Source organism: Streptomyces sp. NPDC088157 (assembly GCF_044741545.1).
Taxonomy (GTDB): domain Bacteria; phylum Actinomycetota; class Actinomycetes; order Streptomycetales; family Streptomycetaceae; genus Streptomyces.
In genome coordinates, this window is sequence record NZ_JBIUSU010000010.1 from 331928 (window position 1) to 389598 (window position 57671).

The following is a 57671-nucleotide window of genomic DNA, read 5'->3' on the forward strand; positions in this document are numbered from 1 at the left end:
ATGCTCCGTTCCGAACCGGGTGCGGGCGGTGCCCGCTCGAACCGGGTGGGGGCGGTGCCCGCCGCCCGCCCGTCCGCAAGCCCGCCGTCCGCCCTCCGCCGCCCCGCGGACGGCGGGACGGCGGGGCGGCGGGGCGAAGGGGCGCTCTCGGCCGTCCCTGCGCCAGGTGCGGCGGGCCTCCTCCTGCGGCGCCCCGGCGCCTGCGCCCCGGACCCGGACCGCGCCCCGCCGCGGGCGCCGCGGCGCCCGCGGCGGGGGTGGATCTCCCGTGGCTGCGCAGCGGTTCTCCTATGGCCTGGCCGGGCTGTTTGCCCAAGTCCGCGAAGGGAGAGCCCGGCCGGACGGCTCCGCGTGACAGGCCGCCCCTGCGCGCGCGGAGCGTGGCCGGGGCGGCCAAGAGGAGCCCGCCGCCAGGCCGCGCCGCCGCCGGCCGGCCGCCCGCCCCGGCCGCGGCTGCCCCGGGTGCTCCTTCCGGCTGCCGGCCTTCGGGACGCATGGCGCCGCAGGGGTGCGGGCTCCCGGGCGGCCGGCGGTGCCGGCGGCCGGTCCGCCGGTGCAGGTGGGGGCACCGGCGGGCGTCCCGGGCCGGCGGAGTGGTTGCGCCCTCCATCTATAAACCGCAAAGACGGTTTGTTATAGTGGCTTCGTGGCATCCGGGGCGGGATCTCCTCGGCCTTGTCCCAGGAAGGGGCCGGACATGGCGATGACGCATGCCCCCGCGCCGGCCGGTGCGGGGCCGCCCGGCCTGCGCGGCCGGGCGGCACGGGATCCGCGCCCGGGCGCCGGACCGGCGTCCGGGCCGCCTTCCTCGCCCGGGCGCCGGCCCGGACCGGGCGGGAAGGCGGCCCGGGCGCGGCGGGCCGGGGGGCGGGCGGGCACCGGCAGCGGGCCGGGCTGCTCCCGGGCGCGGTCTCCTTCCGCCGAGGCCGGGGGCCGGGCAGCTCGCGCAGGGACCGGGCCGGCGCGCTCCCGCCGCGCGGCCGCGCGCTCTTCCCGGCGGCGTCACCGCACCCCGCCGCGGCCGGCCAGGTCCTCGCGGGCCTCCCTGGCCGGCCCGCAGCCGTACACACGCCGGCCCGCAGCCGTACACACGCCGGCCTGCCCCGCCCGGGCACGGCACCCCCCCCCGCAACGACGGAGCATTCCGATGGTCAAACAGCAACGTGCGCAGCGCACCCGCGAAGCGCTGGTCGAGTCCGCCGCCGCGGTCTTCGACCGGGAGGGCTTCAGCGTGGCCTCGCTCACCACGATCAGCAGCCGGGCCGGTGTGAGCACCGGGGCGCTGCACTTCCACTTCGCCAGCAAGGCCGCCCTCGCGGACGCCGTCGAGGACGCGGCCGCGGGCCGGCTCGGCGCGATCACCCGGTACGGCGAGGACGGGGCGGGCGATGCCCTGCAGTGCCTGGTGGACGCCACCCACGACCTGGCGCGCGGGCTCAGCGCCGATGTGGTCCTGCGGGCCGGGTTCGCGCTGGGCGGTGACCACGTCTACGCGGCCAAGCGTGACCTGAGGCGCCTGTGGCGGCAGTGGGTCGAAAAGACGCTCCAGCGCGCGGCCGGGGAGGGGGGCCTGCACGAGACGGTGACGCCGCAGGACGCGGTGATCACCCTCGTGGCGGCGACCGCCGGCTTCGAGGTGCTGGGGGCGCGGGATCCCGCATGGCTCTCGTACCGGACGCTCACCCGGTTCTGGCAGCTGCTGCTGCCACGCCTCGCCTCCGCGTCGGCCCTCGGACGGCTCACCGCGCAAGGGCGCGGGACCGGGGCCGGGGCCCGGGCCGCGCACAACGCCGGGAACAGCGCCACCCCGAGCACCAAAGCGGCGGGCGCGGCGCTCTGACGCCCCAGCGCGGCCCGTGCGGCCAGCGCGGCCCGTGGCCGTTCCCGCCGCCGCTTGCCGGGTGCCGCCCCGGCCTGCCGCACACCCGGCCCGGCCGCCCCGGCTGGTCTGCCGGCCCCGCCCCGGCACCCGGCCGGCCGGACGGACGCAAGTGCTTCGCCCGGACCGGCTGCCGCGACCGCGTGCGGGCCGCTCACCACCAGTGCGGCGGCCCGGTCGTGCTGGTGTGGGACAGCCTCGGCACCCGCCTCACCGCGGGCGTGCGCCTCTGCACTGCCGGGCGCGGCCGGCTCACCGTCTGCCAGCTGCCGTCTGCTGCCTGCCTGTGCGCCCGGCCCCAGCGCGGTCGAGGCGATTGGCTCCGTCCTGCGCCTGCACGACGCCGGCCGGCCGCGCCCTCGCCGGCCCCGAGGACCTCATCGCCGCGGTCCGGCAGGGCCTTTGCCTGCTGCGGTAGCGCGGCGGCGCACTCGGCGGCTGCCTCGGGCGGCACCGGACTTCGCCCCGCCCCGCCCCGACGGTGTTTGCTGCCACGCAGCGCAGTCGTCGTGTCATCGGATGCGGCCGGAGGTCTCCTGGACCTGAGCGTGCCAGGATGCCCGGGACACGACCGCGAGCACGTCGACGGGGCAGGAGCAGGCCATGATCAGCGGTGCACATGTCATCCTCTACAGCCAGGACGCCGAGGCGGACCGCGCCTTCCTGCGTGACGTCCTCGGCTTTCGCGGCGTCGACGCGGGCGGCGGCTGGCTCATCTTCAAGCTGCCCCCGGCCGAGGTGGCCGTGCACCCGGCCGACGGCCCGCCCCGGCACGAGTTCTTCCTGATGTGCGACGACCTCGATGCCCAGCTCGGCGAGTTCCGCGCGCAGGGCGTCGAGATCACCCGCCCGGTCAGCGAACAGCGCTGGGGCAGACTGACTGCGATCCGGCTCCCCAGCGGCGCCGAACTGCCGCTGTACGAACCGCTGCACCCCCTCGCCCACAGCCTGTGACCCCAGCACCCGGCTCACCGTGACGAACCCCAGGGCGGCCGCGGAGCGCCGGTGGCGCCACCACAGGAAGACCGTCCGCATCGGACATCGCGTGCGGAGCGGTTCGTCACACTGCGGCCCGGTGCGCGGCGCCGGGACGTTGTGCCGCCGGACCCGGCCGCCGCAGGCCAGGGCGCCGCGGCCGGCCGGCTTCCGATGACACCGGACGGACGGCATCACGCATGCAGGGCCGGCGGGCGCGGTACTGCGCGCCGGCTTCCGTCTCGGCGGCCGGACAGCGGGGCCCAGGAGACACCGGCGCGGGCGGCCCTGAAGGACCGCAGCCGCCCCCGGACCGCCCGCCCCCAGGCCGCCCGCCCCAGGCCGCGTCGCCCCGGGAGGCAGCGGCCCCGGGAGGCACGGCGGCCGGCCGGTCCGAAGACCCCGGGGGAGGGTCACGCCCGCCGCCCGCCGCCCGCCCCGCCGCCCGCAGCGGTCCGGGCCGCGCGCGGGCGGGCTCGCTCGCAGCCGCCACCCGCCGTGGGGACGGGCCGCCACCCGCCGTGGGGTGTGCCGCCGCATGCCGGTCACGTCGTACCGTCCGGGCGCGGCCACAGGTGAACGGGGCTCTCCAGGACCAGGGACTCTCCAGGACCATAAGAAACGGCCGTGCCGGTTTTCTGGGAAGGGCGGAGGATGGAGCAGGGAGCTCGGGGCGGTAAGTTTTGTCCGTTTTCGTGCGGGAAATGAGGCGTCTTGGGCCCGGCGGGGCGGGAGTTGCGGTCCCTTTGGCCGTCGGCGGGGCCGTTGGAGTGACGTGGTCAATCGCTTGACAAACAGTACAGTCGGTTTGTTTACTTGGGGCCAGTAACGGACTGTCAAACGCGTGGGGGAAAGATGCAGTTCAATCTGCTTGGCCCGCTCGAGGTCGTCGCCGACCGGGCTCTGCCGCTGGGCGGTGTGGTCCAGCGGGCCACCCTTGGCTATCTCCTGCTCAACCCGAACAAGGTGATCGCCACCAGCCGCCTCATCGCGGCCCTGTGGGGCGACGACGCGCCGATGACGTCACGGAAGATGGTGCAAAACGGCGTCTCCGGTATCCGCAGGCTCCTCGGCCAGGCCGGCGCCGGCAGCCGCGGCGTCGGCCTGGTCACCGCTCCGCACGGCTACCAGTTGCGGGTGGACGTCGACTCCGTCGACGCCTTCCGTTTCCGCCAGCTCGCCGCCGCGGGGCGTGCCGAACTCGCCGCGGGCTTCCCGGACGTGGCTGTCGACTCCCTCGCCCGGGCGCTCGGCCTGTGGCGCGACTCCGTGCTCGTCGACCTCGCCGAGGTCGGCATCGGCTGGCCCTCCTTCGCCCAGCTCGAGCGGGAGCGCCTGACCGTCTACGAGGACTGGGCGGCCGCCGCACTGGAACTGGGCCGCCACCGTGAACTCGTCGCCGACCTCGAGCAGGCGGCCGCCGCCTCTCCCACCCGCGAACGGCTGTGCCACCAGCTCATGCTCGCCCTCTACCGCTGCGGCCAGCAGACCGAGGCGCTCGCCGCCTACCGCCGCACCCGCCAGGCGCTCGTCGACGTCCACGGCCTTGACCCGACGCGGGACCTCAAGGAACTGGAGCGCGCGATCCTCAACCAGGAGCCGCGCCTGCTGGGCCGCCACCCGCAGCTCGTCTGACGCGGGAAATCCGGGCGGGAATTCCCGGAACCGGCCACCGGGACAGACCCGGCCGACCCGGCAGGCCCGGAAAAGGGAAGACCTCCGCCCGGGAAATGGGGCGGACCCAAGGAAATACAGGGGTGGGCCAGGGGATTTCCCCGCGCGGCCGGAACTCCTACCCTTTCGGCGAAAGGGAAAGCCTCGTGGCCGGACAAGGAGGGGTCAGCGTGTCCGCTCAGTCATCCGATACCGTCACCGTCACCGCCCTGCACACCGCCGAATACGGCGCCGTATCCGCACAGAGCCAGGAAATTCCCGCCGCGGACGCCGCGGTGCCTTCCGCGATAAGCGTCAACGTCGCACTCGGCGCCGCCATCGGCATCTTCACCGGAAGGCTCGGCTCGTACGGCGGCGCGGACCTGGACGAGAGCGCCGCGACCCGCGCCGAGCGCTACACCGCCCTCGCCTGGCGCCACCCGGCCCTGCTGCCGGAATGAGCGCGCGGGCCGCCCTCGCGCCGCTGCTCGCGCCGCCCGTCGTCTTCGCCGAGGAGTTCGGGGACCCGCCGCACGCCCGCCTCCTGCCCGGCGAGGCCGCCCATGTGGCGCGCTGCGTGCCCGAACGCAGGCGCGAGTTCACCACCGTACGGCTGTGCGCCCGCCGCGCCCTGGCCCGCCTCGGCGAACGGGCCGTCGCGCTGCCGCCCGGTCCCGGCGGGGCCCCGCGGTGGCCGGACGGTGTCGTGGGCAGCATGACGCACTGCCGGGGCTACCGCGCGGCCGCGCTCGCCCGGCGGCGCGACGTGGCGGCCCTCGGCATCGACGCCGAGCCCGCCGAACCGCTCACCGACGGCCTGCTGGAGACGATCGCCCTGCCCGGCGAACGGGCACACGTGCGGCTGCTGCTGCGGGCACGGCCGTCGATCGCGTGGGACCGGCTGCTGTTCAGCGCCAAGGAGACGGTGTACAAGACGGCGTTCACGGCGACCGGCACACGGCTCGGCTTCGACGACGCGGCGATCACCCTGGACCCCGTCGGCGGTTCCTTCCGGGCCCGGCTCGCGCTCCCGGGGATCACCGTGGGCGGACAGCCCCGCACCGTGCTCGACGGGCGCTGGAGCGCCGCCCGCGGACTGCTGCTGACCGCTGTCACCCTCCCCGCCGCCGGCCCTGCCCCGCCCACGGTGCGGCGGTGAGGAAGACACCCGCCGCACCGCCGCCGGCCCGGCGGTGAGCAGGACACCCGCACCGCGAGCCCGCACAGCACACAACGAGCGCCCGCAGAGGAGCCCGCACCAGGTGCACCCGCACAAGGAGCGCCCGGACAAGGAACACGCAGAAGGAACACGCAAAGGAGCGCACGCATCAAGGGGCGCCCGCGGTCCGCGGGCGCCCCTCGATGCGTGGCGCGAGCGTCATGGGCGGAGCATCTCGGCCACCAGGAAGGCCAGTTCCACCGACTGTTTCGGGTTGAGCCGGGGATCGCAGTTCGTCTCGTAGCGCAGCGCCAGCGATGCCTCGTCGAGCTGCTCGGCACCGCCCAGGCACTCGGTGACGTCGTCGCCGGTGAGTTCGATGTGCAGTCCGCCCGGGTGGCTGCCCACCTCCTTGTGCACCTCGAAGAAGCCCCTCACCTCGTCGAGGATCCGGTCGAAGCTGCGGGTCTTGTAGCCGCTGGCCGCCTCGTAGGTGTTGCCGTGCATCGGGTCGCACTGCCACACCACCCGGTGGCCGCTCGCCTCGACCTTCTCCACGATCGCCGGCAGGACCTCGCGCACCTTCTCGCTGCCCATCCGGCTGATCAGGGTGAGCCGGCCCGGCACATTGTCCGCGTCGAGGCGCTCGACGTACTCCACGGCCTGCTCGGGGGAGGTACCAGGGCCGATCTTGAGGCCGATCGGGTTGGCCAGCAGCGAGGCGAGCGCGATGTGCGCGCCGTCCGGCCGGCGGGTGCGCTCCCCGATCCACAGCATGTGCGACGACAGCCCGTACAGCCGCGGCTCGCCGGCCGCGGAGCCCGCCAGGCGCAGGAGGCCGTGCTCGTACTCCAGCAGCAGTGCCTCGTGGCTGGCGTAGATCTCCGTGGTGTGCAGGGCGCCGTGGTCGGCGCCGGAGGCGGCCATGAAGGCCAGGCCCCGGTCGATCTCGCCGGCCAGCGCCTCGTAGCGCTCACCGGCGGAGGAGGTGCGCACGAAGTCGCGGTTCCAGTCATGGACGCGGTCCAGGTCGGCGAGGCCCGAGGCGGCCATGGCGCGCACCAGGTTGAGGGAGGCGGCCGAGTGCGCGTACGCGCGCAGCATCCGGGAGGGGTCCGCGGCGCGGGCGCCCGGGGTGGGGTCGAGGGCGTTGACGATGTCGCCGCGGTACACCGGCAGGCCCAGCGCGTCCGTCGGGCTGGAGCGGGGCTTGGCGTACTGGCCGGCGATACGGCCGATCTTGACCACGGGGAGGCTGGCCGCGTACGTGAGGATCACGGCCATCTGCAGCAGCGTGCGGATGTTCGCGCTGACGTGGGACTCCGTGTTGCCGTCGAAGGTCTCCGCGCAGTCGCCGGCCTGCAGCAGGAACGCCTGTCCCCGCGCCACCTGGGACAGCCTGTCCTGCAGACGGTCCACCTCGCCGGGCACGACGAGCGGCGGGAGGTGCGTCAGCGCGTCCCGCGCCGCCCGGGCGCGGGCCGGGTCGGGCCACTCGGGCTGCTGGTCGGCGGGCCGGGCCACCGCGTCCGCCAGCCGGGCTTCGATGTCGTCGGGGAACCGGGCGCGGCCCCGGGGCCGCCGGTCGGTGATGTCGCCGATCGTGGGATTCATGCGCGCAAGGCTAAGAAGGCCCCGGCCACGCCGCAGGAACCGCACGTTCTCTCCCGGGCAACCCGGCAGAGAACCCGGCAAGGCGCCCGCACGGCGAGGCGGGGCGGCAGGACAGGGGCGTGGCCGGGGGGCGGGCGGGCCGCCGGCCCCGCCCGCCCCCCGGCTCGCGCACACGCCCCCGCGCAGCCCGGGCTCCCGCCCAGGTCCCGGCTTCCGGCCCCGGCCCTCGCCCCCGGCTTCCGGCCTTGGCTTCCGGCCCCGGCCCTCGCCCCCGGCTTCCGGCCCCGGCCCTCGCCCCCGGCTTCCGGCCCCGGCCCTCGCCCCCGGCTCTCGGCCTTGGCTTCCGGCCCCGGTCCTCCGCCCAAGTCCCCGCCCCCACCCCCGGGTCCGGCCTCGCCCCCGGCTCTCAGCCCCGGCCCTCGCCCCCGGCTTCCGGCCTTGGCTTCCGGCCCCGGCCCTCGCCCCCGGCTTCCGGCCCCGGTCCTCCGCCCAAGTTCCCGCTCCCACCCCCGGGTCCGGCCTCGCCCCCGGCTCTCGGCCCCGGCTTCCGGCCCCGGCCCTCCGCCCAAGTCACGGCCCCGCCCAGAGGTCCGGCCCCTCCCGGCCCCCCCGGTGGGCCGCCCCGTCCAGGCCCGCCCCTGTGGGCGTCTGCCGCCGGTGTGTTCAGCCGGGCCGGGCGGCCGGGTGCAGCGCGAAGAACTCCCGGTACAGGTGCAGCTGCTGGGACAGCATGTGTTCGCCGTGGTGGACCGGGAGGCCGTGCGCGCCGGCCGCGCGCAGCAGGCGGGTCTCGCGCGGGGTCATGACGATGTCGGCGACCACCGTGCCCGCGGCGAGCCGCGCCGGGTCGAAGGGCAGGGGGTCCTGTGCCCGCAGACCCAGCGGGGTCGCGTTGACCACCAGGTCCGCCGCGGTGCCGGCCGGGAGCCGGCCCGCACGCACCCGGCCCGGCGCGTGCCCGGACAGGCGGTCCACGAGCGTGCGCACCCGGCCGCGGTCCACGTCGACGACGTCCAGGCGGTCCACCCCGGCCAGCACCAGGGCCGCCGCGATCGCGCCGCCCGCCCCGCCCGCCCCCACCAGCGTCACCCGCCGGCCGGCCGGCGCATGACCGGCGGCGGCCAGCCCGGCCACGAAACCGGCCCCGTCGAAGTTCTCCGCATACCAGCGCCCGTCCGCGCCGCGCCGCAGCGCGTTGGTGGCGCCCGCCAGCTCCACCGCCGCACTGCGCACCTCGGCGAACTCCCGCGCCGCCGCCTTGTGCGGGACGGTCACCAGCAGCCCGTCCACATTGCCCGCCCGCTGCAGCCCGCGCACCACCTCCCCCAGATGAGCGGCCGGCGCCTCGACCGGCACCAGCACCGCGTCCACACCCAGCTCGGCGAAGACCGGGTTGAGCATCTGCGGCGCCCGCACCTGCCGCACCGGATCACCCAGCACCGCGAACAGCCGCGTACGGCCGGAAATCCCCGCCGCCGCCCCAGGGGAATACGACATCGAAACGCCTCCCGTCACTTCGCTTTCACACCGGCCCGTGAGCTGCGGAAATTATCCCCGCATTACGCCGCACCGGCCCGGCGCATACCCCCCGCATACCCGGCCGGCCGCCGATACAGGGCCCTCCTAGGGGGGGTGATAGTGGCCCACGGCCACGGCCGGAATGTGACGCTGAAGTCCGCTCCCGTGAGCCTTTCCACGAGTCTTCTTCCGATGAGGAGTATTTCGCCATGCTGCGAACCGAACTGATCCGCCCGGTGCCTCAGCTGCTGAGGGCGAACTCCGACCGCTTCGGAAACAAGACCGCCTACCGTGACGCCAGGCGCAGCGTGAGCCATATGGAACTGGAGGCCCGCACCCGCAGGATCGCCGGCCACCTGGCCGGCCTGCGGCTGCAGCCCGGCGACCGGGCGGCGATCCTGCACGGCAACAGCGTGGAATTCGTCGAGAGCTACCTCGCGATCACCCGGGCCGCCGCCGTCGGCGTCCCCCTCAGCCCCCGCCTGACCGAGTCCGAACTCGCCCACCTCCTGGACGACAGCGGGGCCCGGGTCCTGATCACCGAGCCCTCCCACCTTCCCCGCGTCACCCGCCTGGCCAAGGACCGCCCGCAGCTGCGGATCGTCGTCACCGGCGACGCACCCGCCCCCGCGGGCACCGTCTCCTTCGAAGAACTCGCCACCACCGAACCCGCCGAAGGCGCCCGCGACGACCTCGGCCTGGACGACGTCGCCTGGATGCTCTACACCTCCGGCACCACCGGCCGGCCCAAGGGCGTGCTGTCCACCCAGCGCAACTGCCTCACCTCCGTGGCCGCCTGCTACGCCCCCATACCCGGCCTCACCCACGAGGACCGGGTCGTCTGGCCGCTGCCGCTGTCCCACAGCCTCGCCCACATCGTCTGCGTGCTGACCGTGACGGCCGTCGGCGCCACCGCCCGGATCGTCGACGGCCTGTCCGCCGAGGAGATCCTCGACGCCGTACACGAGGAACGGGCCACCTTCCTGGCGGGCGTGCCGACCATGTACCGCTACCTCCTGCAGGCCGCCCGGGAGAGCGGCTTCAGCGCACCCGACCTGCGCATGTGCCTGGTCGGCGGGGCCATCACCACCGCCGACCTGCGCCGCTCCTTCGAGGAGGTCTTCGGCGCCCCGCTGCTGGACGCCTACGGCTCCACCGAGACCTGCGGCTCCATCACCATCAACTGGCCCACCGGCGCCCGCGTCGAGGGCTCCTGCGGACTGCCCGTGCCCGGCCTGGACGTGCGCCTGGTCGACCCCGGCACCGGCGCGGACGTCCCCGCCGGCGCGGAGGGCGAGGTCTGGGTCAAGGGCCCCAGCGTCATGGTCGGCTACCACAACCAGCCCGAGGCCACCGCCGCCGCCCTGCAGGACGGCTGGCTGCGCACCGGCGACCTGGCCCGCCGCGACGAGCAGGGCTACTTCACCGTCACCGGCCGCATCAAGGAACTGATCATCCGCGGCGGCGAGAACATCCACCCCACCGAGGTCGAGGACGTCCTGCGCACCGTGCCCGGCGTCGCCGACGTCGCGGTCGCCGGCCGGCCCCACGACGTGCTCGGCGAGGTCCCCGTCGCCTTCCTCGTCCCCGCGGCCCAGGGCGTCGACCCCGAACGCCTCTTCGCCGCCTGCCGCGAACACCTCGCCTACTACAAGGTGCCCGAGGAGCTGTACGAGATCGAGCGCATCCCCCGCACCGCCACCGGCAAGATCATGCGGCACGTCCTGCTGGAGCGCCCGGCCCGGCTGCGCGCCTCCGGCGACGGCCGCTACGAGCACCTCCTGCGCACCGACTGGCTGCCGCTGCCGTCCGTGCCCGCCCCCCGCCCCGTCCCCGGCCGCTGGGCGCTGGCCGGCGACATCTACGGCACACAGCTCACCGGCGCCCTGCGCGACCTCGGCAACACCGTGCACACCCACCTCTCCCTGGGCGGCCTGGCCGGCCTGGCCGGCGTCGACGCACTCGCCGGCATCGACGCACTCGACACCCTGGTCGAAGAGCTCACCGCCGGAGCCGACGCCCCCGACGTCGCCGTCCTCCTCCTGGGCGACGCCCACGGCACCGGCCCGGCCGGCCGCACCGACGGGATCGAGGCGCTCGTCGCCCGGCTCACCGAGGCCCTCGACACCTGGCTCGCCCAGGAACGCACCGCCGCCGTACCGCTCGTCGTCGCCACCCACGACGCCGTCGCCACCGCAGCCGACGACGCCCTCGACGGCCTCGCCCACGCCGCCGTGTGGGGCCTGCTGCGCTCCTACCAGAGCGACTTCCCCGACCGGCTGATGCTGATCGACCTGGGAGCCGACGAGGACAGCGACACCCCCCGCCTCGCCGCCGCCCTCAGCCTGGCCGTCGCCGCGGCCCAGCCGCAGAGCGCCATCCGCGACGGCGTCGTCCTGCGCCCGCGCCTGGTGCGCGCCGCGGCCGCCGGCAGCGCCTTCTCCGCCGCCACCGGGGCCCGCGCCGGCGCCCCCGACACCAGCGGCACCGTCCTGGTGACCGGCGCCGGCGCCGCCGCCGAACACCTCACCCGCCACCTCGCCGCCCTGTACGGCGCCCGCCGCATCCTGCTGGCCGGCCCCGACGCCCGCGCGCACACCGCCCTGCGCGACGAACTCGCCCGCGCCGGCGTCGACGTACGCGTGCAGACCTGCGACGTCGCCGACCGCAAGGCCCTGGCCAAACTGTTCGCCCGCTCCGCCCCGCCGATCACCGCGGTCGTGCACACCGCCGGCCGCGAGGACCTCGCCACCCGCCAGGGCCGCCGCCACGCCCTGCAGGGCGCCCTCGCCCTGCACGAGCTCACCAAGAACTCGGTGCTCGCCACGTTCATCGTGATCAACACCGTCGACGGTCTCCTGGGCACCCCCGACCACGGGGCGGCCGCGGCCGCCGCCGCGGCCCTGGACGCCCTCGCCGGCCACCGCCACGCCCGCGGCCTGCCCGCGCTGTGCCTGGCACTGGGCCCCTGGGACGGCGCCGCCGCCACGGCCGCATCCCCCTGGCCGGCCGGCCCGCTGTCCGTACACGACGCCCTCGCCATGTTCGACGCCGCGCACACCGTCGCCCAGCCCCAGCTGGCCGCTGTACGGGCGGACGTGAGCATGCCCGGCGACGGCGAGGTGCCCGCACTCCTGGCCGAACTCATCGACATCCCGCGCGCCGCGGGCGCCGCCCCCGACGAACGCGCCACAGGCCTCCTGCGGGCCCGCCTGGAGGGCCTGCCCGAGGCCGAGCAGCAGCGCGCCCTGCGCGAACTGGTCGCCGAACAGGTCGCGGCGATCACCGCTGCCGCCGCGCCCGACCCCGGCCGCAGCTTCAAGGAACTCGGCTTCACCTCCGCCACCGCCGTCGCACTGCGCAACCGCCTCACCCGGGCGACCGGGCTGCGCCTGCCGGTCACCCTCGCCTTCGACCAGCCCACACCCGCCGCCGTCGCCGCCGACCTGTACCGCCGCCTGTGCGGCCTCCCCGACGCCGAGCCGGCCCCCGGCGTGCCCGAGACGTCCGCCTTTGACGAACCGGTCGCGATCGTCGCCATGGGCTGCCGGCTGCCGGGCGGCGCCGTCGGCCCCGAGGAACTGTGGCGCCTGGTCGCCGACGGCACCGACGCCATCACCGACTTCCCCGACAACCGCGGCTGGGACCTCGAACACCTCTACCACCCCGACCCCGACCACCCCGGCACCTCCTACGCCCGCCACGGCGGATTCCTCCCGCAGATCGCCGACTTCGACGCCGCCTTCTTCCAGATCTCCCCGCGCGAGGCCGTGGCGATGGACCCGCAGCAGCGGCTGCTGCTGGAGACCTCCTGGGAGACCTTCGAACGGGCCGGCATCGACCCCACCGGCCTGGGCGGCGCCCACATCGGCGTCTTCAGCGGCCTCATGCACCACGACTACGGCAGCGACATCCAGCAGCTGCCCGAGGGCACCGAGGGCTACATCGGCATCGGCATGGCCGCCAGCGTCGCCTCCGGCCGCGTCTCCTACACCCTCGGCCTGGAAGGCCCGGCCGTCACGGTCGACACCGCCTGCTCCTCCTCCCTGGTCGCCCTCCACCTCGCCGTGCGCTCCCTGCAGAGCGGCGAATGCTCCATGGCCCTCGCCGGCGGCGCGGCCCTGATGCCCACCCCCGGCGTCTTCGTGGAGTTCTCCCGCCAGCGCGGCCTGGCCCCCGACGGCCGGGCCAAGGCCTTCTCCGCCGCGGCCGACGGCACCGCCTGGTCCGAGGGCGTCGCCGTCGTCCTCCTGGAACGCCTCTCCGACGCCCGCCGCAACGGCCACCCGGTCCTCGCCGTGGTGCGCGGCACGGCCGTCAACCAGGACGGCGCCTCCAACGGCCTGACCGCCCCCAACGGCCCCTCCCAGCAGCGCGTCATCCGCCAGGCCCTCGCCAACGGCCGCCTGGCCCCCGCCGACGTCGACGTCGTCGAGGCCCACGGCACCGGCACCACACTGGGCGACCCCATCGAGGCCCAGGCCGTCATCGCCGCCTACGGCCACAACCGCACCGACGACCACCCCCTGTGGCTGGGCTCGCTGAAGTCCAACATCGGCCACGCACAGGCCGCGGCCGGCGTCGCCGGCGTCATCAAGATGACGATGGCCCTGCGCCACGAGGAAATCCCCAAGACCCTGCACGCCCAGGAGCCCACCCCCCACGTCGACTGGTCGGCGGGCGCGGTGGAACTGCTGACCGAGGCCCGCCCGTGGCCCCGCCAGGAAGGCCGGCCGCGCCGGGCCGGCATCTCCTCCTTCGGCGTGAGCGGCACCAACGCCCACGTGGTGATCGAGGAAGCCCCCCTCGCCGACGAACCCGCCACACACCAGGAGGAGTTCACCGGCCCGCTGCCGTTCGTCGTCTCGGCCCGCTCCGCAAAGGCCCTGACCGCGCAGGCCGAGCGGCTGGCCGACCACCTGCAGACGGCAGAGCAGTCTCCCGCGGACGTCGCCTACTCACTGCTCACCACCCGCGCGGCCCTCGACCACCGCGCGGCCGTCGTCGCCGCCGGCCGGGAGGAGGCGGTGGCCGCCCTGCGGGCCGTCGCCGCCGGCGAGCACGGCACGGCGGCCACCGACGGCCGTCTGGCCGTGCTCTTCACCGGACAGGGAGCCCAGCGACTGGGCATGGGCCAGGAACTGTACGAGACGTATCCGGTCTTCGCTGAGGCCTTCGACGCGGCGGCGGCGGAACTGGACCGGCATCTGCCCCGGCCGCTGAAGGACGTCGTCTTCGGCGACGCGGCCGCGCTTGAGCGCACCGAGTTCACCCAGCCCGCCCTGTTCGCCGTCGAGGTGGCGCTGTTCCGGCTGGCGCAGTCGTGGGGAGTGCGCCCGGACTTCGTCGCCGGGCACTCCATCGGTGAACTGGCCGCCGCCCATGTGGCGGGGGTGTGGTCGCTGGCCGACGCGGCCCACCTGGTCGCGGCGCGGGGCCGGCTGATGCAGGCACTGCCCGCCGGCGGCGCGATGATCGCCCTGCAGGCCACCGAGGCCGAAGTACTGCCCCTGCTCACCGGCGCAGTCGCCATCGCCGCCGTCAACGGACCCACGTCCGTGGTCGTCTCGGGCCTCGAGAGCGACGCCGAGACGCTCGCCGCACACTTCGCCGCACAGGGCCGCAAGACCAAACGGCTCACGGTCAGCCACGCCTTCCACTCCCCGCTGATGGACCCCATGCTGGACGGCTTCCGCCAGATCGCAGCCCAGCTCACCTACCACCAGCCGCACATCCCGCTGATCTCCCACCTCACCGGCAAACTGGCGACCCCGGCCGAACTCACCACCCCCGAATACTGGGTACGCCACGTGCGTGACGCCGTCCGCTTCGCCGACGGCGTGGCCGCGCTGCACGAGCAGGGCGTCACCGTGTTCCTGGAGGCCGGCCCGGACGGTGTCCTGAGCGCCCTCGCCCAGGGCTGCCTCACCGACAGCGACGCCACCGCGTTCATCCCCCTGCTGCGCGGCGGCCTGAGCGAACCCCGCGCCGCCGCCACCGCCCTGGGCCGCCTCTTCGAGCACGGCGTCGCCCTGGACGGCGAGAACGTCTTCGCCGGCACCGGCGCACGCCGGACAGACCTGCCGACCTACGCCTTCCAGCGCGAGCGGTACTGGCTGCAGGACGCCGGCCGCAGCGCCGACGTCCTGGGCGCCGGACTCGCCGGGGCCCAGCACCCCCTCCTCGCAGCGATCACCCAGCTCCCCGAATCCGGCGGCGTGCTGGCCACCGGCCTGCTCTCACTGCGCAGCCATCCCTGGCTGGCCGACCACGCCGTCTCGGGAACCGTCGTCGTCCCGGGCGCCTCCCTGGTGGAAATGGTGGTGCGCGCCGGCGACGAGGCGGGCACGAGCACCATCGAGGAACTCGTCATCGAAGCCCCCCTCGTGCTGCCCCCGACGGGCGCAACACGCATCCAGATCGTCGTGGGCGGCGAACAGGACGGACACCGCACCGTCAGCCTGTACTCGGCCGCCCAGGACGCCGCACCGCAGACCCCCTGGACCCGGCACGTCACCGGCACCCTCACCCAACAGGCCGCCGCACCACCACGGTTCGACTTCACCGTGTGGCCGCCCGCCGGAGCCCAGCCGGTCGCCCTCGACGGCTTCTACGACGCCCGGCGCGAAGCCGGCCTCGAGTACGGGCCCGCCTTCCAGGGCCTGCGGCACGTCTGGCGGCGCGGCGAGGAGGTCTTCGCCGACGTCACCCTCCCCGAAGGACAGACGGCCCAGGCCTTCGCCCTGCACCCCGCACTGCTGGACGCCGCCCTGCAGAGCGGCATGTTCTGCCCCGGACAGGAAACACACCCAGGCCGGACCCGGCTGCCGTTCGCCTTCAACCAGGTCAGCCTGCACGCCTTCGGCGCCACCACACTGCGCGTGCGCGCGGTCGGCGCCGGCGCCGACGGCATCCGCCTGAGCCTGGCCGACCACAGCGGCGCCCCCGTCGCCGACGTCGGCTCCATGGTGCTGCGCCCGCTGTCCACCGAACAGCTCGGCGCCGCCGGCACCCCCGCATCCGACTCCCTGTTCCTCCTCGACTGGACCCCCCTGACCACAACGGACACCGACCCGGCCCCCACCGCGGACGCCGGCGACACCCTCGCCGACTTCACCGCCCCCCTCGCCGACGGCCCCCGCGCCGCCCTCGACCTGACCACCCGCGCACTGGCCGTCCTCAAGGGCCACCTCGGCACGCCGGACGGCCGCCTCGTCGTCCTCACCCGCGACCCGCTCACCGATCCGGCCGCCTCGGCCCTGTGGGGCCTGGTGCGCTCCGCCCAGTCCGAGAACCCCGGCCGGATCGTCCTGGCCGCGCTCGACGACGACCCCGCCTCCCGCGACGCACTGCCCGCCGCCCTCGCCTGCGGCGAAGGCCAGCTGGCCGTCCGCGCGGGCCGCGCCAGCACACCCCGCCTCGCCCGCGCCGCCTCCGACACCCTCACCGTCCCGGCCGGCACCGACGCCTGGCACCTGGACGTCACCGCCCCCGGCACCCTGGAAAACCTGGCCCTGCTGCCCAGCCCCGAGACCCGCCGGCCGCTCGCCGAGGGAGAGGTCCGCATCGCCGTACGCGCGGCGGGCCTGAACTTCCGTGACGTGCTCATCGCCCTCGGCATGTACCCGGGCACCGCCCACTTCGGCGGCGAAGGCGCCGGCGTCGTCCTGGCAACCGGACCCGGCGTCACCTCACTCACACCCGGCGACAAGGTGATGGGCCTGTTGCGCGACGGCTTCGGCCCCGAGGCGCTCGCCGACCACCGCCACCTCGTGCGGATGCCCGCCACCTGGTCCTACGAACAGGCCGCGAGCGTCCCGATCGTCTTCACGACCGCCTACTACGGCCTGTTCGACCGGGCCGGACTGCGGGCCGGCGAGTCCGTGCTGGTACACGCCGCCGCCGGCGGTGTCGGCATGGCCGCCGCCCAGCTGGCCCGGCAGGCCGGCGCCGAGGTGTACGGCACCGCCAGCCCCGGCAAGTGGGACGCCCTGCGCGCAAACGGATTCGACGAGCAGCACATCGCCAGCTCCCGCACCCTCGCCTTCAAGGACGAGTTCCTCCACGCCACCGGCGGCCGCGGCGTCGACGTCGTCCTGGACGCGCTCGCCCACGAGTTCGTCGACGCCTCACTCGGCCTGCTGCCGCGCGGCGGACGCTTCCTGGAGATGGGCAAGACCGACATCCGCGACCCCGACGCAGTGGCGGCCGCCTGCCCCGGCGTCGACTACCAGGCGTTCGACCTCGTCGAGGCCGGCCCCGACCGCGTCCAGGAGATCCTCACCGAACTCGTCACCCTCTTCGAACAAGGAGCCCTGACCCCCCTGCCGGTCAGGGCCTGGGACGTCCGCAGGGCCCCCGAGGCCTTCCGCCACCTCAGCCAGGCCCGCCACATCGGCAAGGTCGTCCTCACCGTGCCGTGCGCCCTCGACCCCGACGGGACCGTCCTGGTCACCGGCGGCACCGGCACCCTGGGCGCGCTCCTGGCCCGGCATCTGGTCGCACAGCACAAGGTGAGGCATCTGCTGCTCGTGGGCCGGCGCGGCCTCAGGGCCGAGGGCGCGGCCGAACTCGCCGCAGAACTGGCCGAGTTGGGCTGCGAGGTGCGGATCGAGGCCTGTGACGTCGCCGACCGCGACGCGCTGGCCGCACTGCTGGCGTCGGTGCAGCGGCCGCTGACGGCGGTCGTGCACACCGCGGGTGTCCTGGACGACGGGGTGATCGCGGCGCAGAGCCGGCAGCGGCTGGAGACGGTGTTCCGGCCGAAGGCCGAGGCGGCCTGGCACCTGCACGACCTCACCCGCGACCTGGACCTGGCGGCGTTCGTCCTGTACTCCTCGGCGGCCGGTGTCCTGGGCAACCCGGGGCAGGCCAACTACGCGGCGGCCAACGCCTTCCTGGACGGCCTCGCCCACCACCGCCATGCGCTGGGCCTGCCCGCCACCGCCCTGGCCTGGGGCATGTGGTCCGAAGGCATGGCCACCACCCTGGACACCGCAGCCCTCCAGCGCAACAAACGCGACGGCATGCTCGGCATCACCGCCCAGGCCGGCCACGCCCTCTTCGACGCGGGCCTGCGCTCACCCCAGGCCGCACTCGTCCCGGCCCGCCTGGACCTCGCGGGCCTGCAGTCCCGCGCCGCGACACACGCCGTACCCCCCCTCCTGCGCGGTCTCGTACGCCAGAGCAGGCAGGCCGCCAACACCCAGACGGCACCGGCCGGCTCACTCCTGCAGGAACTCACCGCACTGACCCGCCAGGAACAGGACCTGCGCCTGCTCGACGTGGTCCGCGCCCAGGCCGCCACCGTCCTGGGCCACTCGGCCGCCCACACCGTCGAGGAGGAACGGGCCTTCAAGGACGCCGGCTTCGACTCGCTGACCTCCGTCGAACTGCGCAACCGCCTCTCGGCCGCCACCGGCGTCCGCCTCGCGGCGACCGTCGTCTTCGACTACCCCACGCCCCTCGCCCTGGCCGGCCACCTCCACGACGAACTCGGCCTCACGAAACCGCCACAGAACGCCGCCGCCACCGGACCGGCCCAGCACACCGGCCCCGACCACGGGCCGTCCGCCACCCCCGACGAGCCCATCGCGATCGTCGCCATGGGCTGCCGCTTCCCGGGCGGCGCCACCAGCCCGCAGGCACTGTGGCAGCTGGTCGCCGACGGCACCGACGTCATGGGCGCCTTCCCCGACAACCGCGGCTGGGACCTGGACACCCTCTTCGACCCGGACCCGGACGCCGCCGACAGGTCCTACGTCGACCGAGGCGCCTTCCTGCACGACGTCGGCGAGTTCGACGCGGCCTTCTTCGGGATCTCCCCGCGAGAAGCCGTGGCGATGGACCCGCAGCAGCGACTGCTCCTGGAGACCTCCTGGGAGACGGTGGAACAGGCCGGCATCGACCCCACGACCCTGCGCGGCTCGGACACCGCGGTCTTCACCGGCATCATCAGCCACGACTACACCGTCCGCCTCCAGCGGGCACCCGCGGAACTCCAGGGCCTCAGACTCACCGGCACCGCGGGCAGCGTCGCCTCCGGCCGCGTCTCCTACACCCTCGGCCTGGAAGGACCGTCCGTCAGCGTCGACACCGCCTGCTCCTCCTCCCTGGTCGCCCTGCACATGGCCGTGCAGGCGCTGCGCAGCGGCGAGTGCTCGATGGCCCTCGCCGGCGGCGTGATGGTCATGGCGACACCGGACACCTTCGTGGAGTTCTCCCGCCAGCGCGGCCTCGCCCGCGACGGCCACGTCAAGGCGTTCTCCGCCGCGGCCGACGGCACCGCCTGGTCCGAGGGCGTCGGCGTCCTGCTGGTGGAGAAACTCTCCGACGCCCGCCGCAACGGCCACCCGGTCCTCGCGGTGGTGCGCGGCACGGCCGTCAACCAGGACGGCGCCTCCAACGGCCTGACCGCCCCCAACGGCCCCTCCCAGCAGCGCGTCATCCGCCAGGCCCTCGCCAACGGCCGCCTGGCCCCCGCCGACGTCGACGCGGTGGAGGCCCACGGCACCGGCACAGCCCTCGGCGACCCCATCGAGGCCCAGGCCCTGCTCGCCACCTACGGGCGCGACCGGGGCGAGCAGGACCCCCTGTGGCTCGGCTCCGTGAAATCCAACATCGGCCACTCGCAGGGCGCCGCCGGCGTGGCGAGCGTGATCAAGATGGTGATGGCGCTGCGCCACGAGGAGCTGCCGAAAACGCTGCATGTGGATGAGCCGACACCGAAGGTGGACTGGTCGGCGGGCGCGGTGGAACTGCTGACCCAGGCCCGCCCGTGGCCCCGCCAGGAAGGCCGGCCGCGCCGGGCCGGCATCTCCTCCTTCGGCGTGAGCGGCACCAACGCCCACGTGGTGATCGAGGAAGCCCCCCTCGCCGACGAACCCGCCACACGCCAGGAGGAGTTCACCGGCCCGCTGCCGTTCGTCGTCTCGGCCCGCTCCGCAAAGGCCCTCACCGCGCAGGCCGAGCGGCTGGCCGACCACCTGCAGACGGCAGAGCAGGCTCCCGCGGACGTCGCCTACTCACTGCTCACCAGCCGCGCGGCCCTGGACCACCGGGCCGTCGTCGTCGCCGCCGGCCGTGAGGAGGCGGTGGCCGCTCTGCGGGCGGTGACGGCCGATGCCCCGGCGGTCTCGGGCGGCCGTCTGGCGGTGCTGTTCACCGGTCAGGGAGCCCAGCGCCTGGGCATGGGCCAGGAACTGTATGAGACGTATCCGGTCTTCGCTGAGGCTTTCGACGCGGCGGCGGCGGAACTGGACCGCCACCTGCCCCGGCCGCTGAAGGATGTCGTCTTCGGCGACGCGGCCGCGCTTGAGCGCACCGAGTTCACCCAGCCCGCACTGTTCGCCGTCGAGGTGGCGCTGTTCCGGCTGGCGCAGTCGTGGGGGGTGCGCCCGGACTTCGTCGCCGGGCACTCCATCGGCGAACTGGCCGCCGCCCATGTGGCCGGGGTGTGGTCGCTGGCCGACGCGGCGCGTCTGGTGGCGGCGCGGGGCCGGCTGATGCAGGCACTGCCCGCCGGCGGCGCGATGATCGCCCTGCAGGCCACCGAGGCCGAAGTACTGCCCCTGCTCACCGGCGCAGTCGCCATCGCCGCCGTCAACGGACCCACGTCCGTGGTCGTCTCGGGCCTCGAGAGCGACGCCGAGACGCTCGCCGCACACTTCGCCGCACAGGGCCGCAAGACCAAACGGCTCACGGTCAGCCACGCCTTCCACTCCCCGCTGATGGACCCCATGCTGGACGGCTTCCGCCAGATCGCAGCCCAGCTCACCTACCACCAGCCGCACATCCCGCTGATCTCCCACCTCACCGGCAAACTGGCGACCCCGGACGAACTCACCACCCCCGAATACTGGGTACGCCACGTGCGTGACGCCGTCCGCTTCGCCGACGGCGTGGCCGCGCTGCACGAGCAGGGCGTCACCGTGTTCCTGGAGGCCGGCCCGGACGGTGTCCTGACCGCCCTCGCCCAGGAGATCCTCGACGGCGCCGACGTCCACCTCACCACCCTGCTGCGCCGCGGCCGCGGCGAGCGCGAGTCCGCGCTCACCGCACTGGGCAAGCTGCACACCTGCGGCCGGCCGGTCGACTGGACCGCGCTCTTCGCGGGCACCGGCGCCCGCCGCGTGGACCTGCCGACCTACGCCTTCCAGCGCGACTGGTACTGGCCGCAGGCCTGGGGCGGCGCGGGTGACGCCTCCTCGCTGGGGCTGAGCGGCGCCGGCCACCCCCTGCTCGCAGCGCTCACCCGGCTGCCCGAGACGGGCGGGGTGCTGGCCACCGGCGTGCTGTCGGCCCGTACGCACCCCTGGCTCACCGATCACGCCGTGGCCGGGACCCTCGTCGTCCCCGGCGCCGCACTGGCCGAACTGGTGATGCGGGCCGGCGACGAGGCAGGCGCGGGCACCATCGACGAACTCGTCATCGAAGCCCCCCTCGTCCTGCCCGGCACGGGCGCCGTGCGCATCCAGGTGTCGGTCGCGGCCGCCGACGAGCTGGGCCGGCGCCCGGTCACGGTCCACTCCGCTGCGCAGGGCGCCGACGCCGACACCCCCTGGACCCGGCACGTCACCGGCTTCCTCACCGAAGCCGACCAGGACGCCGGCTTCGACCTGGGCGTCTGGCCGCCCGAGCGGGCCCGACAGGTCGACCTCGACGGCTTCTACGACCGTCAGCTCGACGCCGGATACCGCTACGGGCCCGCCTTCCAGGGCGTGCGGGCCGCGTGGACCACCGGCGAGGAGGTCTACGCCGAGGTCGTCCTGCCCGAGGGGCAGTCCCCCGAGGGCTTCGGCATCCACCCCGCACTGCTCGACGCCGCCCTCCAGACGAGCGGACTGCTCCCCACGGCGGGCGACCCCGCCCCGGGGACGACGCGGCTGCCGTTCGCCTGGAACGAGGTGGCCCTGTACGCCTCCGGCGCCACCGCGCTGCGGGTGCGCGCGGCCCGTACCGGCGCCGACGGCATCACGCTGGAGATCGCCGACCACACCGGCGCCCCCGTCGCCGCCATCGCCGCCCTCACCATGCGTGAGGTCGCCGCCGAGCAGCTCGGCACGGCACAGGGCCCCGCCCACGACAGCCTGTACCGCCTGACCTGGACACCGCTGACCCTGCCCGAACCCGCCGGCGCGGCCGACTGGCCCGCTCCGCTCGAGGCCGCCGACGAGCCCGCCCTGCGCGCTCTGGCCGCGGACGCACCCCCGTGGGTCCTGCTGGACCTGCCGGACCCGGGCAAGGAGGGTGCCGGGCGTGCCCACGAGAGGGCGGCCCGCACGCTCGGCGTGCTGCAGGCATGGCTGGCCGAGCCGCGCTTCGAGCACTCCCGGCTGGCCGTCGTCACCCGCGGCGCGGTCCGCGACGTCAGCGACCCGGCCGCCTCGGCGGTCTGGGGGCTGGTGCGCACCGCGCAGTCCGAGAACCCGGGACGGATCGTCCTCATCGACACGGACGAGCGGTCCGCCGGCCTGCTGCCGGCCGCTCTCGCCTCGGGCGAACCGCAGCTCGCCCTGCGCGACGGCGAGGCCGGCGCACCCCGCCTCGCCCGCGAACCGCAGCCGGCCCAGGACGCCTTCGCACGCCTCGACCCCGACGGCACCGTCCTGGTCACCGGCGGCACCGGCACCCTGGGCGCGCTCCTGGCCCGGCATCTGGTCGCACAGCACAAGGTGAGGCATCTGCTGCTCGTGGCCCGGCGCGGCCTCAGGGCCGAGGGCGCGGCCGAACTCGCCGCAGAACTCACCGGGTTGGGCTGCGAGGTGCGGATCGAGGCCTGTGACGTCGCCGACCGCGACGCGCTGGCCGCACTGCTGGCGTCGGTGCAGCGGCCGCTGACCGCGGTCGTGCACACCGCCGGCGTCCTGGACGACGGGGTGATCGCGGCACAGAGCCGGCAGCGGCTGGAGACGGTGTTCCGGCCGAAGGCCGACGCGGCCTGGCACCTGCACGACCTCACCCGCGACCTGGACCTGGCGGCGTTCGTCCTGTACTCCTCGGCGGCCGGTGTCCTGGGCAACCCGGGGCAGGCCAACTACGCGGCGGCCAACGCCTTCCTGGACGGCCTCGCCCACCACCGCCATGCGCTGGGCCTGCCCGCCACCGCCCTGGCCTGGGGCATGTGGTCCCAGGCCAGCGGCATGACCGCCCACCTCGACGGCGCCGGCCCGGCGCGCGGCAAGCGCGACGGCATGCTCGCCCTGCCCAACGCCGACGGGCTCGCCCTGTTCGACGCGGCGCTCTCCTCCACCCAGGCGCTCCTCGTCCCGGCCCGCCTGGACCTGGCCGACCTGCGCTCACGCCCCTCGGACGGCACCGCCAACGCCGTCCCGGCGATCCTGCGGGGCCTGGTGGGGCCGTCGGCCAGGCGCACCGCCAGGACCGCGGCCGCACCGGCGGGGCAGACGCTCCTGCAAAGGCTCGCGGGCCGCACCCCGCAGGAGCGCACCCAACTGCTGCTCGACGTGGTGCGGGTGCAGGTCGCAGGCGTCCTGGGAGTGGCCAACCCGGCCACCGTCGACGCCGGCCGGGCGTTCAAGGACGCCGGCTTCGACTCCCTGACGGCCGTCGAGTTCCGCAACCGGCTCACCGAGGCCACCGGGGTCCGGCTGCCCGCGACCCTCGTCTTCGACCACCCCACGCCCGCGGCCCTCGTCGAACTGCTCCAGGAGCAGCTGCGGCCCGAGGAGGCGCCCACCGCCGGAACACTGTCGGTCCTGGACGAACTGGACCGGCTGGAGCGGGCGATGACGGCCGGCCCGGCCGACGACAGAACCGACCCTGCCGAGCGGGCCCAGCAGGTCACCCAGCGGCTCAAGGCACTCACCGCGCAGTGGGAGAGCCTGCACCCCGACCCCACCGACGACCTGGACCTGGACACGGTCACCGACGACGAGATGTTCGCCCTCATCGACAACGAGCTCGGTCTGTCCTGAACGCCACGACAACCGGAAACGACACCGGACGACACCGGGACATGGACAGCGAAGGGACACAGAGACAGACATGAGCCACACCAGCGAGGACAAACTCCGCGACTACCTCAAGAAGGCGCTCACCGACCTGCGCAAAGCCAACGGCCGGGTGCGCGAGATCGAGGACGACAAGCACGAACCCATCGCGATCGTCGCCATGGCGTGCCGGCTCCCGGGCGGCGTGAACGGCCCCGAGGACCTGTGGCGGCTGGTCGCCGACGGCACCGACGCCATCACCGGCTTCCCCGACAACCGCGGCTGGGACCTGGACACCCTCTTCGACGACGACCCCGACCACCCCGGCACCTCCTACGCCCGCCACGGCGGATTCCTGCACGACGCCGGCGAGTTCGACGCGGCCTTCTTCGGGATCTCCCCGCGAGAAGCGCTCGCCATGAACCCGCAGCAGCGGCTCCTGCTGGAGACCTCCTGGGAGACCTTCGAGCGGGCCGGCATCGACCCCACCGGCCTCGGCGGCCAGAGCATCGGCATCTTCACCGGCGTCATGCACCACGACTACGCCCCCGCCGGCCGGCGCATCCCGCCATCGGTCGAGGGCATGCTCGGCATCGGCAACTCGGGCAGCGCCACCTCCGGCCGCGTCTCCTACACCCTCGGCCTGGAAGGCCCGGCCATCACGGTCGAAACCGCCTGCTCCTCCTCCCTCGTCGCCATCCACCTGGCCACCCAGTCCCTGCGCACCGGCGAGTGCTCCATGGCCCTCGCCGGCGGCGTCGCCGTCATGGCCACCCCCGACGGGTTCATCGAGTTCTCCCGCCAGCGCGGCCTGGCGAAAAACGGACGGGCCAAGGCATTCGCGGCCACCGCCGACGGCACCAACTGGTCCGAGGGCGCGGGCCTGCTGCTCCTGGAACGCCTCTCCGACGCCCGCCGCAACGGCCACCCGGTCCTCGCCGTCGTGCGCGGCACGGCCGTCAACCAGGACGGCGCCTCCAACGGCCTGACCGCCCCCAACGGCCCCTCCCAGCAGCGCGTCATCCGCCAGGCCCTCGCCAACGGCCGCCTGGCCCCCGCCGACGTCGACGCGGTGGAGGCCCACGGCACCGGCACAGCCCTCGGCGACCCCATCGAGGCCCAGGCCGTCATCGCCGCCTACGGCCACAACCGCCCCCAGGACCACCCCCTGCGGCTGGGCTCCCTCAAATCCAACATCGGCCACGCCCAGTCGGCGGCCGGTGTCGCCGGTGTCATCAAGATGGTGATGGCGCTGCGCCACGAGGAGCTGCCGAAAACGCTGCATGTGGATGAGCCGACACCGAAGGTGGACTGGTCGGCGGGCGCGGTGGAACTGCTGACCGAGGCCCGCCCGTGGCCCCGGGACCCCGGCCGTCCGCGCCGGGCGGGTGTGTCCTCCTTCGGGGTGAGCGGCACCAACTCCCATGTGGTGATCGAGGAGGCGCCCGCAGAGGAACCCGCCGCACAGGAATCCGCCGCACAGGAATCCGCGGCAGAGGAATCCGCGGCAGGGGAGGCGAAGTTCACCGGTCCGCTGCCGTTCGTGGTCTCGGCGCGTTCCGCCCAGGCGCTGACCGCGCAGGCGCAGCGGCTGGCCGACCACCTGCAGGCGGGGGAGCAGTCTCCCGCGGACGTCGCCTACTCGCTGCTCACCACCCGTGCGGCCCTCGATCACCGTGCGGTGGTGGTGGCGCAGGACCTGACCGAGGCGGTGGCCGCTCTGCGGGCGGTGCCGGCGGATGTCCCGGCGGTCTCGGGCGGCCGTCTGGCGGTGCTGTTCACCGGTCAGGGAGCCCAGCGCCTGGGCATGGGACGTGAGTTGTATGAGACGTATCCGGTCTTCGCTGAGGCTTTCGACGCGGCGGCGGCGGAACTGGACCGGCATCTGCCCCGGCCGCTGAAGGATGTCGTCTTCGGCGACGCGGCCGCGCTTGAGCGCACCGAGTTCACCCAGCCCGCCCTGTTCGCCGTCGAGGTGGCGCTGTTCCGGCTGGCGCAGTCGTGGGGGGTGCGCCCGGACTTCGTCGCCGGGCACTCCATCGGCGAACTGGCCGCCGCCCACGTGGCGGGGGTGTGGTCGCTGGCCGACGCGGCGCGTCTGGTGGCGGCGCGGGGCCGGCTGATGCAGGCACTGCCCGCCGGCGGCGCGATGATCGCCCTGCAGGCCACCGAGGCCGAAGTGCTGCCGCTGCTGACCGGCGGGGTGGGTATCGCCGCGGTCAACGGGCCTGCGTCGGTGGTGATCTCGGGGGAGGAGGGCCCGGCCGGGTCGGTGGCCCGGATCTTCGCCGAACAGGGCCGCAAGACCAAGCGGCTGACGGTCAGCCACGCCTTCCACTCCCCGCTGATGGAGCCGATGCTGGACGGCTTCCGCCAGATCGCAGCCCAGCTCACCTACCACCAGCCGCGCATCGGCGTCGTCTCCAGCGTCACCGGCAAACTGGCGACCGCCGCCGAACTCACCACCCCCGAATACTGGGTACGCCACGTCCGCGAGGCCGTCCGCTTCGCCGACGGCGTGGCCGCGCTCCAGGCGCAGGGCGTCACCGTGTTCCTCGAACTGGGGCCCGCCGGTGTCCTGACCGCCCTGGGACAGGAGTGCGCCACCGACGACGCGCTGTTCGTGCCGTTCCTGCGCGCGGACGTCCCCGAGGCGCGGGCCGCCGTGACCGCCGCAGGCAGGCTGTTCGCCGCCGGAGTCCCGGCCGGCCTCGCCGCGCTCGCCGCGGGCGGCCGCCGGGTGGACCTGCCGACCTACGCCTTCCAGCGCGACTGGTACTGGCTGCACCCGCAGGAGACCCGCTCCGACGCCGCCGCGCTGGGCCTCACCGCAGCCGGACACGCCGTCCTGGGCGCGTCGGTGCCGCTGCCGGAGTCGGGCGGGGTGCTGGCCACCGGCGTGCTGTCGGCCCGTACGCACCCCTGGCTCACCGATCACGCCGTGACCGGGACGCTCGTCGTCCCCGGCGCCGCACTGGCCGAACTGGTGATGCGGGCCGGCGACGAGGCAGGCGCGGGCGCCATCGACGAACTCGTCGTCGAAGCCCCCCTCGTCCTGCCCGGGAGCGGCGGCATACGGGTCCAGGTGGTCGTCGGCGGGGACGAGGACGGGCGGCGCACGGCCGGCCTGTACTCGGCCCCGCAGGACGGCGCACCGCAGACCCCCTGGACCCGGCACGTCACCGCCACCCTCACCGAACAGGCCGCCGCACCACCGCGGTTCGATTTCACCGCATGGCCGCCCGAGCGGGCCGAGAAGGCCGACCTCGACGGCTTCTACGACGGCCGGCGCGAAGCCGGCCTGGAGTACGGGCCCGCCTTCCAGGGCCTCAAAGCGGTGTGGACCAGGGGCGAGGAGGTCTACGCGGAGGTCGTCCTGCCCGAGGGACAGTCCCCCGAGGGCTTCGGCATCCACCCCGCGCTGCTCGACGCCGCCCTGCAGGCCAGCACCTTCTGCGGCCAGGACACCGGGCAGAGCCGGCTGCCGTTCGCCTGGAACGAGGTGGCCCTGTACGCCTCCGGCGCCACCGCGCTGCGGGTGCGCGCCCTCCCGGCCGGCGCCGACGGCGTCACGCTGGAGCTCGCCGACCACAGCGGCGCCCCCGTCGCCGCCATCGCCTCCCTCGTCACCCGCCCGCTGTCGCCCGGGGCCTTCGCCGCGCACCCCGCGCCGGACGCCCTGTTCCGCATCGAGCGGACCCCGCTGACCGTCACCGGAACCGAGGAGGTCCCCCACGCCGTGACCCACGGCGCAGGGGACCTCCACGCCCTGGGACCCGCCCTGCCCGCCGTCGTCCTCGCCGACCTCACCGAACCCGAACCCGAGACCGGGGCCGGGGCCGCGGACGGACCCGCCCGCGCCCGCGAACTCGCCGGCCGGGCCCTGGACCTCGTCCAGGCCTGGTCCGCCGCCCCGGAGACGACGTCGTCGACGCTGGTGCTGCGCACGAACGGAGCCGGCACCGGTGACCTGGCGGCCGCCGCCGTCTGGGGCCTGGTGCGCTGCGCCCAGTCGGAGAACCCCGGCCAGTACGTCCTCGTCGACGCCGACGACAGCGTCACCCCGCGCCAGATCGCCGCCGCGGCGGTCCTGGGCGAACCGCAGCTGATCCTGCGCGGCACGACGGTCGAGGTCCCGCGCCTGGCCCGCGCGACCGCCACCGGCACGCCGTCCGGGCGGCCCCTCGACCCCGACGGGACCGTCCTGGTCACCGGCGGCACCGGCACCCTGGGCGCGCTCCTGGCCCGGCATCTGGTCGCACAGCACAAGGTGAGGCATCTGCTGCTCGTGGGCCGGCGCGGCCTCAGGGCCGAGGGCGCGGCCGAACTCGCCGCAGAACTGGCCGAGTTGGGCTGCGAGGTGCGGATCGAGGCCTGTGACGTCGCCGACCGCGACGCGCTGGCCGCACTGCTGGCGTCGGTGCAGCGGCCGCTGACGGCGGTCGTGCACACCGCGGGTGTCCTGGACGACGGGGTGATCGCGGCGCAGAGCCGGCAGCGGCTGGAGACGGTGTTCCGGCCGAAGGCCGAGGCGGCCTGGCACCTGCACGACCTCACCCGCGACCTGGACCTGGCGGCGTTCGTCCTGTACTCGTCCATCGCCGGTACCGTCGGCAGCGCGGGCCAGGCCAACTACGCCGCCGCCAACGCCTTCCTGGACGCCCTCGCCGAGCACCGCCGCTCGCTGGGCCTGCCCGCCACCTCGCTCGCCTGGGGGGTATGGGAGCAGGACGGCGGCATGCAGGAATCCCTCGCGCACAGTGACCGCGAGCGGATGAGCCGCAGCGGCATGCGCGCCCTGAGCGGCGACGAGGGCCTGGCCCTCTTCGACGCCTGCCTGCACACCCCCCACGCGGTGCTGGTCGCGGCCCGCTTCGACTTCGCGGCCCTGCGCGGCCGCAGTGCACAAGACGGCGTGCCCGCCCTGCTGCGGGCCCTGGTCCGCCCGGCCCGCCGCCTGGCGCGGGCGGACCGGGCGCCCGCCGCCGAGACCCTCGCCGAGCGGCTGGCCGCCCTGCCCGAGCAGGAGCGCCACCAGATGCTCCTGGACCTGGTCGCCGAGCAGGCGGCCGCGGTCCTGGGCCTGGCGGGGCCGCAGCAGGTGGCGGACGACCAGGCCTTCAAGGACCTGGGCTTCGACTCGCTGACCGCGGTCGAACTGCGCAACCAGCTCGGCGCCCGAACGGGGGTACGCCTGCCCGCCACCCTCGTCTTCGACCACCCGACGCCCACCGCGCTCGCACGACGCCTGCGCGAGGCGCTGGTTCCACGAGCACCACAGCAGACGGCTCCGGCCCAGGCGACGACAAAGTCCTCCCCGCCCGCCGGGCAGGAGGCCGACCTCATCGCCGGCCTGGACGTCGAAAGCCTCGTGGCACGCGCCCTGAGCGGCTCGGCCAACTGATTCGGTCTCGGACCGGGAGAGAAGATCATGACTGTTTCCGACGAACGGCTCGTCGAGGCGCTGCGCGCGTCCCTCACCGACAACGAGCGGCTGCGGCGGGAGAACGAGCGGATCACCGCCGCCGCCCAGGAACCGGTGGCCATCGTGGGCATGGCCTGCCGGCTGCCCGGCGGGGTCACCTCGCCCGAGGAGCTGTGGACCCTGGTCTCCGGCGGCCACGACGCCGTCACCGCCTTCCCCACCGACCGCGGCTGGGACCTGGACGGCCTCTACCACCCCGAACCCGGCCACCCCGGCACCACCTACGTGAAGGAGGCCGGAGTCCTGCACGGCGCAGGCCGCTTCGACGCCGGCTTCTTCGGCCTCTCCGACCGGGAGGCCCTGGGCACCGACCCGCAGCAGCGCATCCTGCTGGAGCTGGTCTGGGAGGCGCTGGAGCGGGCCGGCATCGACCCGCACAGCGTCCGCGGCACCGACACCGGCGTCTACGCGGGCCTGATGTACCACGACTACGCCAGCGGGGTGCGCACCCTGCCCGAGGGCGTCGACAGCTTCCTCGGCCTGGGCACCTCGGGCAGCGTCCTGTCGGGCCGGGTCTCCTACCTGTACGACCTGACCGGCCCCTCCGTCACCGTCGACACGGCCTGCTCGTCCTCACTGGTCACCCTGCACATGGCCGTACGGGCGCTGCGCAGCGGCGAGTGCTCGATGGCCCTCGCGGGCGGCGTCGCGGTGATGGCCACCCCGGACGCCTACGTCGGCTTCGCGGCGCAGCGGGCCCTGGCACCCGACGGGCGGATCAAGGCGTTCTCCGCGTCGGCCGACGGCACCAACTGGGCCGAGGGCGCGGGCGTCCTGCTCCTGGAGCGCCTCTCCGACGCCCGCCGCAACGGCCACCGGGTCCTCGCGGTGGTGCGCGGCACGGCCGTCAACCAGGACGGCGCCTCCAACGGCCTGACCGCCCCCAACGGCCCCTCCCAGGAACGGGTCATCCGGGCCGCCCTCAAGGACGCCGCTCTGGCACCCGCGGACGTGGACACGGTGGAGGCGCACGGCACCGGCACCGTGCTGGGCGACCCCATCGAGGCCCAGGCGCTGATCGCCGCCTACGGCCGCGACCGCCCGCAGGACCGCCCGCTGTGGCTGGGCTCGCTGAAGTCCAACATCGGCCACGCACAGGCCGCGGCCGGCGTCGCCGGAATCATCAAGACGGTGATGGCCCTGCGCCACGAGGAACTGCCCAAGACCCTGCACGTGGACGCGCCGACCCCGAAGGTCGACTGGTCCCAGGGGGCCGTGGAACTCCTCACCGAGGCCCGCCCCTGGCCCCGCCAGGAGGGCCGGCCGCGCCGGGCGGGCATCTCCTCGTTCGGCATCAGCGGCACCAACGCGCACGTCCTGCTCGAGGAAGCCGCACCCGAACCCGCACCCGAGCCCGCCCCCCAGAGCGCACCCGAGCCCGCCGACGGCACCGGCTCGGCGCACCCGGCAGGCCGCAGCCGCACACCGGGCCCCCTCGCCTGGGCACTGTCGGCGAAGACCGCCCCCGCGCTGCGCGAGCAGGCCGCCCGCCTGGACGCCTTCCTCGCCACGCCCGGCGCCCCCGCCGACCCCTACGACATCGGCCACGCCCTGGCCCTGACCCGCACCGCCTTCGACGAGCGGGCCGTCCTGGTCGGCGAGAGCACCGACACCCTGCGCGCCAAGGTCCGCGCCCTCGCCGAGGGCAGCGCCGCCTCCCTGCCGGGCGTGGCCCGCGGCACCCGCACCAAGGGCCGCCTCGCGGTGCTGTTCACCGGCCAGGGCTCCCAGCGCCTGGGCATGGGCCGCGAACTGTACGAGACCTACCCCGCCTTCGCGCAGGCCTTCGACGCGGCGGCGGCGCACCTCGACCGCCATCTGCCCCGCCCGCTGAAGGACGTCGTCCTCGGCGACGCGGCCGCCCTTCAGCGCACACAGTTCACCCAGCCCGCCCTGTTCGCCGTCGAGGTCGCGCTGTACCGCCTCTACGAGTCCTGGGGAGTGCGCCCGCACGCCCTGGCCGGGCACTCCATCGGCGAACTGGCCGCCGCCCACGTGGCCGGGGTGTGGTCCCTGGCCGACGCGGCCCGCCTGGTCGCGGCCCGAGGCCGGCTGATGCAGGCACTGCCCGCCGGCGGCACGATGATCGCCCTGCAGGCCACCGAGGACGAAGTACTGCCGCTGCTGACCGACAAGGCGGGCATCGCCGCCGTCAACGGGCCGCGCTCCGTGGTGATCTCGGGCGCCGCAGCGCAAACGGCAGACCTACGGGCGCACTTCGCCGCACTGGGCCGACGGACCAAGGAACTGACGGTCAGCCACGCCTTCCACTCCCCGCTGATGGACCCGATGCTGGCGGACTTCCGCAAGACCGCCGCCCAGCTCACCTACCAGCAGCCGCGCATCCCGCTGATCTCCAACGTCACCGGCATGCCGGCGAGTGCGGCCGAACTCACCACTCCCGAGTACTGGGTACGCCACGTACGGGCCGCCGTCCGCTTCGCCGACGGCATCCGCGCCCTGCGCACCCAGGGCGTCGCCACCTTCCTGGAACTCGGCCCCGGCGCGGTGCTCAGCGCCATGGGCCCCGCCTGCCTGGACGACGGCGACGACGGCGCCGCCTTCCTGCCCGCCCTGCGCGCCGGCGCCCCCGACGCACAGACCGCGCTCACCGCGGCCGGCGCCCTGTTCACCCGGGGCCTGCCCATCGACTGGACGGCGCTCTACGAGGGGGCACGGCGGGCGGACCTGCCCACGTACGCCTTCCAGCGCCGCGACTACTGGCTGGAGACCGCCACCGTGACCACCGAGACGATCGCCACCCCCCGGACACAGACCGCCACCGACCCCGGCGCCCACACCCCGCAGGCGACCCGGCGCGCACTGCTGGCACGGCTGGCGGGACTGGACACCCCCCAGCAGGTCGCCCTCCTGATCGACCTGGTCGCGGCGGAGGCCGAGACCGCCCGCACCGAACAGAACCCCGACGAGAGCTTCGACGACCGACTCGACGGCGAAAGCCCCTTCTTCGAGGTCGGCTTCAACTCACTGAGCGCCGTCGAACTGCGCAACCGGCTCGTCGAGGCGACCGGCCTCACCCTCAGCCCGATGCTGCTGTTCGACTACCCCACCCCCGCCTACATCGCCGAGTTCCTGCAGGAGCAGCTGACCGCCCAGGAGGTGACCGCAGGTGAGTGAGACCACCGCACACGCCGACGTCCTCATCGTCGGCTACGGACCGGTCGGCCAGCTCCTCGCACTGCTGCTCGCCGACCGGGGCCGCACCGTCACCGTCGTCGAACGCTGGCCGCAGCCCTACCCCATGCCGCGGGCCGTGGCCTTCGACGGCGAGGGCGCCCGCACCCTGTCCGCGGCCGGTATCGGCGGCCTCCTCGGCACGATCGGCGAGCCGTCCGGCGAGTACCTGTGGCAGAACGCCGACGGCCAGGTCCTGCTGCACATCGACGGATCCGAGCGCAAACTGGCCGGCTGGCCCGAGTCCACCTCGATGTACCAGCCCGCGCTGGAAGCCGAGATGCAGGCACGCGGGACGCGGCACGCCAACATCACCGTGCACCGCGGCCACGAGGTCGTCCGCATCAGCGAGAACACCGCACCCAACGGCACGACCCAGGTCACGGCCACCGGCCCGGACGGCGACGAGCGGGTGCTGAGCGCCTCCTGGGTCATCGGCTGCGACGGCGCGAACAGCCTCGTGCGCCGCGCCATCGGCACCGAACTGTCCGACCTCGGCTTCTCCCACGACTGGCTGGTCTGCGACATCGTCCACCACGACGAGCGCACCTTCCGCCCCAACAACCTGCAGATCTGCGACCCGGCCCGCCCCCGCACCTCGGTGTCCGCGGGCCCCGGCCACCGCCGCTACGAGTTCATGCGGCTCGCGGGGGAGAGCATCGAGCAGCTCAACACCCCCGAGAGCTGCTGGCGGCTGCTGGAACACTTCGACGTGTCCCCTTCGAACGCCACCCTGCGCCGCCACCACGTCTACAGCTTCAAGGCGGGCTCGGCCGAGCGCTGGCACCGCGGCCGGCTGGTGATCGCCGGCGACGCCGCCCATGTGATGCCGCCGTTCGCGGGCCAGGGCATGTCCTCCGGATTCCGGGACGCCGGCGCACTGGCCTGGCGGCTGGACGCCCTGCTCGCCGGACACGCAGGCCCCGAGATCCTCGAGCACTACGAGGAAGAACGCCGCACCCACGTCAGACACGCCATCACCATGTCGGTCAACCTGGGCCGCATCATCTGCCAGACCGACCCCGAGGCGGCGGCCGACCGGGACCTGGTGATGAAGGCGGCGGCGCAGCGGGCCGCCGCCGCGGGCACCGCACCCCCGCAGCGCTCCCCCCTCCAGCCGCTGACCAAGGGCTTTTTGCGCCGCACCGCCACCGGCAGGCCCGCCAAACCCGCCGGAGCCCTGTCCCCGCAGGCCCGGGTGGCACAGGGCGGCCGGAGCGCCCTGTTCGACGACATCGTCGGCCCCGGCTTCGTCCTGCTCACCACCCAGGACCCCGAGCAGCTGCTCACGGAACCGGACCGGTCCTTCCTCGCCACCTGGGGCACGAAGACCGTCCGCGTCCTGCCCTGCGGCACCGACCCCACGCGGGCAGCCCCCGGAGAGGTGGTCGACATCGACGACGTCTACCTCCCCTTCCTGGCCGCGGCCGCCGCGACCACCGCCCTGATCAGGCCGGACTTCTACGTCTACGGAGTGGCCGCCGGCCCCGAGGACACCCGCCTGCTCCTCGACGAGGCCCGCACACAGCTCAGGGCGGCGATACCTGTCTGACCGGCCCCCCGCCGCGCGCTACGTCCCGCCCAAGGGCCGCCCCCGGCGACAACCGGGGGCGGCCCTTGGGCGGACGTGTCGGGCTGCATGCGCCCATGCGGTGAGCGGGATCGCTCTCCCGGGGCAGCACAGGGATGAGGCGAAAAGACACCGCGGGCGCCCGACAACCTGCCGACGCGTCGTCGGCCGCGCGGCCCGTTTGAGTAGCCGTACTCAGGCGCGTGGCTGTCCGTCCCCTCCAGCATGGTGAATATGACGAAGTGGGTCCTGGACGCGGGCCTGGCGATCCTGTTGGCAGGGCTCGAAGCGGCGGCGCTGGTCGCCTTCTGGTTCGTCGAAGGCTTGAAGAAGTGGGCTGCCAAGCAAGGGCCGGTTCCGGGTGAGACGAGTCGGTTCTTCCTGGTACTGAGCGTGGGGTCGGCTTCCTCGGCGCTGATCGGCTACGGCTCCTCGAGGGCCGATCTGCCGGTGGCCTGCGCGTCTCAGGCGGTCCTGGCCGCACTTCTCACGCTGCTGCTGATCCTGGGTGCAGCAACCGAATGCGGCAAGCGGATCAGCAGACACCGATACCGGCGCCGCCTTCGCCGGCAACGTCGCCGCTGGCACGAGTCCCAGCGCGAAGGCAGCGGACACGCACCGGCTCCGGCCCGCCGCCGGCGGCGGTGACCCCACGTCGACGAACCCCGGCCAAGCGGCGGACGCCCTGGGACGGGACAGGGGCAAGGCGCGTTCCGCCTTGGCGCCCACCGCGCGCGGCCCACCTCCTGCATCCGACTCGTCAGAGCTGTCCGCGCACCCATGCGGGATCGGGGTTGGTGTGCGGCCGGCCTGCCACCACGACGGTCGGCACGGTCTCATTGCCGTCGTTGGCCGCCCGCACCGCCGCCGCTCCAGCCGGGTCACGCCAGATGTCGACCCAGTGCAACTGGCGGGCGCTGCGGCCCAGCCGGACACGCAGCCGCAGGCAGTACATGCAGCCCGGCCGCCAGTAGACGACCGGCCGGCCGTCGGCCGCGCTGCGGCGTTGTGCCTGCGGCGCACCGACCGACCTGGGGAAGACCACAGGCGAGTTCACCCCGGCGAGCAGCACAAACACCAGCAGGAATGCTGCGGCTTCGCCGGGGCTCCCGCTGAGGAGCAGCCCGGTCGCAACGGCTGAGCCGCAGAGCACGAGCAGTACCGGCAAGACCCACGTGCGCGTCATGCTGACGCAGGCTAGCGGTGAGACGCAATCTCCTCCAACCAGAGTGCTCACCTGGGCGTTCGCGGGACGCCGGCGCGGCCTTCGCCTGAGTGTGCGCTCCGGCGCGACGCCATCGCGTACCGCGCTTCAGCGCAGGGGCCCGAGAGCGGCCGGACCGGCCCTGGGCGGCGGACAGCGGCCGGGGGACGGCCGGGGGAGGGGGACGGATGGGCGGGGACTGGAGCGGGGGTGCCCGGACGGTGGCGGGCGGATGTGCGGTGCCTGCGAGGCTGTGAGCGGGGTGAAGCCCGTGGGCCGGGCACGGCACAGGGCCGTCCCGTCCGCGCCGACGGTGTCGCGGAGGAACGGCCCTGTGCCGTCAGGGAGCAGCAGGGATGCCGCGGGGAAGGGTCACGGCTCGCGGGGCATCTGCGTGAGGACGCGCAGGACCACCTCCTCCGGTACCGAGGAGACCAGTTCGGGGCCCCGGGGGCCGCTCAGCACGAAGGACAGGCCCGTCATCGCCTTCTTGTCCAGGCGCATCAGCGCGACCAGTTCGGCCTCGCGCAGGCCGGCCGGCAGCCGGTGGGGCAGGCCGTGGTCGCGGACGACCTCCTCGTGCTCGGCGACGTGCGCCTCGTCGATACGGCCCAGCGCTCCGGCCAGCCGGCCGGCGAACACCGTGCCGATCGCGACCGCCTCGCCGTGCCGCAGGGCGAAGTCGGTGGCCCGCTCCAGGGCGTGCCCCAGCGTGTGGCCGTAGTTGAGGATGTGCCGCAGGGAGGCGTCGCGTTCGTCGGCGGCGACGATACGTGCCTTGCACGCCACGCTCGCCGCGATCTGCTCGACGAGCGGCCGTCCCCGCAGATCCCCGGCCCCGATGAAGTGCGCCCGGGCGATCTCCCCGTACCCGTTGCGCCACTCGCGCTGCGGGAGCGTGTCCAGGAAGTCCGTGTCGCACAGCACCGCGGACGGCTGCCAGTACTGGCCGACCAGGTTCTTGCCCTGCGGCAGGTTCACCGCGGTCTTCCCGCCGACGCTGGCGTCCACCTGGGCCAGCAGCGTCGTGGGCAGATGGATCACCGGCAGCCCGCGGTGGTAGAGCGCCGCGGCCAGTCCCACGGAGTCGGTGGTGGTGCCGCCTCCCACGCCGATCACGGCGTCCGCGCGGCTCAGCCCGTACTGGGCGAAGGCCCGGCACATCCGCTCCACGGTGGCCAGCGACTTGTCCTGCTCACCGTCGCGCGCCGGCAGATGCAGGGTGGGCAGCCCGGTTTCCGGCAGCAGCGAACGCGGCCGGGCCGAGACCACGACAACCTTGCGGGCGCCCACGTCGGCGAGGACGCCGGCGAGGAGATGCCGTACGCCCGGGCCTATGTGGACGGGGTAGGAGCGCTCGCCGAGATCCACATCGATCCGGCGGGCGGCGACGGTCGGGGCGGTTGCAGCGGTCACAGCAGTCAAGGGATTCCTTTCGGCCGGGAGGAGTCGAAGAAGGTCAGAGGGGGAAAGGAGGGGCCCAAGAGGGCCTGCCGGGGTGTTCGTTCAGACCGGCTGCAGGGCCGTGCCCCCGGTGAACGCGGCCGGCAGCGCCCTGCCCGCGGCCAGAGCCGAGCGGACCGTGCGGGCCGCCCGGGCCCCGGTGCGGGCCGCCACGCCCAGCCGTTCATGGGTGAGCAGGACGTGGTCGTACAGCAGGAAGTTGACCGCCATCCCGTCCTCGCGGCTGGTGGCGGCGCAGGCGCGCACCGAGGACAGGTAGCCGTCCCACAGCGTCGCGTCGCCGGGCACGCACGCGTCGTCCGGCGCCGCGGCCAGAGCGTCCGCCCCGGCCGCCAGCTCCAGCCGGTCCGCCGGGTCCAGGCCGGCCGTGCCGAACTGCCAGAAGTGGAAGAGGAACGCGGCCCGTTCGCGCTCGGGGACCAGGGCGCTCACCCGGCTCAGGTGCGCGACGGCCAGCCACTGCCGGTCCGCCGGGCCAAGCGCGCCCTCCCGCAGCAGTTCCAGCGCGAAGGAGCTGGAGCGGGTGGCCAGCCGGTGGGCCGTGCGCAGCGTCCCCGCCGTGCGGTACTTGGCCGTCTCCGGGGCGTAAGCACTGGTGATCATCGGCCAGTTGTACGCCGCGGTACGGGCCAGCAGCCGGCGCTCCAGGTCCCTCAGCACCGGCTCGCTGGAGTGGAACCACACCCCCAGGTCCCGCTCGCCGGCGGCGCCCGGCCCGCGGAACTGCCACAGCGCCTGCGGGTCCTGCGCGCGCAGATGACCGACGAGCTCGGTGAGCACCGTGGAGACGACCCGGGCGGCGTGGTTCTCCGGCCGGCTCCGCATCGGATTGGGCAGCCGGACGAAGAGCCATTGACGGTTCATCGCGGAGTTCTCCTCGTGGAAGGGCGGGGGAGTGTGCGGATGCCGTGAGGCTAGGGTCCGCCGCGCCCCGAATGGAGCGGCCGGGCCTCAGTCCGCCGGGGCGGGGCCGGAGATAGGGCGGGGATAGGGGGGCCGTGGCGGGGGTGCTCCCGCGCTGGTGCGGCCGGTGCGCGCGGGGCAGGTGGGCGTGCGGTTACCGGCGGGTGGGCCGGGCTGCCGACACTCGCGAGAATGAGTGGTATCACGGGATTTCTCGGTATCGACATCGGCGGCACCAAGGTCGCCCTGCGGGTGGAGGGCGCGGGCGCCGACCCGCTGGAGAGCGCCTTCCGCTGGACCCCCGGCGCGCACGTGCGCGAGGACATGGCCGCGCTGGCCGGCTCCCTTTCGGCCGTGCGCCGGCTGTGGCCCGGCCCGCTGCGCGCGGCGGGGGTCGCCCTGCCCGCCACGCTGGACGGCGGGGGCCGGGTGAGCGCCTGGCCCAACCGGCCCGCCTGGGCGGGCCTGGACCTCACGGCGCACCTGCACGGCATGCTGCCGTCCGCCGCCGTGGCCTGCGCGGACGACGGCGACCTCGCCGCTCTCGCCGAGGCCCGGGCGGCGGGCCTGGCGGACATCCTCTACGTCGGTGTCGGCACCGGCATCGGCGCCGGCGCCGTGCTGGGGGGCGAGCTGTGCCCGGGACCGGCCCGCGGTTCCTTCGAGCTCGGGCACCTCGTCATCGACCGCACCGGCGCCCGCTGCGACTGCGGCCGGCGCGGCTGCGTCCAGGCCCGCGCCTCCGGCCCGGCCGTCCTGCGCCGCGCGGGTGAACTGCGGGGCGCGCCCGTGGCCTACGCCGACCTGTGCGAGGCCTGGCAGCGCCGGCTGTCCTGGGCGGTGGCGGCCGTGGACGAAGGATGCGCCGCTCTTGCCACGGCGGTGGTCTCGGCCGCCGAACTCCTGCGCCCCGACGCGGTCGTCGTCGGCGGCGGCTTCGCGGGCGGGCTGAGCGGCTTCACGTCCCTCGTACAGCGCCACGCCCGCGGGCTGGCCCGCCCCGGCCACCCCGTCCCCGTCCACCGCGAGGCCCTGCTCGGCGGCCTGTCCTCCCTGCACGGCGCGGTCCAGCTCGCCCGCACCGCCGCCGCGGCCCCCACGCCCACCGCGTCCCCCGCCGCCTGACGTCCCCCTCTCGCGACGCACCCCCCTGCCCACGCCGTCCCCCGCCCACGCCGTCCCCCGCTTACGACATCCCCCGCTTACGACGTCCCCTGCCCCCGGCTGACGGCACCCTCTGCGGCGCCCTGCGGGGCCCCGCCCGGCCGCCTGACGCAGGCGTAAGCCCAGGTCGCAGCGGGTGTCCGGAGGACAGTGGGCGGCCGGTTGCCGGGCAGTGGGTCGGGCGGGCCGATAGTGGGGCCCGCGCAGGTCACGAAACCCCGCCCCCGGCCCGGCCTCGCGCCCCTTCCATCCAGCAACTTCCTTCAAGGAGTGCCGTGTACACACGACGAAACGTTCTCCGGGCCGGAGCAGGAGCCGGGCTGGCGCTGGCCGCGTCGGCCGCGGGGGCCGGCGCCGTCGCGGCGGGGACCTCCGCCTCCGCCGGCGACTGGACGGGCCTGGGCGCGCGTCTGCAGGGCGACCTCGTCCTGCCCGCCGACGCCGGCTACGGCCTCGCCAAGCAGAACCAGTTCGCGGAGTTCGACGCCGTGCACCCGACGGCCGTCGCCTACTGCGAGACCCCGGCCGATGTGCAGGCCTGCATAAGATTCGCCCGCGGCCAGGGCATATCCGTCAGAACACGCAGCGGCGGCCACAACTACCGCGGCTGGTCCACCGGCGAGGGCCTGGTCGTCGACGTCTCCCGGATCCGGCACGCCACCGTCGCCGCCTCCACGGTCCGTATCGGCCCGGGCCTGCAGTCGATCGACGCCCTGCACGCACTGGCCCCCCACGGCAAGCAGGTCATCGCCGGAACCTGCCCCACCGTCTGCCCGGGAGGCTTCCTCTCCGGCGGCGGAATCGGCTACCAGACCCGCAAGTTCGGCCTGGGCGCCGACCGCGTGCGTTCCGTGCAGCTCGTCCTGGCCGACGGCCGCCTGGTGCGCGCCTCGGCCGCGCAGCACCCCGACCTGTACTGGGGGCTGCGCGGTGGAGGCGGCGGCAACTTCGGCGTCGTCACCGAGTTCGAGGTCGAGCCGATCGACGCACCGCGCATGGTCTTCTTCAACACCACCTGGTCCTGGGAGCGGGCCGAGGAGGTCTTCGCCGCCTGGCAGACCTGGCAGCTCACCAGCTCGCTGAGCCTGGGCTCCGCGCTCATCTTCATGCTGCCCGACGCCGCCCCCGGCGAGGTCCCGCAGATCATCGTCACCGGCGGGTACCACGGCTCCGAGGCCGAGGCGGGCGCCGCCCTGGACCAGCTGACCTCCCTGGTGGGCGCCCAGCCCACCAGCCGCTTCGCCACCGACCTGCCCTACGCCGAAGCGATGAAGACGGCCTACGGCTGCGGCGACCTCACCCAGGACCAGTGCCACCGCGAGGGCACCACCTCCGACGCGCTGCTGCACCGGGTGGGCCGGCTGCGCGAGGCCTACCGGTTCTTCGACCGCCCCTTCTCGCCGACCGAGCTGAACAGCGTCGTCACGGCGTGGGAGGGCGAGCGCCGGCCGGGCCAGCGGCGCTTTTTGCACTGCATGTCCGTCGGCGGCGCCGCGAACGCCGTCAGCCCCTCCGCCACCGCCTTCGCGCACCGCGGCGCCAACTTCATCGTCGGCTTCACCACCCAGCTCGACGAGCCGGCGAGCGTCGAGGACCAGCAGGCGGCGAGCGCGTTCGTCGCCACCGGCGCCGCACTGCTGAACCCGCTGGGATCGGGCGCCTACGTCAACTTCCCCGGCTCCGACCTGCCCGACTGGGCGAGCCAGTACTACGGCGGCAACTACCAGCGCCTGCTGGACGTCAAGCGCCGCTACGACCCCGACAACTTCTTCCGTCACCCCCGCTCCATCGGCAGCACCGCCCAGTGACGCCGCGCAACGGACACAGACCGAGGAGAACTGATCATGAGTGAATCGACCGGGCGCGGCACCGCGGTGGTCATCGGTGCCGGCATCGCGGGCCTGACCGCGGCCAAGTCGCTGTCCGACGCCTTCGCCACCGTCGTGGTCGTCGACCGCGACGAACTCCCCGACGACGGCCGGCCGCGCCGCGGCGTGCCGCAGGGACAGCACTCGCACGTCCTGCTCGTGGCCGGCCAGCGCGCGCTGGAGGAGCTCTTCCCGGGCCTGGGCGACGAGCTCGTCGAGGCCGGCGCCCAGGTCTTCGACTCGGGCGGGGACCTGCACCTGTACCGGCTCGGCGCCGCCTGGAACCCGGTCCGCAGCGGACAGCCGTTCGTCTCCATGAGCCGCCCGCTGCTGGAGTACTCCATCCGCCGCCGGGTGCAGGCCCTGCCCAACGTCACGATCCGTTCCGCCACCGCGGTGTCCGGGCTCGGCGGCGCCGACGGCAAGGTCACCGAGGTGCTCCTGGAGGGCACCGAGCGGCTCGCCGCCGACCTGGTCGTCGACACCACCGGGCGCGGCAGCCGCTCCGACCGCTGGCTGTCGGCGCTCGGCTTCGCCGCCCCCGAGGTGGAGGAGGTCAAGGTCAACGTCGGCTACGTCAGCCGTCTGTACCGCCATGTGCCCGGCGACCTGGACGTCAAGGCCGCGTTCGTGCAGCCCACCCCGCCCGCCGAGAAGCGCATCGGCGCCGCGCTGCTGATCGAGGACGACCAGTGGCTGGTCTCGGTCGGCGGCTGGCACCGCGACTACCCGGCCGCGACCGAGGAGGGCTTCCTGGAGCACGCGGAGAGCCTGCCGGACCCGGTCATCGCCAAACTCGTCCGCCAGGCCGAGCCGCTCAGCGATCCGGTCGCCTTCCACTACCCCGCCAACCGGCGGCGCCACTTCGAGGAGCTGCAGGACGTCCCCGCCGGCTACCTGGCCCTGGGCGACGCGATCTGCAGCTTCAACCCGCTGTACGGACAGGGCATGACCTGCGCCGCGCAGGAGGCGCTCGCCCTGGGCCGCCTCCTCGCCGAGCACGAGGGCGTCACGGCGGACCTGTCGCGCGCCTTCTACCAGGAGGCCGCCGGGGTGCTCTTCGTGCCGTGGCAGGCCGCCATCGGCGGTGACTTCGACTACGCCGAGACGGCCGGCCGGCGCCCCTTCGCCGCCGAGCTGTTCGGCCGCTACTCCACCCAGGCGCAGCTGGCCGCCCAGGTCTCCGGCGAGGTCCGCAAGGTGATCCTCTCGGTGCAGCACCTGCTGGTGGCGCCGATGGCGCTGTGGGAGCCCTCGCTCATGGCCGAGATCGTCCGCGCCGCCCGGCACGCGCCTAAGGGCGAGGTGCCGCAGTTCGGCCACGGCGCCCACGGGCGTGCGCTGTGGACCGCCGAGGACCGCGACGCCGAGCGCGTGCGGGCCGCGCTGCGCGAGGCGGGCCTGGCGGAGTTCTCCGACAAGCAGCCGGGCTTCGCGGTCGAGGGCGGCACCCCGATCCTGCTCGCCCGCCTGGACGGGGGCGAGCGCGAGGAGTACGCCGAGGTCGTCACCGCGGCCGGCTTCACCGTGACGGCCGACCCCGAGGACCCCACGACCCTGCGCGTCACGGCGTAGGGCGGCACAGAAGATGACGGCCGAGAGCCGCACGGGAGCGGCCCGCACCTCAGCGCGGGCTGCCCGCGGACTCCTCCTCCGCGGCCGCGGCGGCCAGGGCGTCGCTGTCGTAGGACGCCCGCGCCACGGTGATCGCGCCGCGGTTGCGTTCCGCCCAGTCCATCAGCGTGACGAAGGCGTCGTGCAGTTCGCGCGCGCTGTCGGTGACGCTGTAGACGACCTTCGCCGGGACCGTGGGGTAGACGGTGCGCACCAGCAGACCGTCGCGCTCCAGGCTGCGCAGGGTCAGGGTGAGCATGCGCCGGCTGATGCCCGGGATGGAGCGTTCCAGTTCGGTGAAGCGGGTCGGCCTCTCGGCCGCCGCCAGGATGATCTGGATGCTCCACTTGCCGCTGATCCGGTCCAGCACCTCGCGCACCGGACAGGCGTCCGTCTCGCTCTCGGCCCCCGTGGTTACACCGGTGTTCCGTTGGGACATGAAAGTGCCTCCTTCCCTGTCAGGCCATCGTTACAGATGATGGAGTCAGTAACAAGAAGTAACGTCAGCGCACCAACTGATACCTGACTGAACACCTCATAGAGATCACCCCCCCCAGAAAGGAAAAAGGCATATGTCTGCCTCATCGCCTGCCCGGTCCGCCGGGCGGCCGGGTACGAAGATGGCACTGCTGGCGTTCTGCATGCTCATCTTCTCCATCGACTACAACATCGTGTACGTGGCGCTGCCGGAGATCGGCCGCGAAGTCGGCTTCTCGGCACAGTCGTTGCAGTGGGTCGTCAGCGCCTACTCCGTCGGCCTCGGCGGCGCCCTGCTCCTCGGCGGCCGCGCGGTGGACCGCCTCGGAGCCCGCCGGATGCTCGTCCTGGCCCTCGGCCTGTACGGCGTCGCGTCGGTGGCGGGCGGTCTGGCCACCACGCCCGGCCTGCTGATCGCCGCCCGCGTGGTCCAGGGCCTCGGCGGCGCGCTGCTCTTCCCGGCCACCCTGTCGCTGATCAACACCAGCTTCACCCAGGACGCCGAGCGCAACAAGGCCTACGCCTGGTGGGGCACCGCCGGCGCCTCCGGCGCCATCATCGGCTCGATGGTCGGCGGCCTGCTCACCAACTACCTGGGCTGGGCCTGGGTGTTCTTCGTGAACGTCCCGCTGTGCGTCATCGCGATCGCCGCTCTGCTGTCGAACTTCGCCGCCGACGCGGTGGCACCGGGCGACACCCGCAGGTTCGACATCCCCGGCGCGCTGCTCGCCACCGGCGGTTCCACGCTGCTGGTCTTCGGCCTGATCAGCGCCCCCGAGGCCGGCTGGGGCTCCACCCAGACGGTTCTCACGCTGGCCGCCGGCCTGGCCCTGGGCATCGGCTTCTTCGCCGTCGAGGCCAGGACGGCCGACCCGCTGGCCCCCTCCCGCCTGTTCGGCTACCGCGGCCTGCTGACCGCGATCCTGATCATCTTCGTCTTCCAGGGCGCCATCAACACCCTGCACTACCTGTTCTTCATCCAGCTCCAGGACGTCATGGGCTACAGCCCGCTCGAGGCCGGCCTCGCCTTCCTGCCGATGAGCGCGGTCGCCATGCTCGGCTCCAACAAGCTGCTGCCCAACGTGATCAAGCGCTGGGGCGTCCGCACCGCCCTGTTCGCCGGCATGCTCGGCGTCGGCACCGCCATGATCGTGCTCGCCGCGACCATGTCCACCAGCCACAGCTTCTGGCCGCTGCTTCCGGCGGTCCTGCTGTGGGGCCTGTTCGCCGGCATGATCTACCCGGCGATGTTCATGGCCGCCGGCTCGGACGCCGCGCCCGACGAGCAGGGCGTCGCCTCCGCGCTCACCCAGACCTCCGCCCAGATCGGCGGCGCGATGGGCATGGCCGCGCTGATCGCTGTCGCCAACTCCGGTCTCGACCTGAGCGAGGGCGCCTCCAACCCGCTCGGCGACGTGGTCAACGGCCTCCAGCTGTCCGCCCTCGTCGGCGGCGTCGCGGCCATCGCCGGCGCCTTCCTGGCCTTCCGCGTGAAGACCCAGAAGGCGGCGCCGGCCGAGCAGGTCCCGGTGGAAACGCCCGCCGAGACCCCCCAGCCCCAGACCGTCAACTGACACCAGGGCCCCGCTCACCGCAGTCCCCACCCACTCGCCCGCCAGTGCCCACGCACCGGCGGGCGAGCCCATGTGCCGGCCACCCGCGCGGGCGGGCGGAGGCGGTGCGGCGCGCGGGCGCCGGACCCGGCGGACACGCCAGGGCGACGCGGCGAACGGCCCACCCGGGCCCGCGGACAGCCGGGAGCGCCCGCCGCCCGCACGCCGGCCCCTGCCGGGGCGGGATGCGATTCCTGTCCGGCGTGAACGCCGGGGCATCCCCGCAAGAAACAGGTGAACCGGTGCCGGAGCTCGTGAGCAGCGGAGCGCCCGGCGAGGTGAGGGCCAGACCCTGCGCCAAGTCCGGCCACCGGTCCCGGCCGATCTACCGCATCCACCTCGACCGTGGCCCCGCCAAGTCAGGTGCAAGGGCTTCAACGAGAGCGACTGCGCCCGCCTGCTCGACGCCGCACACCAGCAGCTCGGCGGCCTGATCGTCCTGGGCTGGGTCAATCCGAACACACACGTCAGCCGCACCGTGCGGCAGCTGACAGACGCCCGGTTATGGCTGAGCGTCTACCAACTACCGCCGTACGCACCCGGGTCCAACCCGGTCGAGGGCGTCTGGTCACACCTGGAACGGTCCCTGGCCAGCCTCACCGAACGCAGCCTCGGCCAACTCGCCGCGCTGGTGAAGACCCGGCTCAAACGGATGCGGTACCGACCCGGCCTCATCGACGGCCTCATCGCCAAGACCGGCCCCGACCTCCAACCGCCGTGGCCTCAGCCATCGAAGATCTCTAGAGGGCGCCAGGGGGCAGCAGGTGCGGCGCGCGGGCGCCGAGGATGCCGAGGACCTCGTTCTTCGCCGCACCCCGCAGCTCCGCCGTGAAGGCCAGGTCCACCCGGCCGGTCCTGGCCCAGATCCCGCCGAGGGACTCCGCGCACTCCTGGGCCAGCACACTGGTGAACCCCTCGGCGCGGATGATCCGGATCAGGCACGGGCAGCCAGCCGATCAGGACGGATCCGGCAAAGTCGCCTGGCCGGATCGATCAGCCGTACGGCCCCGCCCTGAGATCAGGCGGGGCCGCACACCTTCGGTGGACGCTCGGGAGGGGGCCCGGCTGTCAGAAACTCAGTTTCCAGGAGTCGATGTACCCGACGTCACCGCCGTAGACGTCCTGGACGCGCAGCTTCCAGGTGCCGTCGGCCGGTTCGGCGGAGGCGTCGACGGTGTATGAGGCGTGCACGTCGGCGGTGCTGTCGGTGGCGCTCGAGCCCTTCAGCCGGTACGTGGTGCCGCCCGGGGCGACGAGGTCGATGATCAGGTCACCGCGGTAGCTGTGGACGATGTCGACCGCGACTTCGAGCGCCCCGGGGGCATTGCCGTCGCGACCGGTCACGATCAGCGGCGACTCGGCAGGGGCCCCGGCGTCGGCGATCCGGACATCGCCGGGATTGACGAAGAAGTCGCCGCCGGAGGGCACGACGGTCCAGCCGATGGTCTTCCCGGTCGACTGCCCGTCGGAGGTGGTCGCCTCGACCGTCGGCATATAGTCACCGGCCTTCTCGGGGAGTCCAAGGATCACGCCGGTGACGGAGTCGATGGACAGTCCCTCCGGCAGACCGGTGGCCGAGTAGGAGACCGCCCCCGGTCGACTGCTCGTCGCCTCGATCCGCACTTCGGCCGGCTGGCCGACGGCCGAGGTCTGCGCCCCCGGCACGGTCAGGGCGATGTGGTTGACGAAACGCGTGCCGACGTTGACGGCCGCCCAGGCATTGCCGACGGCCTCGTACGCCTCGCTGGACCGGCCGAACAGGTCGGCAGCCGCCTGGAGCGTGGACGCACGGGCCTCCGCGTAGTCGGTGGTCGACGTCATGTACGTGGTCAACGCCCGGTACCAGACGTTCAGCGCGTTGTGCAGGCCCAGGCCGGCCACCGGCTGCCCGTCATAGGTGGGGCTGTCGTACGCCACCCCCTTGACGGTCTTCCTGCCGCTGCCCTCGGACAGCAGATAGAAGAAGTGGTTCGCCACACCGGAGGAGAAGTGCGGGTTCAGATCGGCGGTCCCGGGAGACCAGTAGTCCTGTGAACGGCCGTCCTTCGAGGGCTCGTCCATGTAGCGCAGCGGCGTGCCGTCACCGTTGATGTCGATGAGCTCGCCGACCTCGTAGTCGGGGACGTCGTTCGGGTTGTGCGTGAAGAACTCGACGCCGGCGGCCATGATGTCGCTGCTGCCTTCGTTGAGGCCCCCCGACTCACCGGCGTAGATGAGGTCCGCGGTGGCGGACGTGACGCCGTGTGTCATCTCATGGCCGGCGACGTCGAGGGCGGTGAGCGGGTGGAGATTGTCCTCGCCGTCGCCGTAGAGCATGCAGAAGCAGTCGTCGTCCCAGTAGGCGTTGACGACCTCGTCGCCGAAGTGGACGAGGGACTTCGCCTCCCTGCCGTCCCCGGATATGCCGTTGCGGGCGAACTGGTCGTGGTAGAAGTTCCAGGTCTGCTGCGCGCCGTAGGCCGCGTCCACGGCTGCGGTCTGGCCGTTCTCCGGCTTTCCGTCGCCCCATACGTCATCGTCGTCCGTGAACAGGGTCCCGCCGCCCGCTTCACTGCGGTGGGCGTCGAACACCGAGTTGTTGCGCTGGGCATCGACCAGCGCGTAGACATCGTTGTCGCGATTGGTCTGCAGGTTGACCGTGCCGTTGAACTGGCCGTGCCCGACGCCCGGCAGGACGGTCTCGAACTTCTGGAGCTGCTTGCCCGAGGTGGCGTCGGTGATCACATGAAGCCGGCTGGGACCGCCGTCCTCCTGGACGCCGGTGGTGACGGACTCCCAGGCCAGAGTCGGCGTCCCGCCGACAGCCCAGACCACCAGCCGGGGTGCGCCGTCCGCCTCGGCCTGCTTGCCGCCCTCGGACTTCGCGATGCGCAGCGCGGCCTTCCCGGCCGTGGCGGCAGGGACTTCGGCCTTGGTGGTGGGCACCGTGATCCGCGCGCTCGTCGCCTTGTTCACGGTCCGGCCGCTGCGGCGCTCATGGACCACCAGGTCGCCGCCGAGGACGGGCAGCCCCGCGAAGGTGCGTTCGTAGCGGGTGTGCACCGTGCCGTCAAAATCCTGGACGACATCCTTCGCGAGCAGCTTCTCCCTGGCGCCCAGGCCGATGGAAGCGGCAGTGCGGGCGCTCGAGTCGGTGGCGGACTTCAGCAACTTGCCGCGCTGGGAAGTGGTGAGCTCGACGGGCTCGGAACCGGGTCGCAGGACCGGGGCTATCTTCGGGGGGTTGCGCGTCGGGTCCGGGGCGGCCTGGGCGCCGGCGGCGGGCAGACCTGCGGTCGCCAACGCGGTCGCGGCGACACACGCGGCTGCGGCGATGCGTCTGGTCCGAGAGGATCGGGGATCGCGGGCACGTAAGGAGCTTGTCACTCCGGCTCTCCTTCTGACCGTATGAGGGCGGTCATCTGAGACAACGGCTGCCGTGCGGCGTGTAGATCCTGTCAGTGAGCTGTGTGCATTGTCAGGGATCGAACAAGTGATTGACCAGAATTCGATCTTGCCTGAACCTCGAGCCCCGAAGGCCGGCTGTGATCACGTGCGCCTTTACACGCCTGGAACATGCAAGGGGCGGCGACAACTTCGGCCAACTGCACGCCTCGGCACAGGTGCGTGCAGGACGTGCCTTCCCTCAACTCTCCGACGACGACGCCGTCTCCGGCACACCTGGCTGCGCACCCCGCACCTCAACAAGCCCTTCCACCCGGAGGACTTCACCCGCGCCGCCGACGTCCGCCCACGGTCCGTCAGGTCTTGACGATGCGATTCCGGGCCGAGGGGAACTCCGCCCCCAGGGACACGAGTTCGCCGCCGGGTGCGGGCGGACCTCGATCACGATGCCGACGAGGAGCGGGACGGGCGGGACATGCTGCGAAGGCGGCCTCGACCCCGTGCCCTTCGGTGGCCCGCCCACTCACGCAGGCTTCAACTGCTACCGCAGCACGCCTGCGGGCGGCCGGGCGGCCGGTGCCGCCGGCGACTGTCTCCACTGCCCGTCGCCGAGGGTGACGTCTTCAAGCCCCGCAAGGTGCGCAGCGAGACCGGCGGGAGGTGCCGCCGGCCGACGAAGGTGCCCGCCCCCGGGGCCGGGGGAGGGCACCTTCGTCGTCACTGCGGCCTGCTGCGGGCCGGTTCAGAACTCCGGCAGGAGGATCGTGCTGACGGCGGTCTCGTAGTCCGCCGGCTTCACCAGTACGCGGATCTTCTGCCGGCCGCCGGCCACCGTGATCAGCCGCTTGCCGATCAGCGTCAGCTGCCCGGTGTCGAAGGCCCGGCCCCGGATGAGGGTCACCGCGGTGTTCAGCTCGCGCGCGTACTCCCGAAGGCTGGGCTCGCCCCGCCACTCCGACAGCTCCCGCACGACGTCGGGGAAGCGGTAGACGGGCTCCCACGCGCCCTCGTGCGGACGGCGGTTGAGGGTCCAGTACCCCTCCTGCTCATCCAGCCGGTAGGTGCAGCCGTACTGCTCCTGCTCGCCCCCGGCCAGCCGCAGCGGCTCCAGGAACGAAGGACCGGCGAACCCCACGTCCACGAGCCAGCGCTCCTCGCCGAAGCGCACGACATGGAACATGTGCTCCAGCTCGGGCCCGAACGCCCCGTTGGCCATACGGACCCCGGCCGCCATGACGGACACGTCGAAGCCCAGCCGGGTCAGCAGGTTGCGGAACAGGCCGCTGAGCTCGTGACAGACGCCCCCGCGGCCACCGGTGACGACCGCGTCGAACGTCTCGTCGACGTCGATGTCCACGTACTCCCAGATGTCCAGCCCCCGCCCGGCGTTGAGCGAGTTGTCGAACGGCACCTTCATCAGATGCAGCTTGTGCAGGATCCGCAACAGCTCCGGGGTGGGTTCGAGCGAACCCGAATACCCCAGTTTCTTCAGATAGGCCTCTGTGTCGAACACCTGGAACCCTCCTTGCAGGGAAATCGGATGAGGATCGGAAATGAAAGGCAATCGAAAAGGCAATGGCAATGGCAATGGCAATGGGGGTGGGGGTGGGGGTGGGGGTGGGGGTGGCAGCAGCGCGGGGGGAAGACCGTGGCCCTCAGCCCGCCTTCGAGGCGTTCGGCCACAGGAACGACGGCAGGTCCTGGCGGCGCTGTATTTTCAGCTTCCGGTAGACCCGGGTGAGGTGCTGTTCCACGGTGCTCGGCGTCACATAGAGCTTCGCCGCGATCTCCCGGTTCGTGTATCCCATGACCGCGAGCGAGGCCACCCGTACCTCCGATCCCGTCAGTTCCCCCACGGGGCCGTCCTGCCGCGCCGGCGGCGCCTGCCGGTCCGCCCCGCCGTCGGCGCACCCCTCGAGCAGCTCCCGCGCCAGTGGCTGCGCCCCGCAGGCGTTCGCCACGTGCAGGCTCTGACGGAACAGCATCCGCGCCCGCCGCTGCTCACCCACCGTGTTGTACAGCCGGCTCATGTCGCCCAGCACCCGTGCCTGTTCGAAGCGGTCCCCGGCCGACTCCACCAGCTCCAGCGCCTCGGTGAGCAACTGCAGCCCGCGGCCCGGCGCACAGGTGGCCGCGTACAGCCGCAGCGCGATACCGCGGGTGCGCCCGCCGCTCGCGCCCGGCCGGGACAGCTGCTCGTGCACCAGCTGCTTGGCCCGGTCGGTGTTGCCCAGCCGGATGCACGCCTCGGCCGCACCGGCCCGCCAGGGAAGCGGCCCCAGGGCCTGCACGCCCCACTGGCGCTGCAGCTCCCCGCAGGACAGGAAGTCCCCCAGGGCCGCACGATCGTGATGGGTCGCCAGATGGTGGATGCCGCGGGCCTGCAGGAACGCCAGCCCGTACCAGCTCTCGTACATCGCCGGCGGCACCGCCTGCGACAGATGGCGCAGCGCGTCGTCGTAGCGGCCCATCCGGGTCGTGGCGACGACCAGGCTGGACAGCGGCAGTCCGATGGCCACCCCCCACGACTTGGCCGGCAGCAGCTCCAGGGCGCACGTGCCCCGCTCCACGGCCGCGGCCAGGTCGCCCTGGCGTACGGCGATCTCGGCGCGGACCGCCTGGAAGACGGCCTGCCAGGTGGGCGTGGCGCGTTCGGCGGCGTCCGTGACCAGGCGTTCGCACCACTCGGCCGCGCTGTCCGTGCGGTCGCCGTGCACCAGGGTGAGCAGGGCCAGCAGGGCGGCCTCCTCGGACCAGTACGCCGAGCGGCTCAGCCGCAGGTCCCACAGCACCTGCTCGGCCCGTTCCACCGCGACCCGCCGGTCCCGGGCGAGCTCGCCGGCCAGGGCCGCGGCCCGCTCCAGCCAGGGTTCGCTGCGCAGCGCCACCACGGTGTGCCCGCCCGGGCGGCGCGGCCCCGGGACCGGGACGCGGGCCGGGCGGGCGAGCGCGGGATGCGCGAAGGACAGCCACTGCTCCAGGTCGCTCTCCTCCCCGGAGACCTCTCCCCGGGCGGCGGCCGCGGTGCGCAGCCGGCCCAGTGCGTCCGCGGCCTCCTCGGAGCGCCCGTGCCAGAGCAACTGGCGTATCAGCAGCGCGGTTTCGGGGAACCGCAGCCGGCCCGCCCGGTCCGCCGTGACCAGCTGCGGCAGACTGCGGGCCGCGGCGGCGGGCTCGGACTGGAACTCGGTGTGGGCCAGGCGGGCGAGGATCTCGGCCCGCTCGGCCAGATCGCCGCTGGAGCGCTGGGCGAGCTCCAGGCAGACGGCGGCCGCGCCGGGCCGGTCGGCGAGCAGGTCGTGGTCGGCGGCTTCCAGCAGGACGCGTACCGCCCAGGGTTCGTCGGCGCGGCCCGCCGTGAGCAGGTGCCGGGCCACCTGGCCGGCCGGCGCCGCGGCGTCGTACAGCAGCCGGGCGGCCCGCCGGTGCAGGACGGACAGCTCGCGCGGGGCGAGGTCGTCCAGGACGGCCTGGCGGACCGCGGGGTGGCGGAACCCGCCGTCGGGCAGGAGCAGTCCGGCGGCGGTCATCGCGCGCACGGCCGGCTCGACGGGCGCGTCGGCCAGGGTGGCGACGATGTCGGCGTCGGCGTCCGGGCCGAGCACGGCCATGGCGCGGGCCAGCGCGAGCGCGGCCCCGTCCGCCCGGTGCAGGCAGCTCAGCAGCGCCAGGCAGTAGGACGGGCCGACGGCCTCGTCGCCGTCGGAGTCCTCCCAGTCGTCGACGAGGGCCGCCAGCAGCAGCGGGTTGCCGCCGGTGGTGGCGGCGAAGTAGGGAGTAAGCCGGCGCGCGCTCTGCGGGCCCAGGCGCGGGGTGAGGAACGCGGTGACGCCGGCCTCGCCGAGCGGGCCGACCTTCAGCCGCGTGAGCCCGGCCTGGCGCAGCAGCTCCGCGCGCAGCTGGAGGTTGACCGGGGGCACGTCGGTGTTGTCGGTGAAGACCATGGCCATGCGGGCCGAGCGCAGCCGGTGGGACAGGTGCAGCAGCATCCGCAGGGAGGGTTCGTCGGCGTGCTGGACGTCATCGACGGCGATGAGGACCGGACCCTCGGCGAAACGTTCCAGCAGTGCGGCCCACAGGTCGTCGGCGGAACGCGGCGCCGGCGGCGCGTCGCGGTGCGCCCCCGGCGCGTGGGCCGGCGGGCCGGCGTAGCGCAGCAGCTGGTTGACCACCGCGTGGGCGCGGGTGCGTTCGGGCCGGGAGCAGATGGCGTGCAGCAGCTGGAAACCGGCCGCCTCGGCGCGGTCGGCGAAGGCGTGCAGCAGTTCTGTCTTCCCGGTCGCGGACGGGCCTTCGACCAGCGCCGTGCGGCCCCTCCCGGCGAGCGCGGCCTCCTGGACGCGGTGCAGCCGTCCCAGATGTTCCTCGCGTTCGACAAGCATGGCTGATCCCCCAGACGTGGTGGGCGTTCGCGGCCCGCAGCCACTATCGGCGCCACAGGACCATCGGCCGGGAACCGGCCATCCACTCCCACGCCGTCACGGCCCGGCCGGTGAAGGGGGACACCTTCCCGGGCCGTGACGGCGGCCGGGAAACCGCCGGACACGCGGCGGCCCGGGGGAGGGGCCGCCGAAGACGCGGCGGGCCCGGGGGAGGCCGCCGGTGAGAAGGGCTGGGGGAGGCTGTCGGTGAGCAGGGCCGGGGAAGGGCCGTCGGGTCAAGCCGCCCCCACCACCGCCGGGCACAGCGACAGCAGTTCGGAGGGCCGGCGCAGGGCCGCGTCCGGGTCGGCGGCGAGCAGTTCGGCCGCGTCGCACTCGCCCCACAGAGCGGCCACCGCGTCGACGCCGGCGCCGCGTGCAGCCGCGATGTCGGTGACGGCGTCACCCACCATCAGGGCGTCCTCGGGGCGGGCGCCGAGCAGCTCGAGCGCCCGCAGCACGATGTCGGGCGCGGGCTTGGCGCGGGCCACCTCGTCGGAGCCGAGCACATGGTCGAAGTGGTGCAGGACGCCGAGGGTGTCCAGCAGGTGGCGGGCCCGGGCGCCGGCCTTGCCGGTGGCGATCGCGGTGCGCAGGCCGCGCTCGCGCAGCTCCTCGAGGAGTGCGGTGACGCCGGCGAAGAGCGGGACCCGGCCGGCGAGCCGGTAGCTCTCCCGGACGAAGGGCCCCTCCATCTCCAGCGGCAGGCCCATGATGCTCATGATGTCGGGGAAATACCGCCCGAGGTGGCGCTCGTACTCCGCGAACGGAGCCGTTCCGGCCCCGACGACTTCGGCGTAGGCGATCGTGAACGCCTCGCGCATGACCGGGAAGCTGTCCACGATCACTCCGTCGAGATCGAAGACGACCACGCTCTTGGGATGGGTGAACGGACCGGCACCCGGGCCGGCTGCTGCGGAGGCGAAGGCGATACCAGAGTGCACGGGGATCTCCCTGACGTCGGTAGGGGCGCGATGCGTGGTGGGGCGCCGGGGCAGAAGCGGATGCGAAGGCAGAAGGCAGAAGGCAGAAGCAGAGACAACAGGCCACAGGCACAGGCACACGGACAGGGGCAGGGACAGGCCTGAGGGGGAGGCGGGGAGAGGCCGGCCGCCCGTGCCGCCGGGCGCGGCACCGGGCGGCGGCACGGCTCACAGCGCGGCGGCCGCCGCCGGTGCGGGCCGGACCCGGCGGGCCGAGCCGTAGAGGCGCTCGATGACGGTGATGGTCCGCCGCGCCTCCCAGACGGCCCTGCCCTGGTAGCCGGGGTCGGCCAGGAGCTGTGGCAGGGCGTCGAGCTGACGGTCGTACTCCGCGCCGACGCTCTCGTCGCCGAACGCCACCGGCACGGACTCGCCCGCGCGGCTGAGGATCAGTTCGGAGCCGCCCGCGCGGTTGGGGCTGAAGCCGAAGGTGCACCGCAGCGAGAGCGCCGCCGTGCTGCCCTCGACGCGGATGGTGGTGGTGTCCAGCGCCTCGTGCGAGGCCCAGCTGGCCCGCAGGGCCACCGAGACCCCGCTGGAGGTGACCAGGAAGCCCCGGGCGGTGTCCTCGACGTCCCCGCCGCCGGCCCGGGCCGGACCGCTCTCGCCACGCCAGGAGGTGGCGTGCGCGGCGGCGTTGATGAAGTCGCCGGAGACCGTGCCCAGGACGTGCTCGTAGTCGACGTCTCCGAGCAGCGGGGTGACCGTGTCCAGCAGGTGCCAGCCCAGGTCGACCAGGGCGCCGCCGCCGGAGAGATCGCCGCGGGTGAACCAGCCGCCCGCGTCCGGCACCCCCTTCGCCCGCACCCACGACACCTCCACGTGCCGGATCTCGCCGGCCTCGCGGGCCACGGCGGCGCCCAGGGCGGCGACGTCCGCGCGGTAGCGGGCGGCGCTGCCCGCGAGCAGCACCGCACCCGCCTCGCGCTCCGCCGCGGCCAGCTGGTCCGCCTCGGCGGAGGTCAGGCAGACGGGCTTCTCCAGGAAGACCGGCACCCCCCGGCGCAGCAGCCCGCAGGCGACCGGGCTGTGCAGATGGTTGGGCACGGCCACCACCGCGAGGTCCGCGACGTCCGGCGTCACCTCCGCGACGTCGGCCAGCACCGCCACGTCCGGCCACGCCGCCGCGGCCGCCCGGCGGGCGGCGGGGGAGGGGTCCGCCACCGCGACCACCCGGTACGCCGGATGCGCGGCCAGCCGGGACAGCCAGATCTCCCGCCCCGCCCAGCCCAGCCCCACCACGGCCACCCGGATGGGCGTGGTCACAGTGCCGCCAGGGTCTCGGAGACGATGCCGGCGATCTCGTGCATCTGCTCCTCGGTGCCGAGCAGGGTGCGGTGGTGCAGCCAGATCGCGTCCGCGTACACGGCCTCGGTGTTCGGGCAGCGGGCGGCGATCGCCTCGACGGACTCCTTCGGTGCGCCCGTCTCCCAGAAGCCGTCGGAGCGGTAGATCGCGCGGAACGCGGCGAACGCCGGCAGCCCGCGCTCGATGAGCGCGTCGACGAGCTGGTTGCGGCGCTCGGCGCTCATGCCGGGCATCCGGAACATGGCCATGTAGTGCGGGTTACGGGTGACCCGCTCGTCGATGACCTGCGCCTGGACGCCGTCGATCTCCTCCAGCAGCCCCGACAGCACCGGCCAGTTGCGCTCCCGGGTGTCGATCTGGCCCTCCAGGCGGGCCAGCTGGGCGCGCAGCACACTCGCGGAGAACTCGTTCATGCGGAAGTTGGAGCCCGAGGTCTTGTGGAAGTAGTACCGGTCGCTGCTCGGCCGGCCGCAGCTGTGCCGCAGGAACGCCTCCTCGCGCTGCGCGGCGTCCACGAAGGTGACCAGACCGCCCTCGCCGGCCGTCATCAGCTTGCCGTTCTGGAAGCTGAACGCGGCGACCGCGCCCAGCTCGCCGACCTTGCGGCCCTCCCACTGAGCGCCGTGCGCGTGCGCGGCGTCCTGGATCAGCGGCACGCCGCTGTCCGCGGACAGCTTGCCCAGCGCGTCCATGTCGCACATCTGACCCGCCATGTGCACCGGCATGATCGCCGCGGTGCGCGCGGTGACGGCGTCCGCGGCGGCCACCGGGTCGATGTTGAAGGTCCCCGGGTCGATGTCCACCGGCACCGCGACGGCACCCAGCCGCTGGGCCGCCTGCGACGAGGAGATGAACGTGAACGCCGGCACGATGACCTCCGTGCCGGGCCCCACGCCCAGGACCTGCAGGGCGAGTTCGAGGGCGTGCGTGCCGTTGGTGACCGCCAGGGCGTGGTCGGTGCCGTGGTACGCGCCGAACTCCTCCTCGAAGGTGTCGACCTCACTGCCGCCCATGCGCCACCACTGGCCCTGGTCGAGAGCGCGTACCAGACCGGTGCGCTCTTCCTCTCCGAACTGCGGCCACGCCGGGAATTCGGGCTTCGGCCGGGAATTCTGAGTCATTTCTTTTTACGCTCCTTCGCGGTCAAAAGCTGTGCCGCGAATCTACCGGCGCCCAAGTGACCCGGTCATCCCCCTACAGGGCCCCTATGTCCCCCTTGTCGAAGGGTTGGGAAAGGAGCACCAATTCCGCTGCACAAGTCCGTGCTTTAGCTTTTTCAGCAGTGCAGTCATCTGGAGGCGATATGAGCGAACTGCTGCTGTTGAACGGGCCGAACCTCGGCATCCTCGGGCGCCGCGAGCCCGAGATCTACGGCACCGAGACCCTGGACGAAATCGCCGACGCCGTGGCGGACGAGATCGCCGACCGCGGCTGGAAGGTGAAGAGCGTTCAGCACGAATCGGAGGCCGAACTGATCCGCGCCATTCAGGACAGCTACGACACGGTCGGCGCCATTGTGAATCCCGGGGCACTGATGATCGCCGGCTGGAGCCTGCGGGATGCCCTCGCCAGTTACCCACGACCCTGGATAGAGGTGCACATCTCCAATATCTGGGCGCGGGAGTCCTTCCGGCACGCATCCGTGATCGCCCCGATCGCCGACGGACTCATCGCCGGCCTCGGAGCCACGGGCTACCGGCTCGCCGCCCGGGCCCTGCTCACCCTCACCCCGGCCGAGACCCGGTGAACACGGCCCCACCGGCGCACGGCCGCCCCTCACCGGGCGGCCGTGCACCCCGCGAACCCACCCCGCCCGACAACCCCTTCATCCGCCGCTTCCAGCCCGCCCCCCAGGCACCCGTACGGCTGATCTGCCTGCCCCACGCGGGCGGTTCGGCCGCCTTCTACGCCCCCCTCGCCCGCGCACTCGCCCCCGCGGCCGACGTACTGGCGATCCAGTACCCCGGCCGGCAGGACCGCCGGGCCGAACCGGGCATCACCCGCCTCACCCGCCTCGCCGACCTCGTCGCCGACGCACTCGCCCCCTGGACCGACCGGCCGTTCGCCGTCTTCGGCCACAGCATGGGCGCCCTGCTCGGCTACGAGGTGAGCGCCCGCCTCGAAGCGGCGGGCACCGCCCCCCGCGCACTGATCGCCTCCGGCCGGCGGGCACCCTCCCGCCACCGCACCGAATCGGTCCACCTGCGCGACGAACAGGGAGTCACCGACGAACTGCGGCGCCTGGGCGGCGTGGACCCCGCCTTCCTGGACGATCCCGAACTGCGCACGATGATCCTGCCCGCCGTCCGCAGCGACTACGAAGCCATCGAGACCTACCGTCACACCCCCCGGCCACCCCTGCACATCCCCCTCACCGTCCTCACCGGCGACAACGACCCCCAGGTCACCGCCGAAGAGGCGGCCGCCTGGGCGGAACACACCACCCACCCCCTCACCCTGCACACCTTCACCGGAGGCCACTTCTATCTCAACGAGCACATGAGCGAGGTACAGGCCGTCCTGCGCCGCGCCCTGACAGACGGCGGGTGAGACGCAAACCGCCAAACCGCCGCGCCGCCGCGCCGGGGAGCCGGGCCGGACAGCCCGCAACCGGCGGCCACCGCCGGCGCCCCAGCCGCCGGCTGCGCCGCGCTCCGCCCGGCCGGGCGCATGGGACGAACCCCTCGCCCAGCAGGTCACCACCGGCAAGATCACGCTCTACGGCTGGACTTCCAGGTCACGCTGAAGATCACGCTGATACCAGGTCCCCGGCTTACCGCCGAGGTCGGCCGGGTCGGCCGGGCCGACCGGGACGAACCCGGCCTTGGCCAGCACCTTCTGGGACGCGGCATTCGCGTGGGCGGCGGCCGCCCGCAGGCGGCGCAGTCCGTGCCGCGCCACCGCCAGCCGGCACAGCTCCCGTACCGTCGCGGTCGCCACGCCGCGGCCGGCCACGCTCTGCGCAACCCGGTAGCCGAGTCCGGCAGTACCGTCCTGCAAGTCGTACAGGTTGAACCGGCCCACCACCGAGCCGTCCTCGGCGAGGAGCACGTAGAAGGCACAGATGCCGGCCTCCTGCTCAGCCAGCAAGGCGCTGAGCCGGTCGGCGAACCGGTCGAAGAACTCGTCGCCGCGGTCGGAGACCGAGGCGGCGAAGTAGGCGCGGTTCGCCAGCTCGAAGGCCAGGACCGCCGGGGCATGGGCGGCATCCAGCCGCTTCAGCTCGGGCACCGCCCGACTCTACCCAGAGGGCGCGCCAGGGGCACAAC

General features: G+C 74.0%; 29 protein-coding genes and 2 pseudogenes. 17 read left to right on the forward strand and 14 right to left on the reverse strand.

Annotated elements, in window-relative coordinates:
• The first annotated feature begins 1147 nt into the window (after positions 1–1147).
• The 5 genes from ACIPFH_RS35760 to ACIPFH_RS35780 all read left to right on the forward strand — a co-directional run bounded on the left by ACIPFH_RS35760 (position 1148) and on the right by ACIPFH_RS35780 (position 5666).
• Positions 1148–1840 (forward strand): ScbR family autoregulator-binding transcription factor, encoded by a 693-nt coding sequence (locus ACIPFH_RS35760; RefSeq protein ID WP_401833251.1) that lies wholly within the window; start codon positions 1148–1150, stop codon positions 1838–1840.
• 642 nt (positions 1841–2482) lie between these two features.
• On the forward strand, positions 2483–2833 hold the full coding sequence (locus tag ACIPFH_RS35765; protein ID WP_401833254.1) for a VOC family protein: 351 nt from the start codon (positions 2483–2485) through the stop codon (positions 2831–2833).
• A gap of 876 nt (positions 2834–3709) precedes the next feature.
• The gene (locus ACIPFH_RS35770) at positions 3710–4489 is read left to right on the forward strand and encodes a BTAD domain-containing putative transcriptional regulator (protein ID WP_401833256.1); all 780 of its coding nucleotides are present in this window, start codon (positions 3710–3712) and stop codon (positions 4487–4489) included.
• Between the two features lie 209 nt (positions 4490–4698).
• Positions 4699–4968, forward strand: a complete 270-nt coding sequence (locus ACIPFH_RS35775; RefSeq protein ID WP_359130281.1) for a hypothetical protein — start codon at positions 4699–4701, stop codon at positions 4966–4968.
• Positions 4965–5666, forward strand: coding sequence for a 4'-phosphopantetheinyl transferase (locus ACIPFH_RS35780; protein WP_401833259.1), 702 nt, complete (start codon positions 4965–4967; stop codon positions 5664–5666). Before ACIPFH_RS35775 ends, ACIPFH_RS35780 begins: the two co-directional genes overlap by 4 nt.
• 219 nt (positions 5667–5885) lie before the next feature.
• Here ACIPFH_RS35780 and ACIPFH_RS35785 read toward each other — a convergent pair whose 3' ends face one another.
• Positions 5886–7280 carry a class II 3-deoxy-7-phosphoheptulonate synthase gene (locus tag ACIPFH_RS35785; RefSeq protein WP_401833262.1) on the reverse strand — a complete coding sequence of 465 codons (1395 nt, stop codon included), beginning with the start codon at positions 7278–7280 and terminating at the stop codon, positions 5886–5888.
• A 663-nt stretch (positions 7281–7943) separates the two neighbouring features.
• Entirely contained in the window at positions 7944–8777 is an 834-nt protein-coding gene (locus ACIPFH_RS35790) for a shikimate dehydrogenase family protein (RefSeq protein WP_401833264.1), read from the reverse strand.
• Between the two features lie 230 nt (positions 8778–9007).
• Between ACIPFH_RS35790 and ACIPFH_RS35795 the strand changes: the two genes are divergently transcribed.
• The 5 genes and pseudogenes from ACIPFH_RS35795 to ACIPFH_RS35815 all read left to right on the forward strand — a co-directional run bounded on the left by ACIPFH_RS35795 (position 9008) and on the right by ACIPFH_RS35815 (position 34647).
• A complete protein-coding gene (locus tag ACIPFH_RS35795) occupies positions 9008–23734 on the forward strand; it encodes an SDR family NAD(P)-dependent oxidoreductase (protein WP_401833267.1) in 14727 nt (4908 codons plus the stop codon).
• Positions 23735–23840: 106 nt separating this feature from the next.
• Positions 23841–29153, forward strand: a pseudogene (locus ACIPFH_RS35800) (type I polyketide synthase); the annotation flags it as partial.
• A gap of 60 nt (positions 29154–29213) precedes the next feature.
• A complete protein-coding gene (locus ACIPFH_RS35805) occupies positions 29214–32372 on the forward strand; it encodes a type I polyketide synthase (protein WP_401833353.1) in 3159 nt (1052 codons plus the stop codon).
• Positions 32365–33981 (forward strand): bifunctional 3-(3-hydroxy-phenyl)propionate/3-hydroxycinnamic acid hydroxylase, encoded by a 1617-nt coding sequence (locus tag ACIPFH_RS35810; RefSeq protein ID WP_401833269.1) that lies wholly within the window; start codon positions 32365–32367, stop codon positions 33979–33981. The genes ACIPFH_RS35805 and ACIPFH_RS35810 overlap by 8 nt, the downstream gene beginning before the upstream one ends.
• Before the next feature lie 252 nt (positions 33982–34233).
• Positions 34234–34647, forward strand: a complete 414-nt coding sequence (locus ACIPFH_RS35815) for a hypothetical protein (protein WP_401833271.1) — start codon at positions 34234–34236, stop codon at positions 34645–34647.
• Between the two features lie 112 nt (positions 34648–34759).
• Here the strand turns inward: ACIPFH_RS35815 and ACIPFH_RS35820 are convergent, their stop codons facing one another.
• The 3 genes from ACIPFH_RS35820 to ACIPFH_RS35830 form a co-directional block, all read right to left on the reverse strand.
• The gene (locus tag ACIPFH_RS35820; RefSeq protein WP_401833274.1) at positions 34760–35185 is read right to left on the reverse strand and encodes a glutaredoxin domain-containing protein; all 426 of its coding nucleotides are present in this window, start codon (positions 35183–35185) and stop codon (positions 34760–34762) included.
• A gap of 390 nt (positions 35186–35575) precedes the next feature.
• Positions 35576–36628, reverse strand: coding sequence for a 3-dehydroquinate synthase family protein (locus ACIPFH_RS35825; RefSeq protein ID WP_356264794.1), 1053 nt, complete (start codon positions 36626–36628; stop codon positions 35576–35578).
• A gap of 81 nt (positions 36629–36709) precedes the next feature.
• Positions 36710–37531 carry a lantibiotic dehydratase C-terminal domain-containing protein gene (locus ACIPFH_RS35830; RefSeq protein WP_401833277.1) on the reverse strand — a complete coding sequence of 274 codons (822 nt, stop codon included), beginning with the start codon at positions 37529–37531 and terminating at the stop codon, positions 36710–36712.
• 231 nt (positions 37532–37762) lie between these two features.
• Between ACIPFH_RS35830 and ACIPFH_RS35835 the strand changes: the two genes are divergently transcribed.
• From ACIPFH_RS35835 to ACIPFH_RS35845, 3 genes are all read left to right on the forward strand, one after another.
• Positions 37763–38695, forward strand: coding sequence for an ROK family protein (locus tag ACIPFH_RS35835; RefSeq protein WP_401833280.1), 933 nt, complete (start codon positions 37763–37765; stop codon positions 38693–38695).
• A 314-nt stretch (positions 38696–39009) separates the two neighbouring features.
• Complete coding sequence (locus tag ACIPFH_RS35840) at positions 39010–40542, forward strand: FAD-binding oxidoreductase (RefSeq protein ID WP_401833282.1); 1533 nt, start codon at positions 39010–39012, stop codon at positions 40540–40542.
• Positions 40543–40578: 36 nt separating this feature from the next.
• The gene (locus ACIPFH_RS35845; RefSeq protein WP_401833285.1) at positions 40579–42177 is read left to right on the forward strand and encodes an FAD-dependent oxidoreductase; all 1599 of its coding nucleotides are present in this window, start codon (positions 40579–40581) and stop codon (positions 42175–42177) included.
• A 49-nt stretch (positions 42178–42226) separates the two neighbouring features.
• Here ACIPFH_RS35845 and ACIPFH_RS35850 read toward each other — a convergent pair whose 3' ends face one another.
• Positions 42227–42655 carry a winged helix-turn-helix transcriptional regulator gene (locus ACIPFH_RS35850; protein ID WP_401833288.1) on the reverse strand — a complete coding sequence of 143 codons (429 nt, stop codon included), beginning with the start codon at positions 42653–42655 and terminating at the stop codon, positions 42227–42229.
• Between the two features lie 133 nt (positions 42656–42788).
• Here ACIPFH_RS35850 and ACIPFH_RS35855 point away from each other — a divergent pair, with 133 nt between their 5' ends.
• Both ACIPFH_RS35855 and ACIPFH_RS35860 read left to right on the forward strand, forming a co-directional pair.
• Positions 42789–44267 carry an MFS transporter gene (locus ACIPFH_RS35855; RefSeq protein ID WP_401833291.1) on the forward strand — a complete coding sequence of 493 codons (1479 nt, stop codon included), beginning with the start codon at positions 42789–42791 and terminating at the stop codon, positions 44265–44267.
• A 517-nt stretch (positions 44268–44784) separates the two neighbouring features.
• Positions 44785–44841: pseudogene (locus ACIPFH_RS35860) on the forward strand (IS630 family transposase); the annotation flags it as partial.
• A 205-nt stretch (positions 44842–45046) separates the two neighbouring features.
• Here ACIPFH_RS35860 and ACIPFH_RS35865 read toward each other — a convergent pair.
• From ACIPFH_RS35865 to ACIPFH_RS35895, 7 genes are all read right to left on the reverse strand, one after another.
• Positions 45047–45208 (reverse strand): hypothetical protein, encoded by a 162-nt coding sequence (locus ACIPFH_RS35865; protein ID WP_401833363.1) that lies wholly within the window; start codon positions 45206–45208, stop codon positions 45047–45049.
• A 166-nt stretch (positions 45209–45374) separates the two neighbouring features.
• Entirely contained in the window at positions 45375–47672 is a 2298-nt protein-coding gene (locus tag ACIPFH_RS35870; RefSeq protein ID WP_401833294.1) for a M4 family metallopeptidase, read from the reverse strand.
• Positions 47673–48432: 760 nt separating this feature from the next.
• Complete coding sequence (locus tag ACIPFH_RS35875; RefSeq protein ID WP_401833295.1) at positions 48433–49203, reverse strand: arylamine N-acetyltransferase; 771 nt, start codon at positions 49201–49203, stop codon at positions 48433–48435.
• Between the two features lie 142 nt (positions 49204–49345).
• Entirely contained in the window at positions 49346–52072 is a 2727-nt protein-coding gene (locus ACIPFH_RS35880) for an AAA family ATPase (RefSeq protein ID WP_401833297.1), read from the reverse strand.
• Between the two features lie 275 nt (positions 52073–52347).
• Positions 52348–53055: an HAD-IA family hydrolase gene (locus tag ACIPFH_RS35885; protein WP_401833298.1), complete on the reverse strand. Its 708-nt coding sequence runs from the start codon at positions 53053–53055 to the stop codon at positions 52348–52350.
• Positions 53056–53262: 207 nt separating this feature from the next.
• Positions 53263–54360: a Gfo/Idh/MocA family protein gene (locus ACIPFH_RS35890; protein WP_401833299.1), complete on the reverse strand. Its 1098-nt coding sequence runs from the start codon at positions 54358–54360 to the stop codon at positions 53263–53265.
• The gene (locus tag ACIPFH_RS35895) at positions 54357–55523 is read right to left on the reverse strand and encodes a DegT/DnrJ/EryC1/StrS family aminotransferase (RefSeq protein WP_359129436.1); all 1167 of its coding nucleotides are present in this window, start codon (positions 55521–55523) and stop codon (positions 54357–54359) included. Before ACIPFH_RS35895 ends, ACIPFH_RS35890 begins: the two co-directional genes overlap by 4 nt.
• 182 nt (positions 55524–55705) lie before the next feature.
• Here ACIPFH_RS35895 and ACIPFH_RS35900 point away from each other — a divergent pair, with 182 nt between their 5' ends.
• Both ACIPFH_RS35900 and ACIPFH_RS35905 read left to right on the forward strand, forming a co-directional pair.
• Positions 55706–56149 (forward strand): type II 3-dehydroquinate dehydratase, encoded by a 444-nt coding sequence (locus tag ACIPFH_RS35900; RefSeq protein ID WP_356261800.1) that lies wholly within the window; start codon positions 55706–55708, stop codon positions 56147–56149.
• Positions 56150–56229: 80 nt separating this feature from the next.
• On the forward strand, positions 56230–56952 hold the full coding sequence (locus ACIPFH_RS35905; protein ID WP_401833355.1) for a thioesterase II family protein: 723 nt from the start codon (positions 56230–56232) through the stop codon (positions 56950–56952).
• Between the two features lie 168 nt (positions 56953–57120).
• Here ACIPFH_RS35905 and ACIPFH_RS35910 read toward each other — a convergent pair whose 3' ends face one another.
• Positions 57121–57633 (reverse strand): GNAT family N-acetyltransferase, encoded by a 513-nt coding sequence (locus tag ACIPFH_RS35910; RefSeq protein ID WP_401833302.1) that lies wholly within the window; start codon positions 57631–57633, stop codon positions 57121–57123.
• Between the last annotated feature and the right edge of the window lie 38 nt (positions 57634–57671).

Coding starts and splice junctions, on each gene's coding strand:
- ACIPFH_RS35760 (WP_401833251.1), top strand. CDS start 1,148: ATGGTCAAACAGCAACGTGCGCAGCGCACCCGCGAAGCGCTGGTCGAG.
- ACIPFH_RS35765 (WP_401833254.1), top strand. CDS start 2,483: ATGATCAGCGGTGCACATGTCATCCTCTACAGCCAGGACGCCGAGGCG.
- ACIPFH_RS35770 (WP_401833256.1), top strand. CDS start 3,710: ATGCAGTTCAATCTGCTTGGCCCGCTCGAGGTCGTCGCCGACCGGGCT.
- ACIPFH_RS35780 (WP_401833259.1), top strand. CDS start 4,965: ATGAGCGCGCGGGCCGCCCTCGCGCCGCTGCTCGCGCCGCCCGTCGTC.
- ACIPFH_RS35785 (WP_401833262.1), bottom strand. CDS start 7,280: ATGAATCCCACGATCGGCGACATCACCGACCGGCGGCCCCGGGGCCGC.
- ACIPFH_RS35790 (WP_401833264.1), bottom strand. CDS start 8,777: ATGTCGTATTCCCCTGGGGCGGCGGCGGGGATTTCCGGCCGTACGCGG.
- ACIPFH_RS35795 (WP_401833267.1), top strand. CDS start 9,008: ATGCTGCGAACCGAACTGATCCGCCCGGTGCCTCAGCTGCTGAGGGCG.
- ACIPFH_RS35815 (WP_401833271.1), top strand. CDS start 34,234: ATGACGAAGTGGGTCCTGGACGCGGGCCTGGCGATCCTGTTGGCAGGG.
- ACIPFH_RS35820 (WP_401833274.1), bottom strand. CDS start 35,185: ATGACGCGCACGTGGGTCTTGCCGGTACTGCTCGTGCTCTGCGGCTCA.
- ACIPFH_RS35830 (WP_401833277.1), bottom strand. CDS start 37,531: ATGAACCGTCAATGGCTCTTCGTCCGGCTGCCCAATCCGATGCGGAGC.
- ACIPFH_RS35835 (WP_401833280.1), top strand. CDS start 37,763: ATGAGTGGTATCACGGGATTTCTCGGTATCGACATCGGCGGCACCAAG.
- ACIPFH_RS35845 (WP_401833285.1), top strand. CDS start 40,579: ATGAGTGAATCGACCGGGCGCGGCACCGCGGTGGTCATCGGTGCCGGC.
- ACIPFH_RS35850 (WP_401833288.1), bottom strand. CDS start 42,655: ATGTCCCAACGGAACACCGGTGTAACCACGGGGGCCGAGAGCGAGACG.
- ACIPFH_RS35855 (WP_401833291.1), top strand. CDS start 42,789: ATGTCTGCCTCATCGCCTGCCCGGTCCGCCGGGCGGCCGGGTACGAAG.
- ACIPFH_RS35880 (WP_401833297.1), bottom strand. CDS start 52,072: ATGCTTGTCGAACGCGAGGAACATCTGGGACGGCTGCACCGCGTCCAG.
- ACIPFH_RS35895 (WP_359129436.1), bottom strand. CDS start 55,523: ATGACTCAGAATTCCCGGCCGAAGCCCGAATTCCCGGCGTGGCCGCAG.
- ACIPFH_RS35900 (WP_356261800.1), top strand. CDS start 55,706: ATGAGCGAACTGCTGCTGTTGAACGGGCCGAACCTCGGCATCCTCGGG.